The 46,306-nt window shown below is 34.9% G+C and carries 49 protein-coding genes, 1 tRNA gene and 1 pseudogene; 23 read left to right on the top strand and 28 right to left on the bottom strand.

What is annotated here, in order from left to right; translation table 11 throughout:
* Positions 1-405: 405 nt before the first annotated feature.
* The 15 genes from FLA105534_RS17825 to FLA105534_RS17755 all read left to right on the top strand — a co-directional run bounded on the left by FLA105534_RS17825 (position 406) and on the right by FLA105534_RS17755 (position 10,594).
* On the top strand, positions 406-858 hold the full coding sequence (locus tag FLA105534_RS17825; RefSeq protein ID WP_173967441.1) for a hypothetical protein: 453 nt from the start codon (positions 406-408) through the stop codon (positions 856-858).
* Positions 859-1,185: 327 nt separating this feature from the next.
* A complete protein-coding gene (locus FLA105534_RS17820) occupies positions 1,186-1,791 on the top strand; it encodes a Crp/Fnr family transcriptional regulator (RefSeq protein ID WP_173967440.1) in 606 nt (201 codons plus the stop codon).
* A 72-nt stretch (positions 1,792-1,863) separates the two neighbouring features.
* Positions 1,864-2,610 (top strand): GNAT family N-acetyltransferase, encoded by a 747-nt coding sequence (locus FLA105534_RS17815; RefSeq protein ID WP_173967439.1) that lies wholly within the window; start codon positions 1,864-1,866, stop codon positions 2,608-2,610.
* Between the two features lie 304 nt (positions 2,611-2,914).
* Positions 2,915-3,295: a DoxX family protein gene (locus FLA105534_RS17810; RefSeq protein ID WP_173967438.1), complete on the top strand. Its 381-nt coding sequence runs from the start codon at positions 2,915-2,917 to the stop codon at positions 3,293-3,295.
* A gap of 12 nt (positions 3,296-3,307) precedes the next feature.
* Positions 3,308-3,517, top strand: a complete 210-nt coding sequence (locus FLA105534_RS17805) for a hypothetical protein (RefSeq protein ID WP_173967437.1) — start codon at positions 3,308-3,310, stop codon at positions 3,515-3,517.
* Between the two features lie 91 nt (positions 3,518-3,608).
* Positions 3,609-3,986 carry a VOC family protein gene (locus FLA105534_RS17800; protein ID WP_173967436.1) on the top strand — a complete coding sequence of 126 codons (378 nt, stop codon included), beginning with the start codon at positions 3,609-3,611 and terminating at the stop codon, positions 3,984-3,986.
* 12 nt (positions 3,987-3,998) lie between these two features.
* Positions 3,999-4,505, top strand: a complete 507-nt coding sequence (locus tag FLA105534_RS17795; RefSeq protein ID WP_173967435.1) for a DinB family protein — start codon at positions 3,999-4,001, stop codon at positions 4,503-4,505.
* A gap of 3 nt (positions 4,506-4,508) precedes the next feature.
* Complete coding sequence (locus tag FLA105534_RS17790; protein ID WP_173967434.1) at positions 4,509-4,982, top strand: DUF1440 domain-containing protein; 474 nt, start codon at positions 4,509-4,511, stop codon at positions 4,980-4,982.
* A gap of 251 nt (positions 4,983-5,233) precedes the next feature.
* Positions 5,234-5,992 (top strand): MlaE family ABC transporter permease, encoded by a 759-nt coding sequence (locus FLA105534_RS17785; protein WP_173967433.1) that lies wholly within the window; start codon positions 5,234-5,236, stop codon positions 5,990-5,992.
* A 2-nt stretch (positions 5,993-5,994) separates the two neighbouring features.
* Positions 5,995-6,774 carry an ABC transporter ATP-binding protein gene (locus FLA105534_RS17780; RefSeq protein ID WP_173967432.1) on the top strand — a complete coding sequence of 260 codons (780 nt, stop codon included), beginning with the start codon at positions 5,995-5,997 and terminating at the stop codon, positions 6,772-6,774.
* 22 nt (positions 6,775-6,796) lie between these two features.
* Positions 6,797-7,612 (top strand): MlaD family protein, encoded by an 816-nt coding sequence (locus tag FLA105534_RS17775; RefSeq protein ID WP_173967431.1) that lies wholly within the window; start codon positions 6,797-6,799, stop codon positions 7,610-7,612.
* An 11-nt stretch (positions 7,613-7,623) separates the two neighbouring features.
* Positions 7,624-8,112: a low affinity iron permease family protein gene (locus tag FLA105534_RS17770; protein WP_173967430.1), complete on the top strand. Its 489-nt coding sequence runs from the start codon at positions 7,624-7,626 to the stop codon at positions 8,110-8,112.
* The gene (locus tag FLA105534_RS17765) at positions 8,109-9,308 is read left to right on the top strand and encodes an NAD(P)/FAD-dependent oxidoreductase (RefSeq protein ID WP_173967429.1); all 1,200 of its coding nucleotides are present in this window, start codon (positions 8,109-8,111) and stop codon (positions 9,306-9,308) included. Before FLA105534_RS17770 ends, FLA105534_RS17765 begins: the two co-directional genes overlap by 4 nt.
* A gap of 186 nt (positions 9,309-9,494) precedes the next feature.
* Positions 9,495-10,010, top strand: coding sequence for a DNA-deoxyinosine glycosylase (locus tag FLA105534_RS17760; protein WP_173967428.1), 516 nt, complete (start codon positions 9,495-9,497; stop codon positions 10,008-10,010).
* 149 nt (positions 10,011-10,159) lie between these two features.
* The gene (locus FLA105534_RS17755; protein WP_173967427.1) at positions 10,160-10,594 is read left to right on the top strand and encodes a DUF6526 family protein; all 435 of its coding nucleotides are present in this window, start codon (positions 10,160-10,162) and stop codon (positions 10,592-10,594) included.
* 59 nt (positions 10,595-10,653) lie between these two features.
* On the opposite strand, the gene FLA105534_RS17750 is transcribed toward FLA105534_RS17755, so the two are convergent.
* The 13 genes from FLA105534_RS17750 to FLA105534_RS17690 all read right to left on the bottom strand — a co-directional run bounded on the left by FLA105534_RS17750 (position 10,654) and on the right by FLA105534_RS17690 (position 22,865).
* Entirely contained in the window at positions 10,654-11,823 is a 1,170-nt protein-coding gene (locus tag FLA105534_RS17750) for a hypothetical protein (RefSeq protein WP_173967426.1), read from the bottom strand.
* A gap of 198 nt (positions 11,824-12,021) precedes the next feature.
* On the bottom strand, positions 12,022-13,245 hold the full coding sequence (locus FLA105534_RS17745; protein ID WP_173967425.1) for a sterol desaturase family protein: 1,224 nt from the start codon (positions 13,243-13,245) through the stop codon (positions 12,022-12,024).
* A 168-nt stretch (positions 13,246-13,413) separates the two neighbouring features.
* Positions 13,414-14,700 carry a Glu/Leu/Phe/Val family dehydrogenase gene (locus FLA105534_RS17740; protein WP_246253263.1) on the bottom strand — a complete coding sequence of 429 codons (1,287 nt, stop codon included), beginning with the start codon at positions 14,698-14,700 and terminating at the stop codon, positions 13,414-13,416.
* Between the two features lie 438 nt (positions 14,701-15,138).
* The gene (locus tag FLA105534_RS17735) at positions 15,139-15,993 is read right to left on the bottom strand and encodes a DMT family transporter (protein ID WP_173967424.1); all 855 of its coding nucleotides are present in this window, start codon (positions 15,991-15,993) and stop codon (positions 15,139-15,141) included.
* A 30-nt stretch (positions 15,994-16,023) separates the two neighbouring features.
* Positions 16,024-17,343 carry a serine hydrolase gene (locus FLA105534_RS17730; protein ID WP_173967423.1) on the bottom strand — a complete coding sequence of 440 codons (1,320 nt, stop codon included), beginning with the start codon at positions 17,341-17,343 and terminating at the stop codon, positions 16,024-16,026.
* A gap of 1 nt (position 17,344) precedes the next feature.
* Positions 17,345-17,785 carry a MarR family winged helix-turn-helix transcriptional regulator gene (locus tag FLA105534_RS17725; RefSeq protein WP_173967422.1) on the bottom strand — a complete coding sequence of 147 codons (441 nt, stop codon included), beginning with the start codon at positions 17,783-17,785 and terminating at the stop codon, positions 17,345-17,347.
* A gap of 106 nt (positions 17,786-17,891) precedes the next feature.
* The gene (locus FLA105534_RS17720; RefSeq protein WP_173967421.1) at positions 17,892-18,485 is read right to left on the bottom strand and encodes a 2OG-Fe(II) oxygenase; all 594 of its coding nucleotides are present in this window, start codon (positions 18,483-18,485) and stop codon (positions 17,892-17,894) included.
* A gap of 137 nt (positions 18,486-18,622) precedes the next feature.
* Positions 18,623-20,086 carry an AAA family ATPase gene (locus tag FLA105534_RS17715; protein ID WP_173967420.1) on the bottom strand — a complete coding sequence of 488 codons (1,464 nt, stop codon included), beginning with the start codon at positions 20,084-20,086 and terminating at the stop codon, positions 18,623-18,625.
* A 172-nt stretch (positions 20,087-20,258) separates the two neighbouring features.
* Positions 20,259-21,377 carry a vWA domain-containing protein gene (locus FLA105534_RS17710; protein ID WP_173967419.1) on the bottom strand — a complete coding sequence of 373 codons (1,119 nt, stop codon included), beginning with the start codon at positions 21,375-21,377 and terminating at the stop codon, positions 20,259-20,261.
* Between the two features lie 106 nt (positions 21,378-21,483).
* On the bottom strand, positions 21,484-21,882 hold the full coding sequence (locus FLA105534_RS17705) for a YchJ family protein (RefSeq protein ID WP_246253262.1): 399 nt from the start codon (positions 21,880-21,882) through the stop codon (positions 21,484-21,486).
* Complete coding sequence (locus tag FLA105534_RS17700; RefSeq protein ID WP_173967418.1) at positions 21,854-22,084, bottom strand: hypothetical protein; 231 nt, start codon at positions 22,082-22,084, stop codon at positions 21,854-21,856. The genes FLA105534_RS17705 and FLA105534_RS17700 overlap by 29 nt, the downstream gene beginning before the upstream one ends.
* Positions 22,085-22,179: 95 nt before the next feature.
* Positions 22,180-22,323 (bottom strand): hypothetical protein, encoded by a 144-nt coding sequence (locus FLA105534_RS17695; RefSeq protein WP_173967417.1) that lies wholly within the window; start codon positions 22,321-22,323, stop codon positions 22,180-22,182.
* The gene (locus FLA105534_RS17690; RefSeq protein WP_173967416.1) at positions 22,323-22,865 is read right to left on the bottom strand and encodes a hypothetical protein; all 543 of its coding nucleotides are present in this window, start codon (positions 22,863-22,865) and stop codon (positions 22,323-22,325) included. Before FLA105534_RS17690 ends, FLA105534_RS17695 begins: the two co-directional genes overlap by 1 nt.
* 87 nt (positions 22,866-22,952) lie before the next feature.
* On the opposite strand from FLA105534_RS17690, the gene FLA105534_RS17685 reads away from it, so the two are divergent.
* The 6 genes and pseudogenes from FLA105534_RS17685 (at position 22,953) to FLA105534_RS17660 (ending at position 27,692) form a co-directional block, all read left to right on the top strand.
* Positions 22,953-23,204, top strand: a complete 252-nt coding sequence (locus FLA105534_RS17685) for a hypothetical protein (protein ID WP_173967415.1) — start codon at positions 22,953-22,955, stop codon at positions 23,202-23,204.
* 333 nt (positions 23,205-23,537) lie between these two features.
* Positions 23,538-23,978 carry a KTSC domain-containing protein gene (locus FLA105534_RS17680; protein WP_017495548.1) on the top strand — a complete coding sequence of 147 codons (441 nt, stop codon included), beginning with the start codon at positions 23,538-23,540 and terminating at the stop codon, positions 23,976-23,978.
* A 259-nt stretch (positions 23,979-24,237) separates the two neighbouring features.
* Positions 24,238-24,999, top strand: coding sequence for a DUF4369 domain-containing protein (locus tag FLA105534_RS17675; RefSeq protein WP_173967414.1), 762 nt, complete (start codon positions 24,238-24,240; stop codon positions 24,997-24,999).
* A gap of 18 nt (positions 25,000-25,017) precedes the next feature.
* Positions 25,018-25,404, top strand: a pseudogene (locus tag FLA105534_RS17670) (peroxiredoxin family protein); the annotation flags it as partial.
* A gap of 607 nt (positions 25,405-26,011) precedes the next feature.
* Positions 26,012-26,092: transfer RNA gene (locus FLA105534_RS17665), tRNA-Tyr, on the top strand.
* A gap of 292 nt (positions 26,093-26,384) precedes the next feature.
* Positions 26,385-27,692: a site-specific integrase gene (locus FLA105534_RS17660; protein ID WP_173967413.1), complete on the top strand. Its 1,308-nt coding sequence runs from the start codon at positions 26,385-26,387 to the stop codon at positions 27,690-27,692.
* 40 nt (positions 27,693-27,732) lie between these two features.
* Here the strand turns inward: FLA105534_RS17660 and FLA105534_RS17655 are convergent, their stop codons facing one another.
* Together FLA105534_RS17655 and FLA105534_RS17650 are read right to left on the bottom strand one after the other, a co-directional pair.
* A complete protein-coding gene (locus FLA105534_RS17655) occupies positions 27,733-28,053 on the bottom strand; it encodes a hypothetical protein (RefSeq protein ID WP_217427711.1) in 321 nt (106 codons plus the stop codon).
* Positions 28,040-28,315 carry a helix-turn-helix domain-containing protein gene (locus FLA105534_RS17650; RefSeq protein WP_173967412.1) on the bottom strand — a complete coding sequence of 92 codons (276 nt, stop codon included), beginning with the start codon at positions 28,313-28,315 and terminating at the stop codon, positions 28,040-28,042. Before FLA105534_RS17650 ends, FLA105534_RS17655 begins: the two co-directional genes overlap by 14 nt.
* Before the next feature lie 402 nt (positions 28,316-28,717).
* On the opposite strand from FLA105534_RS17650, the gene FLA105534_RS17645 reads away from it, so the two are divergent.
* A complete protein-coding gene (locus FLA105534_RS17645) occupies positions 28,718-29,767 on the top strand; it encodes a restriction endonuclease (protein WP_173967411.1) in 1,050 nt (349 codons plus the stop codon).
* 125 nt (positions 29,768-29,892) lie between these two features.
* Positions 29,893-30,963, top strand: coding sequence for a hypothetical protein (locus FLA105534_RS17640; protein ID WP_173967410.1), 1,071 nt, complete (start codon positions 29,893-29,895; stop codon positions 30,961-30,963).
* A gap of 196 nt (positions 30,964-31,159) precedes the next feature.
* Here FLA105534_RS17640 and FLA105534_RS17635 read toward each other — a convergent pair whose 3' ends face one another.
* The 13 genes from FLA105534_RS17635 to FLA105534_RS17575 form a co-directional block, all read right to left on the bottom strand.
* Positions 31,160-32,026: an RES family NAD+ phosphorylase gene (locus tag FLA105534_RS17635; RefSeq protein ID WP_173967409.1), complete on the bottom strand. Its 867-nt coding sequence runs from the start codon at positions 32,024-32,026 to the stop codon at positions 31,160-31,162.
* A gap of 63 nt (positions 32,027-32,089) precedes the next feature.
* Entirely contained in the window at positions 32,090-32,596 is a 507-nt protein-coding gene (locus FLA105534_RS17630; RefSeq protein WP_173967408.1) for a hypothetical protein, read from the bottom strand.
* A 75-nt stretch (positions 32,597-32,671) separates the two neighbouring features.
* On the bottom strand, positions 32,672-34,594 hold the full coding sequence (locus FLA105534_RS17625; RefSeq protein ID WP_173967407.1) for an AAA family ATPase: 1,923 nt from the start codon (positions 34,592-34,594) through the stop codon (positions 32,672-32,674).
* Between the two features lie 343 nt (positions 34,595-34,937).
* On the bottom strand, positions 34,938-36,728 hold the full coding sequence (locus FLA105534_RS17620; protein ID WP_173967406.1) for a hypothetical protein: 1,791 nt from the start codon (positions 36,726-36,728) through the stop codon (positions 34,938-34,940).
* On the bottom strand, positions 36,728-38,884 hold the full coding sequence (locus tag FLA105534_RS17615) for a coiled-coil domain-containing protein (protein ID WP_173967405.1): 2,157 nt from the start codon (positions 38,882-38,884) through the stop codon (positions 36,728-36,730). The genes FLA105534_RS17620 and FLA105534_RS17615 overlap by 1 nt, the downstream gene beginning before the upstream one ends.
* Positions 38,881-39,531 (bottom strand): hypothetical protein, encoded by a 651-nt coding sequence (locus tag FLA105534_RS17610; protein WP_173967404.1) that lies wholly within the window; start codon positions 39,529-39,531, stop codon positions 38,881-38,883. Before FLA105534_RS17610 ends, FLA105534_RS17615 begins: the two co-directional genes overlap by 4 nt.
* 226 nt (positions 39,532-39,757) lie before the next feature.
* Entirely contained in the window at positions 39,758-40,228 is a 471-nt protein-coding gene (locus FLA105534_RS17605) for a JAB domain-containing protein (RefSeq protein ID WP_173967403.1), read from the bottom strand.
* 227 nt (positions 40,229-40,455) lie between these two features.
* Positions 40,456-41,139, bottom strand: coding sequence for a PcfJ domain-containing protein (locus tag FLA105534_RS17600; RefSeq protein WP_246253261.1), 684 nt, complete (start codon positions 41,137-41,139; stop codon positions 40,456-40,458).
* A 104-nt stretch (positions 41,140-41,243) separates the two neighbouring features.
* Positions 41,244-41,816 carry a Crp/Fnr family transcriptional regulator gene (locus tag FLA105534_RS17595; protein WP_173967402.1) on the bottom strand — a complete coding sequence of 191 codons (573 nt, stop codon included), beginning with the start codon at positions 41,814-41,816 and terminating at the stop codon, positions 41,244-41,246.
* 305 nt (positions 41,817-42,121) lie between these two features.
* Positions 42,122-42,715, bottom strand: coding sequence for a hypothetical protein (locus FLA105534_RS17590; RefSeq protein ID WP_173967401.1), 594 nt, complete (start codon positions 42,713-42,715; stop codon positions 42,122-42,124).
* Entirely contained in the window at positions 42,705-43,175 is a 471-nt protein-coding gene (locus FLA105534_RS17585; protein ID WP_173967400.1) for an RNA polymerase sigma factor, read from the bottom strand. Before FLA105534_RS17585 ends, FLA105534_RS17590 begins: the two co-directional genes overlap by 11 nt.
* A gap of 1 nt (position 43,176) precedes the next feature.
* Positions 43,177-44,028 carry an alpha/beta fold hydrolase gene (locus tag FLA105534_RS17580; RefSeq protein ID WP_173967399.1) on the bottom strand — a complete coding sequence of 284 codons (852 nt, stop codon included), beginning with the start codon at positions 44,026-44,028 and terminating at the stop codon, positions 43,177-43,179.
* 370 nt (positions 44,029-44,398) lie between these two features.
* Positions 44,399-46,051, bottom strand: a complete 1,653-nt coding sequence (locus FLA105534_RS17575) for a hypothetical protein (protein ID WP_173967398.1) — start codon at positions 46,049-46,051, stop codon at positions 44,399-44,401.
* Positions 46,052-46,306: the final 255 nt, after the last annotated feature.

The following is a 46,306-nucleotide window of genomic DNA, read 5'->3' as shown; positions in this document are numbered from 1 at the left end:
TTTATACTATTATAATCATGAAAGACCACATCAGGGAATTGATGGAAAAAAGCCAATTGAAATGATAAATCCGTTACCGAAATAAGTAACTTTTACAATCCTGACGAAGGAAGGATCACACAAGTAACTCCGTACAGAATGTCGCCAATCTTTGTCGAATCTCGCGTGTGATCCTTCCTTCGTCAGGATGACAAGATTGCGCATAAAAGATTGTGAGTCACTATTGTGAGAAAAAATCCGCGTCAATCCGTGTCTTCACGATAGCGAATCCGTCTCATCCGCGTACCCTATAATCCGTAATATTTCCTTACTTTTGATATTGTCAAGCCTTCAAAAAATGGTTCCAGGCAATGAAGAATATTAATAAGAAATAAAATAAATCTCTTAATCAATACATTAAAACCCATGAAAAGAATCGCATGCCTTGCAATTTTAGCATTACTATTTACAAGCTGTAAAGAAAACAATTCAGAAAAAGAAGTAAAAGCGACAAAAGAAACGGTAAACACAAATTCTACTGTAAAAAAAGAAACAGAAGAGAAAAAAGAAGATTGTAAGGATATCGAAGTAGAAATGGGTGCCGGAAGAGAATGTATCCTAAAAGGTACGGATCTTGCTCAGGTCTATCAGAATATTATCAAAAATAAAGAGGTTGAAGAATCTGTTTATTTTTTAAATACAATCCCCAACGAAAGCAAATCTGTACCCGTAAATAAAAACGGATTAATCTCAATTGATTATGACATCTCTAAAGATAAAGTCCTTATTAGTATGAATTATGAAGGTGGTGTGACTGAAGTAACGCTCGAAAAAATAAAAGACACGATTAAAAAAAGTATTTATCACTACGCCGATTAAACTCTAAAATGTGAAGAACTTATTCCATCAAACCGCTAAATAACTTTTACGTTTTTTAGCGGTTTTTTTTCTCACAATGATTACGCACATTCTTGTCGTCCTGACGAAGGAAGGATCACACAAGTAACTCCGCTAATCTTTGTCGATTCATAATTGTGACTTGCTTCTCCTGTTTGCTATCGCTCGAGCCTCGTTCCTCAAAATGACAAAAATAAAAATAAAAAAATCCGCGTCAATCCGTGTCTTCGCGATAGCGAATCCGCGTCATCCGCGTACTATATAATCCGTAATATTTCCTTATTTTTGGTAGGTAAAACTTCAATCAAAATGTCAATCAATCAAAATAAGTACCTCAACGATTTAAAAATAAAATTCGAAAGCTACGCTCCGATTTCGGATACTTCCTGGAAATTAATCAAGGACATCGCCGAAATTCAATCCGTCAAAAAAGGAGAGATTTTATTACAGAGCGGGCAAATTGCAAAAGAGATACATTTTATAATCAAAGGCGCTTTACGGGCTTTTATCACAGATGCAGCCGGAAATCTCTATAACAAAAATATCTTTCTAGAAGGCCATTTTGCAGGTTCAAAGGCTTCTTTGTTGCAACAAACTCCATCTCATTTTACCATAGAAGCACTGGAGGATTCTACCTTGATTCGGCTTAACTACAAAAAATACAGAGCGCTCATCGACCAGCACAATGATCTGAAAAATTATTACATCGCGTACTTAGAAAAAAACTGGGTGATCGAAAAAGAACAACGGGAAATAGCACTAGTAATGGAAAATGCCACCGAACGATATCTGCACCTTTTATCCAGCCATCCTGATATTTCAGACCGGATTCCGTTGCTTCATATTGCCTCGCATTTAGGAATTACTCCTACTCAGCTAAGCCGTATCAGAAAAAATCTCGAAAAAGATTTGTAAATCAACATATGTAAAGGTTTCTCATAAAGACCGGAAGTACCTTTGTCTTAAATTCTTATAACTACCATTAAAATGAAAAATATAAACTTAATCGAAGACAACATAAATAATCTTACCGGAATGTGGAAAACGGTTAGTACTTCTTTCCTATCCTACCATACAACTCCTCTTTTTGAATATAGCAAAGTCGAAAATTCAGGCTGGCCTAATAAATTGTGGTTTCGAAAAGATATCTCTAAAAATGACATCGGCGAAATTACTAAAACCATGCAGACCAATTTAGAATTAGCTTTCGCTTATTGGGATATCTACGGAACAAAATCATATGAAATACTGGATGCCCATGGTTTCACATTAAAAAGCGAGCAGGTTGCGATGGCATTAAAATTAGATCAGCAATTTTCACTACAAAACCAGCTCAATTTTAAAAGAGTTTCTACCAAACAGGATGCTAAAATATGGGCAGATTTGTATCCCTATGCTTTTGGTTATGTAATTAGTAAAGAAATCCTGATTCACAATCATCACGATGTTCAGTTCTATCTGGTTTCTTTAGACCAAGAGCCCATCGAAACATTTATGCTATTCCAGACCGAAAATGTGGTTGGAATTCATGGCGTTGGTGTCATTCCGGAAATGCGCCGAAAAGGTTTTGCTGAAGAAATCATGAAATATGCGTTAAATCTATCCATCGCTTTAAATGCTGATTACGCACAGTTACAAGCTTCTGCCATGGGAAAAGATATTTACACGAGATTAGGTTTCGAAGACTTATTTGTCATTAAAAACTATGTTTTGGGAGCAAATTTCAAGTTTTAAGTTTCAGGTTTCAAGAGTAAAGAATATAGAGTAAAGAATATAGAGTAAAGAATATAGAGTAAAGAATATAGAGTAAAGAAGAAAGAGCCAAGATCCAAGAGTCAAGTTTCAAAATCTATTCTCTTGACTCTTGGCTCTAAAATCTAAAATCATAAATCTAAAATCATAAATCTAAACTCTAAAATCATAAATCCCCCTCTCTGTCCCAAATGCCCCTAAAATAGTCGTAAATGTGTATTCCTACTAAAAGATAAGAATCGTAAGTTTGTAATGAATTAATTAACAACCTTTTAAAAACAACCCCATGAAAAAAGCGAAAATTATTTTTTGGATTACCACTATTATTATCTTTTTATTCGAAGGCGTTATGCCGGCTTTAACTTCACAAACCGAATTGGCTAAAGAAGGAATCAAACATTTAGGATATCCTGAATATTTTGGAAATGCCTTAGTTGTTTTTAAAATTCTTGGCGTTTTGGTACTCGTGATACCATCGATTCCAAAGAATGTAAAAGAATGGGCTTATGCCGGTTTCGGTTTTGACTTTATATTTGCTTCCATAAGTCATGCTGCAGTAGACGGTATCAATTTCCAGGCCTTCTTTCCTTTGATCTTTTTAGTAATTCTGGCGATCTCTTACATCTATTATCATAAAATAGAACGTTACAAAAATATCGCTTTATAAACGTTCAGCGTGATGATAGAAGTTTATAAAACAAATGTTCAGGAAGTAGAACAGTCTCTTTTGATTGTGGGAAGACTTCTTGAACATTTTCCTGACAGTCGTATTAATTTTGATTTGGAAGACTGCGATAAAATTTTACGCATACATGGATCGTCTATTTCTAATCAAAGAATAATAGAACTTCTTGATTCCTATGGTTATCATTGTGAAGTTCTTTTATAAATTAAAAAAAACCCCACAAACAACTGATTTATAAAGTTTTGAAAATAAAATTTGTAAATTTGAAACACTATCAACCTTCAAATCTTACCAAATGAATCTACCGGCCGGACATCAGACCATCATGCCTTATTTAATTTTAAATGGCGCATCACAATTTATAGAATTTACCCAAAAAGTCTTTGATGCAACAACTTCTTCCGATCATGTACTACGCGAAGACGGAACGGTTATGCATGCCGAAATTATCATAACAGGAAGTACTATTATGGTTACAGACGTAGTTGAAGACTGGTCCAGACAAACCGCCAACCTATTTGTCTATGTCCCGAATGTCGATGAAACTTATAAAAAAGCATTAGAAAATGGTGCCACGAGCGTAATGGGAGTCAGTAATAAAGAGTATGGAAGAACCTGTGGTGTTACTGACCCGTTTGGCAATGTCTGGTGGATCACTTCTATAATAGCATAAAACAAAAAAATTATGAAAACAGAATTAAAACAAGACATCACCACTACTTTCGGGCAATTTTCCGACACTGTTTCTCTTTTTACACAAAGCGAAGTCAATCAAATACCCTTTGAAGGTAGCTGGACAGCCGGACAGGTTGCCCGCCATATTATAAAAGCAACATCTGGGCTGCATCAGGTTTGCGAGGCTAATACCCAAAAACTAGCTGCAAACTATGATGAAAAAATTCCTGCGCTTCAAGGGATATTTCTCGATTTCAGTACGAAGTACAACTCACCTGATTTTATATATCCGGAAAACCGCGAATATGATAAAACCGAGCTGATTTCAAGTCTTCAAAGAATTGAAAAAGAAATGCAGGATATTGCCGAAAATTATGATTTAACACTTACCTGTATGGGTTTTGAAATACCGGGTATTGGAAATTTAACGATCTACGAATTACTAATTTTTTGTAACGTGCATGCCAAAAGACATTTAAATCAATTGAAGAATATTTATAATGTTGTAAAAAACTAACCTATGAAATCCAAAACCAAAACCATTTTAACCGCCTGGCTCGTTGCCGGAACATTGGACGTGACGGCAGCAATTACAGTTTATGCTTTTATACTTCAAAAAACCACTGCAATAAAACTGCTGCAATCCATAGCAAGCGGCATTTTTAAAAAAGAAGCCTACAGTGGAGGCTCGATAATGGCCCTCTTCGGTCTTGGATTCCATTACTTAATTGCACTAAGCTTCGCCTGGTTTTATTTTATCATTTATCCATATCTGCCCTTTCTCAAAAAAAGCGCAGTTGTTTCCGGATTCCTCTATGGAATATTCGTCTGGATCATTATGAATTTAATTGTGCTGCCTATCGCCTTTCCGGTGCTTCCCGAAAAACACTTAGATTTCCCGTTATTCTTATCCATGTTGATCCTGATGTTCTGTATCGGACTTCCCATCGCATTTATAACCCGAAAATATTATAGTTTTCAGACACAGTCCTAATGATGAACCTGAAACTCAAAACGTCAAAAATCCCTTTTTACACAAAGGGATTTTTTTGTTTTATCCCCCTAACGTAACTTTTCTACTTTTATTTCCCTCATACAATGTTAATTATATAAACTTCCAAAAAAGTTGTGTAAGATTTATACTTCAGTAATCCGGTAACTTTAAACTTTGATACTAAAAAGGAAATCAGCCTTTTAAAAATTTGTATCACCTGATTTTTGATTTAATTCTTAAAACATAACATTTTGATTCTCACTTTAAAAAATACATTCACCGAAATAGGAAATGCAACTTTGTTTGCAAAGCAGTTTTTTAAGGAGGTTTTTGTTCCTCCTTATGAGGCCAGAGAGTTTATCAAGCAATGTTATGCCATTGGCTATAAATCATTGCCTTTGGTGGCCATAACCGGTTTTATTATGGGGCTGGTCCTCACGCTGCAATCACGTCCAACCCTGGTTAATTTTGGGGCCGAATCATGGTTACCCGGAATGGTAGCTCTTTCGCTAATAAGAGAAATTGCTCCTGTAATTACTGCTTTGATCTGCGCCGGAAAAATCTCCTCAGGAATTGGTGCCGAACTAGGCTCAATGAAAGTCACAGAGCAGATTGACGCGATGGAAGTTTCTGCCATTAATCCATACAACTATCTGGTTGTGACCCGAATTTTAGCCTGCACACTAATGGTTCCCATCTTAGTCATTTTCGCAGATGTGGTAGGGATACTTGGTGGTTTCGTTGGAATCAATATTCATGGTGATGTTAATTTTTATCGCTATCTGACTCAAATTTTACAGTCATTGGAATATTTAGACCTCATTCCCGCCACAATTAAAACGTTCTTCTTCGGATTTTTTATCGGAATGATTGGATGTTTTAAAGGATTTAATGCCTCTAACGGAACTGAGAGCGTGGGCAAAGCAGCAAATTCAGCAGTTGTAACGGCCTCTTTGACCATTTTTATTCTGGATATGGTTGCCGTTCAAATAACCGATTTATTCTTTTAAAGATGATTAAAGAAAAAGAAAATAAAGCCACTGCAACAAAAGTAAAAAGCAAAACTCCGATCATTGAGATCAAGGATTTACACAAGACTTTTGGCACAGATAATACCGTTTTGCAAGGTATAAATCTAACGGTGAATAAAGGAGAAGATTTAGTGATTCTTGGACGCTCCGGCTCCGGAAAATCAGTCACCATAAAATGCATAGTGGGGCTAATAACTCCAGATCAGGGCGAAATAAAAGTGTTTGACGAAAATGTGCTGAACCTCACAAAACCGGAACTAAATAAAATTAGAGTCCGAATTGGTTTTTTATTTCAAAGTGGAGCTTTATACGATTCTATGTCGGTACGTGAAAATCTGGCTTTCACTTTACAAAAACACAAAAGAGATTTAACACCCGAAGAAGTGGAGCATGAAGTCATAGAGGCTCTGGATAACGTAGGTCTGAGTGATGCCATCGATAAAATGCCATCTGAATTATCGGGTGGAATGCAAAAAAGAATCGGCTTGGCCAGAACCTTAATCTTAAAACCGGAAATCATTTTATACGACGAACCCACAACCGGATTAGATACCATTACCTCACGTGAAATAAGCGAATTAATTCTGGACATCAAACACAAACGCAAAACGACCTCGATCATTATTACCCACGATATGGCCTGTGCAAAACTTACCGCCGACCGGATTATGGTTTTGAAAGATGGCATCATACATGCCGAAGGAACTTATGAAGAACTGGAAAAAGACGAAGACGAATGGGTGCGCTCATTTTTTGAATAACACAAAATAAATAGTAGAAATCATGGATAAACAATCTGGATATACCTGGAAATTAGGAATGTTTGTAGCAATTGGATTGCTGCTTTTTATAATGGCCATTTACTTTATAGGGAAACAAAAAAATCTTTTTGGCTCCACCTTTCACATTAGCTCCCGATTTAAAACCGTGAGCGGCTTAGAAGTGGGCAACAATGTTCGCTTTTCGGGAATTAATATCGGTACTGTCGAAGAAATCAGACTGATTAACGACTCGTCTGTGGTGGTTTCGATGGTCATTAAAGACGATGTTCGGGAATTCATCAAAACAGATGCCCGCGCCAGTATTGGTTCGGACGGTTTAATGGGCGACAAAGTCCTGACTATTTCTCCCGGTGTAAAGTCACAAAAAGCTATTGAAAACAATGGTGCTATTGCTTCAATCGACGGAATTGAAATGCAGGACATCATGAAAAGTGTCAAAAAAAGCGTCGACAATGTAGGTGTTATATCCAACGAACTTGCCATTTTCAGTCATAGCATGAACAACGGAAACGGTGCTTTGGCAAGATTAGTCCGCGATGATAAAATGGCCAATAGTGTCTCAAATACCCTTTCTAATCTGGAAAGCGGTACGAAAGGTTTTAGCGATAACATGGAAGCCGCAAAAAGCAATTTCCTACTAAGAGGATACTTTAGAAAAAAAGAGAAAGAAAAGGAAAAACAGAAAGAGGAAGCCAAAGAGAAAAAAGAAGAACAACAGGAAAAAGCCAACAAAGAGAAAGAAGAAAAAGCTAAAGGGGAGAAACAAAAGCAAGAAAAACAAAAAGAAGAAGACGCTAAAAAAGCAGATAAAACATAAATAAAACTCCAATGAAAACGAAAAAGCAAAATAAAAGCAGTGCCTTTGAAAAATTTGCCAGCCATGTTTCCAAAGCGGCAGGAAGTACTCCCGCTTTTATCAGCGCCTTTTTGATTGTAGTAGTCTGGGCGATTTCAGGACCTTTTTTCGGTTACTCGGAAACCTGGCAATTGGTCATCAACACCGGAACTACGATTATTACTTTTCTGATGGTTTTTCTAATTCAGAAAGCGCAAAATAAAGATTCACTCGCCATTCAGCTAAAGCTAAACGAACTGGTTGCTTCCAACGAGTATTCAAGCAACAGTCTGGTAGATATCGAAAGTATGACGGAAGAAGAAATGATTATTGTGCAGAAATACTACCAACATCTTAGTGCGCTTGCTAAAAAAGACAAGAGCATCAGAAACTCACACTCGATTGCAGAAGCACATGAGCAACACCAACGCAAAGACAAGACCAAAACAAAACCCAGTACCCCAAATAGCACTAAAAAATGAAACTACGATCGACCGAAACTTTCTGGCTTCTCAGGAATGCCATGGAAAACAGCTATCCTTCTATTGATACCGACAAAAACAAAACAATTTTAATCATTGGCGGCGGAATAACCGGTGCTCTGATCGCTTACAAATTAATCACCGAAGGAAAAAAAATTATACTCGTCGACCGTCGTGATATTTGCAACGGAAGTACCGCTGCTAGTACGGCCTTACTGCAATATGAAATTGATGTTTCCTTACACGAACTCATCGAAATGAGAGGATTAAACTGTGCTCTTGACAGCTACAGAAACGGTAAAAAAGCAATTTTTGATCTCCGAACGATAATTGATGCCATAAAAAGCGACTGTCAGTTTGAATTCAAAAAAAGCATTTATTATTGCTCTTTAAAAAAAGATCTCCCCTTCCTAAAAGCTGAATTCAATACCCGAAAAGAACATGGATTTGACGTAAACTGGCTGGAAAAATGGGATCTCGAAAAACTGGGTTTAAATGCCCTCGCAGCGATCGAATCTAAAACTGCAGCAGTGATGGATCCTTTTAAACTCGCCAATGATTTGCTAATCTACTGTCAAAAAAAAGGTATGGAAATCCTGGACAGAACCAACATCATTTCTATAGAAAAACAAAACGGGAAACTGATCGCTAGTACCGAAAACAACTACAGCATTACCGCAGATCACATCATACATTGCAGCGGTTACGAAAGTACCGAAACCCTTAAAGAAAAAGTGGTAGACCTTAAAAGTACCTATGTCATTGCATCCGAAAGCCTACCTGTTCTCCCGTTAGCATTCAAGAATGCTATTTTTTGGGATACCTCCTCTCCTTATCTTTATTTTAGAGCCACATCAGACAATCGGATCATTATGGGTGGTGGTGATGAAGAGTTTAAAGACCCAGTAAAACGCGATAAATTATTACCCCAAAAAGAGCAGTTTTTATTGAAGAAGTTCCAGCGAAAATTTCCGGATATTGATTTTAAAATTGATTATTCCTGGGCCGGAACTTTTGGAGAAACAAAAGACGGTCTTCCCTATTTTGGGAAACCCGATCCCCATAAAAATGAACATTATGTGCTGGGGTTTGGTGGAAACGGAATTACTTTTAGCGTCATTGGTATGAACTCGATCCTGGACTCGATTAACAATACCAAAAATCAGGATTTAGATTATTATAGGTTTGGGAGATAACTTTTTTTTGAGGGGCAAAGTAGCAAAGGTTCAGAGTGGCAAAGTTTTTTTGTTGCATGCTGAAGGCTCACTATTCGAAGCTGAACACAAATAAAGCAAACGTTACTTTCCTCACAAAGTTTTAATGAAATGCTTTAAAATTAACGTTTAAAGTCTTTACTTTACTACAGCACAAACGCACTATTCATGAAAAGTTTTTCATTCTCTCCTTTATCCGACAAAGAGGCTACTATTTTGATTTTAGGGACAATGCCCGGAACAAAATCACTGGAACTGAACCAGTATTACGGACATAATCAGAACAATTTCTGGAAATTTATGTTTGCCATTTTGAAAGAGGATTTCTCGAACGATTATGAAATCAGAAAAGCGTTGCTGCAAAAAAATAATATTGCCGTATGGGATGTTTTACAGCATTGCGAAAGAGTGGGAAGTCTGGATAGCGCAATAAAAAATGAAACGGCAAATGATTTTGAAACGTTTTTACAACAGCATCCCAAGATCACCACTATTCTTTTTAACGGACAAAAAGCGGCGGCATTTTTCAAAAAATATGTTCCCCTGAAAAAAGCTTACCAACTCATCACATTACCATCTACAAGCCCAGCAAATGCAGGTAAAACCTATCAGTCTAAATTGGAAGAATGGAGATTTGCCCTTGGCTCACAACGCCATAATCCGGACAGGCTTCACACCTATTAAAGTACTTAATTAAAAGTATCGAAAACCTCTAAAACCTTCTCAGGTCTAAATTATAGCAGAAACATCTGTTGCTTAGTCATTTTTTTGAAAAAAGTTATGCTATTTTAGGGTAGCTTTGTTATATCATTCAAAACCAAAACGATATCATTATGAAAATTCAAACCTATTACAATCATATCCGGTTTTATACTCCACATCATTTTGTTTATTATCCGGTTTTAGTCTTATTTTTAGGAAGCAGTATTTATCTTGCTTTCACCACCGAAAATACACTTATTTGGTCTTTTATAAGTGCATGTTTCGTGTTTTTATTCTGTCTTGCTTATATGCTGCGCCAGCATTATGCTCTAACGCTTCAAAACCGAATTGTACGGTTGGAACTTCGCTATCGCTATTTTACACTGACCGGAAAAAGACTTGAAGAATTTGAATACAAGCTAACCGACGATCAGATCTTTGCGTTAAGATTTGCTCCCGATAACGAAATTCTGCCTCTGCTTCAGGATGCCCTTAAAAACAACCTCAGCGGAGACGCTATTAAAAAAGCCATCGTACACTGGAGAGCCGATTACAACAGGGTATAAAAAAGCAATTCATCAAAATTAACTGCTCTCATTCACCTGACTTAAGGCGCCAACACAACTCAGCTCTTTCTTTTCCCATTAAATAAAATGTAAACTAAAAAGAGAAAAAGCCAAACCGATACAATCACACCAAAAAAGATCGCTATAATTGACGGATGCAGATAATTGGGTTCATAAAACAGCCTTTCGAGGGTTAAAAATTTCTCCGTTAATGCTTTTCGGTCAAAATTGTTTCGAATCGCATTCAGCACCACATCTTTATGGTCTCTAAAATAAAAAGCATCTGCAGTAAGCTGCTTCGGAACAATATTACTTTCGATGTTATACTTTTTCAGAAGTGTATCTAATTTTTGAAAATTTATCTGTAACGAATCTTTCCCGTATTTGTACAACAGCTTATACCGTTTAACCGCAGCATCAAACTGTTGTTTTTCAGGTGTAACTCCTACTACAGGCTTAAAAAGCGACTTGTTTTTGAGAAAAATGCAAATGCTTTCATCGTACTGAGGGCGCACTTCTTGGCCTTTAAAGATAATTTCAATACTGTCGTTAATGGTGTTTTTGGCTATAATTCTCCCGTTAAGTTCTTTTTTATCAAAACCTAATTCATCCAGAACTCCATTGGTCACTGTCGAAGCTTTATCAAAATCTTTGGTCAGCACTTTTAAAGTGTCGATACTATAATACCTGCTTTGTGTATTGTAATACCCATTTGAGATCAAAACACTATCCACTTCCTCCATCACCGGATATGGTTTTGGATATAAAATATGAATCGGATTAAACAATTTCTCAGAACTGTACGAGGTATAATTATATAAAAACGGATTCAAAACATTCAATAGCGTTTTGTCTTTGTTGAATTTATGCTCTGACAATTCACTTCGTAATTTGGCATTCAATCCAAAACTGTAACTGATAAAAAAGGAAAAACTCAAAAAACAAATCAACAGCAATAGGAAACCAATTTTTAGCAAGTTGGCAAAAGCATAGTCCTTTCGCGAATGTTTTTTAACTAAAAAAATCAGGAAGAAAAATAAAAATAAACCACTGATAAAAAAATGGGAAATTGAAACGTCATCATAAAATTTGAATCTGTAAAATTCAAAGTAAGTATTGATAGCGGCAAGACCTTCAAACTTAAAAAAACCATATAAAAAATAACCTAAATGAATCAACAACAGCACTACAAGTGACTTTACGAAGAATTGCTTTAATTTCTTATCCATATTGTATTTGAGAATTTACTCTCAAATATAGCCAATCCGATTTAAAAATGAAATTTTTCCACGCTGTCGCGAAAAAAAGTTGCGGCTCTGCTCTCTCCATCCAACATACAAAAAAACAGACCCTTTAACCGTAGTTAGAGGCTCTGTTTTTATTTCAGAAAAAGAGTCCTTCCGTAAACTCCTCTGACGAAAACTTTATTATTCTGATCGTTCCAATTGAAGAACAACGTTTTGATAATGTGTGCTTAACGAGAATAACTGTTCTGCAAAAATCATAATGGCCAACGGAATAAAGAAAAAGGACAGTAAATTTTCCTGATATAAAAAGTAGGTTGTTACCATAAATATTCTCAGGTATTCCAGATAATAAATCCACCTTCTTTGTTCCAATAATGCACCACAATTCACCAAGGTGACCAGGATAATTGAAAGCACAAAAACTTTATCTGGTATGTACAACCAATCAAAATAATATGTAAAAACCGTTAAAAATAAAGTACAGATTCCAAGCTGAATATAGAGATAATTCTTGAACCTAAGTCTCTGATGCGGATTTGCTTTATCCTGCAGAAAACGTTTCTCCAAAGTTGGACGAATGTCCTGATCCATATGCGCGGGACTACCAAAGACCGCTTTCCATTTTGCTTTAAATCCTGTTGAGCGCTTCCACAATTCATAGATTTCAAAATAATAATGAAAATGCTGCCACAAAAAGCTATAGCTCTTGAGCGGATGTGTTAAACCGTACTTTGGCTTTTCTTCTTCTTCCTGAAAAGTCCCGAACAGGCGATCCCAAAAGGTAAACATATCACCATAATTTTTATCCAGATATTTCTCGTCAGAAGCATGATGAATACCATGAACAGAGGGCGTTACAAAAACATACTCCAACCATTTTATTCTACCTATAAGCTGTGTATGTGTAAAAAAAGAATAAGCTCCATGTACAATCAGCATTGTAATGACCATTGACGGATGAAAACCAAGCAATGGTAGTACACACCAAAATCCTGTTCTAATTACTGCCTGAAAAGTTGTAATTCTGGCTGCTGCCGTAAAATTAAACTCTTCGCTATGATGATGCACAATATGTGCTGCCCAGAAAAAATTGACTTCATGTCCCAATCTGTGGTACCAATACCAGACAAAATCGGTCGCAAGAATTAAGGCAATCCACACAAAAACATTGCTTGGAATGTCAAAAATTCGATAGTTATCATAAATCAAATAATACAATTGGTAAAAACTTGCCGCTATAAATAAATTGATCAAACGCTCTGCAATACCGATGCTAATATTTGAAACTGAACTTTCATAATTAAAAATTTCCGGTCTCTTTCGACGTTGTGCAATCTTGTACTCTAAAAAGAGAAAGAGAAAAAAAGCAGGCATTGCGAAAGCTAGAAAATTAATATGTTCCATTTTAAAAAATTACTTTATTAATTCATAAAAAAACTTAAATCCGTCGAACAAGATTATTAAACAAATTACGACGACTCTAAAACAAAGATATTTTCATCAATTAATACCTTCTCTTTTGAAAATAATATTAATCAATGAAAACAATCTTTGTATGCTAAAATCTAATTTTTAATTCTGCTTAAATTTTGGAGTATCCAGTGCCACTTCTTTTACAGATTGCGTATCGGCCACCTTTTTCAGCGCAATAATATAGGCGGCAATACGTGGTGTAACATTGTGTTTGGAAGCGATTCTAAAAACAGTCTCAAATCCTTTTTCCAGTATATCTTCTAAACGGGTATTGATCTGGTGAATTCTCCAGGACTCTAAAAGCGAATTCTGAAGCCATTCAAAATACGAAACCGTAACGCCACCTGCATTGGCCAGAATGTCCGGAACCACCAAAACATTATTATCGTGCAGTATTTTATCGGCATCCGAAGAAACCGGTCCATTGGCGCCCTCCACAATAATTTTTGCACGAATATCGTGAGCATTCTTTTGTGTGATTACATCCTCTTTGGCGGCAGGAATCAATACGTCAACATCCAACAACAATAAATCTTCGTGCTTAATGGCAACCGAGTTCGGATATCCTTTAATACTCTTGTTATTCAGGTTGTAATACAAAATCAGTTCAGGAATATTAAGTCCCTCAGGATTGTAAAATGCTTCAGAAACATCACTAACCGCAACAACTTTTAGTCCTTTTTCAAACAAGAACAAAGCCGAATGCAATCCCACATTTCCAAAACCCTGAATGGCTACGCTAGATCTCGCAGGTCTTAATTTTAATTTTTCAAGTGCCAGTAAAGTTATAATACTAACTCCTCTCCCGGTTGCTTCTACTCTGCCCAATGAACCTCCGGAATGCAAATGTTTACCGGTTACCACAGCATGAATTGTTTTACCATGAACGATAGAAAACTCATCCATTAACCATCCCATTTCGTCAGGGCCAGTTCCCATGTCCGGTGCCGGAACATCTTTATCCGGTCCAAAAACATCAGACAAAGCTTTGGTATAAGCCCTAGTAATTTTCTCTAATTCACTTTTAGAAAGTGTTCTCGGATCACAAATAATTCCGCCCTTTGCACCTCCAAACGGAATACCTGTCACAGCCGATTTCCAGGTCATCCAGGCAGCCAATGCCTTTACCTCATCGAGATTTACTGCGGTATCGTATCTAATTCCGCCCTTTGAAGGCCCTAAAGCTGTATTGTGAATAACACGATAACCTTCAAAGTTTTTTTCGGAGCCATTGTCTAATGTAATCGAAAAATTAACAACAATTTGTTTCTCCGGACGCTGAAGTTTTTGCCTGATCGATTCGTCTAATCTAAGAATGTCAGCTGCAATGTTAAAACGATCAATCATCGATTGAAAGGGATTCTGTTTTATTAATTCTGTACTCATAACTATATGTCTTTTAATTGGGGGTTATTTTATTTTAAACTTTAAATCTTTTAAAAAGCGTTTTACTGTTTATTGAAGCTTTTTTTAACATGGGATTTTCATAAGACAGCATCGCATCCTAATGTTGGTGTTTCTATTGGATCTCATTTTACTAATTTTTTTGACCGTTCTAAAAAAAGCCTTTCATGGTGCATGAAAGGCTAAAAAAAAAAATAACAAGTACTTTCTATATTAACGCCATTTCATCACATAATCCTGCATGCTGCACATCATGAAGCTGCATAAAAAAGTGATGGTATATTGACTATAGTTTCTCATTGTTATTGCAAATCTATAAAAATATTTTATAAATTCTATAGAATTAGTAGAGTTTATTTTCAAATAATAACAAAAAACCACAAAAACAACTGTAAACCAGCATTTTGTAGTCAATAAAAATTATTTGAATTGAGAAAAAACAATAAAAACGATCGCTATTAGAGCCAGAAAGATTCCGATAAAATTAATTTTAGACAGTTTTTCTTTAAAAAAAACCAAGCCGACAAGACTTCCTAAAATGATAACTCCCATGTTCATTCCTGCAAAAACTGTTGATGGATTTTCGGCGAAAGCCTTATGCGCTTTTAAATAGAACAGTATATTTCCAAAATTAAAGATACCAACCAAGGTACCAAAAAGAATACTTTTTGGTTCTAACTCCCCTTTTTTAACACCAATTTCATAAATCGAAATTAAAAGCGCGACCATCAAAGCGATACAAAAAACAACAAATAAAGAAGTTGGATACGGTAAAGTGGTATAAAGTGCAATTTGCTTGAAGAGAATATCAATAACTCCGAAACCTACTAAAACAACAGCAGGAAAAATCCATTTGTTTTCCAAGTTTTCCGATTGCTTTCTCAAAATTAGCAAAAGGGCCAAAAAACCAACGATCAGTCCAATCACTTTATAAAAATTAAACTCTTCTCTAAAGATCAGCCAGGCTGCCAAAATTGGAATAAATAGTGATAATCGTTGGGCTGCGTCAGTTTTTACAATTCCCATATTTTTGATGGATGCCACCAGGAATAAGAAAACAACCGGTAACAAAACTCCAATAGCGATGTAAATGCTCCAGGGCGCTGTTGCGTCAACTTCATTCAGATTTGGACTAAATGTAAAATAACACAGTGCTAAGGCAACAACATAATTGAACGCAATAATTTGAGTAGGATGTGCATGGTATTTTCGGGTTATTTTAAAAATCACACCAACAATTACGCTACACAATATACTGAGGACAAGAAACAACATAAGATTATATTTTGAATGCAAAAATAACGCTTAAACTCCTTTTGTTCTATTTTTAATCTCTTTTATTCCGGCCTTTCTGATTTCTAATTGTATAATTTTTCCTTTATGATTTTTAATAAATTCTAATGTCGTATCGTTATTGTCTGAGCGAAAGAATTTTGTTGGTGATTCCGGCAGCAGTTCAATGGTATAACCTGCATAATAAAGTTTGTTCTCTTTTTTTACAATTTTAATATTTTCATACTCCCCTATATATTGATCGTAAGCCTTTGCGTCTCCAGCTACCTGAATGTGTTTATACGGAAGCTCGGCCTCTTTCCCAAAACATATTCCCGCAAGCCCATAAGCAATATAATACGATTTTGACTGGTTATTGGATAAAACAGTAATAAAAACTTTATCCTCAGTAAATTTGTTAAAGGATGTCATTGCCCCAAAGAAACCGCCATCATGCGCAATTAATTGATGTCCCTGATTGTAAACAGGATTAATCATTACACCAAAACCAAAATTCTGTTCATTATATGATGTAAACATCTTTTTCTTAGATTCTTCTGAAAGCAAAATCTGACCATCGAAAAGCGCTTTATTCCACAAATATAAATCGTTAACAGTTGAATATATACCGTCATGACCAAGATTAAAACTCCAATTGATGTATGGATTTTTAGTTAATTTGTTATCCTTAAAATAATACCGCTGAGTCATTTTATCGACAACGGCATCATTCGCTGAAACTCCGGAATTGTACATTTTAGCTTTATCGAATAGATTTTGCCTTAAATACTCTTCATAAGATTGTCCCGATACTTTTTCAACAATGCGCGCCAATAAATAATATCCAATGTTACTGTAGGCTGTGCTGGTTCCCGGCTCAAACAGCAAAGGTTTTTTTGCCAGATAACTACAAACAGAATCTTTATTGAGATCTGTTCTGATCAAGTACAATTCGTCAAAATCCATTTGAAAACCCGAGTTGTGGGACAACATCATCTTCAAAGTAATGGTATCACCTTTAGGGAAATCGGCAAAGTATTTACTCAATTGATCGTCTAATGACAGTTTTTTATGCTCTGCTAATTGCAAAATAGCGACAGCAGTAAATTGCTTCGAAACCGAAGCTAAACTAAATTTTGAATCTGTTTCATTTTTTACTTTCCATTCATAATTTGCAAAACCATATGCTTTTTTCAACAGTATAGAATCGCTTTTAGAAACCAATACCGTACCGCTAAAATTATTAACAGCAAATTGTGCATCCATGTATTGTTCTAACGCTTTACTAAGTTCTTTTTGTGAATATCCGAAAGTAAATACCAACAATACGATTAGTGTTAATCCTGATTTCATGCTACTTATTTTTACAATTAATGATGATTTTATGGAGTGTTTTATCCAGTAATACTATTTCTTCTAAAGACAGGCCCTCAAGTGCCGTTTGCCGGTTGAGCTCAATAACCGGTTCTATTTCCTGAAGTGTTTTTATACCTTTTTTAGTGATCTCCAGATTAAATTTCCTTCTATCCTCAAGATGAATTGTGCGGGTGATGTATTCTTTTTTCACCATTAATTCGATCATTCTGGTAATTGAAGCACTGTCTTTAAATATAAGATTTGCCAATTCGTTTTGGGAAATGTCCGGATTATCGTTTAGTATAATTAAAACCAGACATTGATCTACAGTAATATCTTTTACAACCTCTGTAATGTTTTTTTGTGCCAGTCTTCGATATTCTTTTATTGCTTTCTCTAAGGAGTACAGTACTGTTCCGGTTGGGTTTTTGAGTTTCATGCTTTTTTTTATTTGATACAAATATAATTGATATATCAATATAATTTCAAAAAAACTTTAAACCCGATAAGTTTTTTTTAACCTGTCGGGTTTAATGATTAAAATTTTAGTCGCTTTTTAACCAGCCTGTGATACTCATTCTCGTGTTTTGGGTCACCAGAACTTCATGTACCAATTCATTACTTTTAAAGAAAACAGTTTTTCCCTGAGTAGGTGCAATTTTTTGATTGTTATTTTCCTGATGGATCATTAATTCTCCACCATCACTTTCCTGCCAATTGCTGTTCAGATAGCTGATCATCGAGTATTTTCGACTGGGATTGTTTTTAAACTGATCCAAATGCTTCAGATAAAAATCTCCGCTTTCATATAAAGAATAATGAAATTCGTAGCCCGTAATTCCTGTATAACAACTTCTATTCAAATACAATATAAAAGCATCTATTTTATCAAAAAACTCATTTTCAAAAACATTGTTGTGTTTTTTATCCAGCCAGTAAATAGAATCACTGCGTACAGCACCATCGTAAGACAACTTTTCTGAGTTTCCGATTCCTGCAGCAAGCAATAAACTTTTACGATTTAAATCTATTAGATTTTGTTTTAAATAATTGGCCAGCTCAGGGCTTAAAAAATGCTCCGATATTCCAACTTTATTTTCTATATAACTCGCAATCAAATCTTCGAAACTATCTTCCATTTTTATTTTGGGAAACTGCAAATACAGCCAACGGAGCAAGGTAGATGAAATAAAACTGGTAATGGGCTTTTTACAAAATAATAAACCCTACAAGTTTCTTTATACCTGTAGGGCTTGTAAAAAAAATAGAGTATAAACTACAATTTACTAATATAACTTCCGTACATATCTTTAAATTGATGTCCTTTTGCAAAACGATCTTTACTCAGTTTTCTATATTCGACCAATCCCCACAGAATAAACTCTTTCATAAAATACTGATCTTTTTTGTCCAACTGAGGTTGATATTTCTTCAGCAAAACATCTAACGGTGTCACTTCATCTAAAATATTCTGATACTCCACGTCTGAAGCATCATCTAACAATTCGAAACCGCTTTCGGCAAAAAACCATTCGATTATATCTGAATATGGTGTTTTTTCTCCGGGTTTTTCCAGCTTTTCTATTTTCGGCAAAAGGGTCGGAAATAAAGTTCGGATTGCTAGGCCTATTAAATTCTGAGCCACTACAGCAGCTCCCTCCTGCTCTCCTTCATAAACCAATTCTACTTTTCCGGTTATTGCTGGAATGATCCCCACAAAGTCGGACAAACGCAAAGTTGTTTTTTCTACCCCCGCTTTTAAGGCACGACGTTCTGCCGTACTCATTAAATTCTCAAAGGCCGTGATACTCATTCTTGCACTTACACCACTTTTGTTGTCGATATATTCGCTCTCCCTTGCTTCAAAACTAATTTGTTCTAAAATATCTTTGGCAAGACCCGGTACATACACCAATCTATGTTGTGTTTCATCGAGTTTTGCTTCCTGCTCTGTAATGGCTCTTGCAATGGCAATACTTTCGGGATAATGCGTGAGGATCTGAGAACCAATCCTGTCTTTTAAAGGGGTAACAATGCTCCCTCTATTGGTATAATCTTCCGGATTTGCCGTAAAGATAAACTGCATGTCCAGTGGCATTCTCAATTTAAAACCTCTAATCTGAATATCACCTTCCTGCAAAATATTAAAGAGTGCCACCTGAATTCTGGCTTGTAAATCAGGTAATTCGTTAATCACAAAAATGCAGCGGTTTGCTCTTGGGATCATCCCGAAATGAATCACGCGATCGTCTGCATAGGACAGCTTTAAATTGGCCGCTTTTATGGGATCAACATCACCAATTAAATCGGCCACAGTAACATCAGGCGTGGCTAATTTTTCAAAAAAACGCTCGTTTCTGTGCAGCCATGAAATTGGAGTATCGTCACCTTTTTCAGCAATTAAATCTTTTGCAAAACGCGAAATTGGATTTAACGGATCATCGTTAATTTCAGATCCTGAAACAAACGGAATATACTCGTCGAGCAATTCCACCAGCTTACGTGCCAAACGTGTTTTGGCCTGACCTCGAAGTCCTAATAAATTGATGTTGTGACGCGATAAAATAGCGCGTTCCAATTCCGGAATCACTGTGTTTTCAAAACCGTGAACGCCTTCAAAAACTGGTTTCCCTGATTTGATTTTCTCCCGAAGGTTATTTCTCAATTCATCTTTGATACTAATGCTCTTATATCCAGTGGCTTTTAACTGACCTAATGTATTTGTATTTTTTATTTCCATCTTGTTAATTTAAAAATTGAAAGATTTAATGATTTAAAAATTCAATCTATTTTTTGTTATCTCTTTTTAGGCTAAACCCAAACAATATATTTTCACAGTAAACAGATGCACTGCTGTTCACCTCTACGACAAAAACTTTGTCCCTCTGAACCTTTGCTACTTTGAACCTCATTTAACGAACTCTCTTCTTCCTATTCGTTTCGTAATCTTCAAAAATCATTTCTCCTAACCCTTTTAATCCGGTGTAAAATGCTTTTCCCTGATTGGCTTCGGTAAAATGGTTGACAAAACGTTGCAAATAAGGATCGTTTGCAATCATAAATGTGGTAATCGGAATGTGCAGTTTTCGAGCTTGTTGTGCCTGTGTATAACACTTATCAACGATATATTCGTCGAGTCCGTTACTATTCATATAATAAGAACCATCACGCTCCCGCACGCAGCTTGGCTTTCCGTCGGTAATCATAAAAATCTGCTTGTTGGTGTTTCGTTTTCTGCGCAAAATATCCATAGCTAGTTGAAGTCCGGCAACGGTATTGGTATGATAAGGTCCAACTTGCAAATAGGGCAAATCTTTAATCGGAATGGTCCAGGCATCATTTCCAAAGACCAAAATATCAAGTGTGTCTTTTGGATAACGTGTTGTGATTAGTTCGGCCAAAGCCATGGCAACTTTTTTTGCCGGTGTAATTCGATCTTCCCCGTACAGAATCATACTGTGGCTGATGTCGATCATCAAAACGGTACTCATCTGGGCTTTGCATTGTGTTTCTTCCACAACCAAATCATTCTCGGTTAGCATGAAACTCTCAACACCATTATTAATCTGGGCATTTCGCAGGCTTTCTGTTAACGAAATTCGCTCTAAACCATCTCCAAAACTAAACTCCCTAAATTCTCCTGTATGTTCGTCACCATTTCCGGCATGTTTTGTTTTGTGGTTACCACTTCCGGAACGTTTTAGATTGCCAAAAATCTGATCCAAAGCTTGTTGCCTGATAGCACGTTCTGTTTTGGCAGTAATCCCAAAACCTCCACTTCCATCAGGTTTAACTTCGTCTTTTATATAACCTTTCTTTTTTAAATCTTCGATAAAATCATCGATCGTGTAGTTTTCGTCTGTTAGCTTGTATTCTTTGTCTAACTCCCGAAGCCAGTTTATAGCTTCGTCGAAATCACCCGAAGTGTGGGTGATTAGCTCTTTGAAAATACCAAAAAGCTTTTCAAAAGGAGACTGAAACGGGGCTTCATACGTCTTAAAGTAAAAACCCTTTTTAATTTCATTTTTCATAATTCTAAAATTACGCTATTTTAGAATTATGAAAAAAGAAACAGTTATTAATTTTTAGTTAAAAAATTTGAATAAAATCACCTAAATTTAGCGAGAAGCTTAGTGATTATTCAAACTTTCCATCCAGATAATACCAGACATTATTTTCGAATTTAAACGTCGAAAATTCATAATGTATCTGAGGTTTATGATCTGAATCCAGAAAATAGGCTTTAAACTCCACTGTGTTTTGGGAATGACTTAAAATTTCCAGTTTTTGCCAGGTGTTACTGGTAGCCCATTTTAAAATCTCTGCTTTTGAATAATACTTTCTTTCCGAAACGGCGGTGGTTTCCAAAAGATAATCCACATTATGGGTAGCATAAGCAGAGTAACGCGAACGCATTAATTCTAAAGCTGTTGGGACTTTCTGATTGCTTTCCAGATACAAACCGCAGCAGTCTTTAAATTCTAATCCGGTATCACAAAAGCACTTTTTACTCTCCATCAACCTGCTCTTCTCCATTAATTTTCACATGCAGCTGATTCAGCAAAACCTGATAACGGCTAATTTCTCTCAAGTCTTCATCTTCTTCGGCATGATCCAGCATCTCATCTAATACTTCATTTACTTCCAACAATTTATTATTGGCTTCTCTGTTGTTTTTTGCAGCAATTAAATCTATGATTTCCTGTACACTTATTTTTAAATCTTCGAATTTACTCATGTCTGTTGTTCTATTTTTTTGTTTCAGGTTTCAGGTTTCAAGTTTCAGGTTTCAGGTTCCTATAAAAACTTGAAACCTGAAACCTGAAACTTTTTTTACTCCTCTTTACTCTCGTTAAACTTTTTAATAATTTCTTTTAGCTTTTCTTTACGTGCAATTTCAGCCTGTTTTACTTTGTTTTGGGCTTTGTGCAATTTGTCATTGTGCTTTTTGATATTCCTTTCGTTGTTGCGTCCCATTATATTTCCCTTTTAATTTCTTCTAAAGTTTTCTCGGTATAAATCAATTCGTTGATAATTTTCTTCCTCAACTCCTCTATGTCGTCATAATCAAAATGTTTTGCCCATGAAGTCAGTTGTTGCAGATTCCGAACCTGCTTGATGCGTTTGGTTGTTTCAAAACTGGTTCTTAAAACAGGTTTCCCATCGTATTTTGGGTTTTTTCTGTGCTGATAGGTTACCTTATTATTATCAAAATCGGCTTCAATATAATAGAGTTTTTCTTCGGCATTATCAGGATGAAATTCGTTCCAGGCGGCAAAACCTATTTTAGTTTTCGAAGGTGTTTCCGGCTCCATAGCCACCAAACGCCATTTACTGTTAGCGAGTCTTCCCCAGTGATTCGACACTCTGTACATTCCCGCTTCTGTATAATAATAGGTACTACCGGCTTTGCTTTCAAACTGTTTTTTTAAACCTTCAATTTCATTTGAAAGCACTTCATGAAAAACACAAAAGGTATTTTTAAACGAATTAGGATGTGGCTTGAAGTTTTTTTGCATGTGCAAATATACTGAGATTGTCACGAACTCCCTAAAACAAAGATAAATTGATTAACTTTGTACCTTCAATTTTAAAATAAGAAAGTCATGTCTAAAGATTCACACGAAAAAATGTTGCAAAAAGGAGTTTATACCGGCATCATAGAAAAAGATGAAAACAACAACTATTTTTGCGGTGAGTACCTTTTAGATTATAAAATCGCGCATTCGAACTTCAACATCGGCGATTGGATTACAATTAAATCTATTATCGAAAATCCAAGCGATATTAGCTATGATAAATACCCTAAGAAGTCTAAGAACTTTGATAAAGCCAATAACAAGCCCGAAAATAAATAAAGGAAATTTATTCCGATAGGTGTAAAAAATCCCACACCTAAACATTATATATGTAATACAACGCAAAGTTTGCAAAGTTTTCTCCTTTGCAAACTTTGCGTTTTTTATTCCTTCACCTGGATAAAAAAAACGGCATTTGGGGTAAAATGAAACTATTTCAGGCGTCAGATATCATTTAACGCCTAATACTTAACTGCTAAACCTTTATTTTTTTGATTATTTTTTCGATCAAATCTAAAAAGTTAAAAAAAAGTGTACCTTTGCAAAAAATTTGTCGTTTTGAAGTAAAAAACACTCATTTCAAACTAATAGACAAGAAGTTACCTTTTATTTATGAAAAAAATAGTTGAATACCGCAAGTTACTAAACGTAGACAAAACTGCTGAATTAAAAGATTTAAAAACAATCTATCGTAATGCGATGAAAGAATCTCATCCTGATAAATTTCAAGGTGATGATGCTGGTTTAAAAGCGGCAGAAGAAAAAAGTAAAGCTATTATTGAGGCTTATCACTTCTTGGTAAGTATTAATCCTGAAACGATTAAACTTAATTTACCAGAATACACTGAAACGATTTCGACTTGTTCAATTACTGATTATAAATTTGTTGAAGGTCGTTTAATTATAGATTTCTCTAATGGAAGCGTTTACGAATACATCAGTGTTCCTAAAGCAACTTATGTTAAAATGGTAAATGCAGATTCTCCTGGAAGATTTGCAAAAAGACATATTTTGAACTCTTTCACATGGAGAAAGAAAACAAATCAAGAATAGATTTATACCAAAATATTTCCAAAAGCACTCTCTCACAAGAGTGCTTTTTTTATGCATAAAAATTAAAAAAAACGTTATTTATTTTCATAATAACAATATAATTAAGAGTTTTAAATCAAATAAAACCAGTAAACACACTGATTACATGAGAATTAAATCAAAAAAAACTATAACAAAATTTTAGGTTCCAAAATTCTTTAAGTTTTATAATTTTAGATACTTTTGTTGCACAAATCAATTAACTAATTAATTTTTTATAATGAAAAAAATACTTTTTTTACTAACTGCTTCTGTAGCGATTATTTCATGCAGCAAAGTTAAAGACGGAGAATACCTAATTACAGGAACTGCAACAGGTATCGAAAACGGAAAAACTATCATTCTTCAAGGTCAGGATCCAACAACAAAAATGGCTGTATCTCTTGATACGGTAAAAGTTGAAAACGGAAAATTTGAAATAAAAGGAAAAGTAAAGGAACCAGCTTTCCATACTTTAATTGTACAGGGGGCTAACGGTCCAATTCCTTTTATCTTAGAAACTGGAGAAATCACTGTTACAGTTGACAAAGACAGTATCCACAAATCTAAAATTTCTGGAACTTACAACAATGACGAGTATGTAAAATTCAATGAGGACATGACTAAAACTCAAAAAAGTTTAGTTGATTTCCAAAAGAAAAACACTCAAAAAATGCAACAAGCTCAACAAGCACAAGATACAGCAACTATCAACGGCTTGATGAAACAATACATGACACTTCAAACAGAAGTTCAGGAAAATTCTAAAAAGAAATATTTAGCTTACGCTGAAACTCACCCAAAAGCGTTTATCTCTGCTTTAATCATTCAAAGTATGATTAACGACCCAAGCACTGATATCAAAAAAGCTGAAGGTTTATACAACTCTTTAGACGAGTCTTTAAAAAACTCTTCTCCAGGTAAAGAAATCAAAACAAAATTAGGACAAATGAAGAATCCTGCAGTTGGTGCATCAGCAGCTCCTGTTGGAAGCCCTAAATGAAGAGCAGATTTTTCAGCTCCTAATCCGGAAGGAAAAGTAGTTTCGCTTAAAGAAAGCTTAGGTAAAGTAACTATCGTTGATTTCTGGGCATCATGGTGCGGACCATGTAGAAAAGAAAACCCTAACGTTGTAGCTATTTACAAAGAACTACACGCTAAAGGTTTAAATATTATTGGAGTCTCATTAGACAAAGAAGCTGCTGCCTGGAAAGAAGCTATCGCAAAAGATGGATTAGTCTGGACACAAGTTTCAAATTTAAAATTTTGGGATGAACCAATTGCAAAACAATACGGAGTAGAGTCTATTCCGGCAACTTTTATACTTGATGCGTCAGGAAAAGTAGTTGCGCAGGACTTAAGAGGTCCTGAATTAAAAGCAAAAATAGTAGAGCTTTTAGCCAAATAATAGCAATACACAGAATAAACAAAAAAATCTCCCTAGTGGAGATTTTTTTGTTTTTACGCTACACCAAAGGATTGAACCTTCATTCACAAAGGAAAATATTAAAGGAAAATATTAAAGGGAAGAGATTAAGAAGGAATGCATAAAGAAAAATTACAGGTATCTGCTGCACAAATTCCTTTTTTTGACACCACAACCAGAATTTATATTTTTCAACGCTTAGATCCGGAAAAAGTAATACTGATAAAGAAACTTAACCTGAAAACAGGAACAAGCTTATTTTTCTTAACAGATAGTAATTACTAAAGAATACCAAATAGATTTATTTCGTATTCTTTTCCCCGATACCTCAGGAAAAACGCCTGCTAAACACTTAATCGCTCTAAATGCAAGGCTAAAAGACCACAATAAAACCAAAGGAATAATCCTACTTTTAAAAATAAATCCAAAAAACATCAAAAAAAGGTATTTTTTATTTTATTCAATTCCAATGAATTAAAAAATAACTTTAAAATAACCTTAAATTAAGTGCATTTTTTGTTTGTAAACATGGAAAACGTTCCTATATTTGCAACCGCTTAGAATAACAAAGCGCAACAATACAAGCTTCGGGGAGATACTCAAGCGGCCAACGAGGGCAGACTGTAAATCTGCTGTGTGAACTTCGCAGGTTCGAATCCTGCTCTCCCCACAAAAAGGGTAAAAGAAGCCGAAACGAAAGTTTTTCAATCTTTTCAAAAACCCTCAAAAAACGTGGTAAAGCCTGCAAATCGTAAGATTCGCAGGCTTTTTTCTTTTATACTGCTTTTCAGATTTTTTAAAACCGAACAAAATCTCTGTGGCAAAATCGTGGCACTTTTAAGTTCCGCGAAAATGTGCCACAGAATTTGAACAAATCCCTTATAAACAAAGGGGTTAACGAGGTTAACGACTTGTTTTTTTGATGCTATAATTCTACATTTATTAATCTAAAAAGCTGAATTATGTTAGAAAACAGTTTTGGGTTGGTTTTCTTTTTGAAAATACCCCGCAATGAGAGTAAAATTAGAACGGTTTATTTCAGAATAACCGTAGACAGCATTCCCAAGGAAGCATCCACAAAAAGAAAATGGGACATTACCAGGTGGGATCAAAAAGCCGAACGGGCAGTCGGGTTAAAAGAAGATGCAAAGTCTTTAAATTTCTTTCTGGATTCACTGACATTAAAAATCAATGAAATCAAAACAGAAATGATGTACAGCGGAAAGTCCATAACCGCTGAAAAAATTATGGATCACATCCTCGGAAGAATTGCACCAAGAATTAAGGTACTTGAAGAATTTCAAAAACACAACGATGAAATGAAGGCACTCCTTGGAAAAGGATACGCAAAAGGAACTCTTGACCGATTTACCATTACTAAAAATCACTTAACAGCCTTTATTAAATTTAAGTTTAAAAGAGATGAAATTGAATTTATAGATCTGAATCTCGAATTCATAAAAGACTTTGAATTTTACCTTAGGACAGTTAGAGATTGTAGCAACAATACAACCCTTAAATACATTGCTAATTTCAAAAAAATAGTCATTCGCGCTATCGATAAGGAAATTATCAATAAAGATCCTTTCAAAAACTTTAAGGGACGAAAAACAAAAATGGTAAAAAAGCCGCTTACTACCCAAGAATTATATGAATTAGAGAGACATTATTTTACCACGGACAGGCTTAATGTAGTCAGAGATGTCTTTGTATTCCAATGTTACACTGGACTGGCTTACATCGATGCTTATCAATTGAAGAAAACCGATATTAAAGAAGGCATTGACGGAAACCTTTGGATTATGTCTGAAAGACAAAAAACTAATTCTACCACAAATGTCCCACTCCTGCCGCAGGCGCTTAAAATAATTGACAAATACAAAGAACATGCACTGTGTATTCAACGTGGTACTGTGCTGCCTGTTTCTTCAAATCAGAAAATGAATGAGTATCTTAAAGAGATTGCAATTTTATGCGGATTTCCATTTACATTAAATACACATATAGCACGGCGAACCTTTGGAAGTACGGTCACACTAAACAACAACGTTCCTATAAATGTAGTTAAAGAACTGCTTGGGCACGCCTCGGTAAAGCAGACTGAAGCATATGCCATAACTGAGCAGGCAACGATTGGACGTGAAATGTCCATTCTGAATAAAAAGCTGAACAAAACTGCACCAAAGATGACAAAACCCGATTTAGCGATCCTTGGAAGACTTGAAAAAGAAATTCAGGCAATCAAAAAGAAATATAACATTACTTCTTGATATTTGATTTCAGATAATAATGAAACTCAAAGAGGTTATCTCAAAAATTTTGAGATAACCTCTTTTTAGATAGTTTAACTTCACTTTTATAACCTGGATGATAAGACGGAATGTATTTTATATACCCTAAATCCTGAAGCTGTTTAAAATACTTGTGATATGTTGGCAGAGTGTTCACATGTGACAATTCCATAATCTTACTGCGGCTGACCTGAATCCTGCTTCCCTGCCTCTGTCTATACGCCAATCCTAATATTGCTGTTAGAATGGATAGATGCCAGACATTTAGCTGTGGATCTTGAGTATATAATGAAAGATACTTCATGATATTGCTTTCTTTTAATCTCTTAGTTTTTTTCATCACTAAAAAGTTTTTGAATATCTTCTCTACTGTAATAATAAGAGCCCAAAACTTTTCTAAATCTTATTTTTTGGGTCGTTCTAAGATTTTGCACTGAGCCCGCAGAAATATCAAGTAGTTTTCTTACCGCCTTACTTTTAAGCCACTCCGGTTCCAAAGCCCCTTTTTGCACATAATTCATTTCATTGAATATAGTTTGCATTTTATCTGTTAAAAGAAGACCAAATTGTCTTAAATCTTCTTTTGTAATATTTTCATCCATAACAATCATCATTTAAATAAAATACATATGCAACAATCTGGCACAACAAGAAAATATCTTTTCTTACTTTTTTTGATTCATAATCAAATAACTCCACTTATTAATTATCCTTTCAAAGGTAAGACTGATATTTGGAATTTTCATGGACATAATATGTCCATAATATAGACCATTTTATAATTTGAGGAGTTAGTTTACTTCTTCAAAACTAACAATATCTGTAAATCAATAACTTAAAAGCAAATGGTACAAAAATAAATCTATTTATTTCAAGACAACAGGTATTGACGAGAAAAAACAAAACTATTAAATGAAAGATTTTTCCGCTCATCTGACATATATTAGGACAAAACTCTATTATTTTTACAAGGTTATTTTAAAATACTCCTTAAAACAATTTAAATGTCATTAGAAAAACATATAGATTTTAATCAATTAACTCCTGATCAGTTCGAAGAGTTATCCTTCGAGCTTTTGATTAAGCATGGCTTTACATCGATAACCTGGAGACAAGGTGGAGCCGATAATGGAAGAGACATAGAGGCAGATTTCTCCTTTTCGAATGGGGTGCTTGGTACATTCAATGAAAAGTTCTTTTTTGAATGTAAGAGATATGAAAAAGGGGTTCCACCCTCAGAACTAAATTCAAAAATAGCATGGGCCGATGCGGAAAAACCGCAACATATAGTATTCTTTATTTCTTCGTACCTTACTAACAATGCCAGAGAATGGCTTGAAAAAGTTAAGAGAGACAGATTTTACAAAATTCATGTTATCGAAAGAAAGACATTAAGCAGATTACTTGCCCAGCACGATGACCTGATTTCAAAATATTTTATAAGAAACAAGTTTATTAATCTTTTAGATGAAACAATAAGTAAGTGGACTCTACATAACCTTACACCAAATTTTTGGACTTACTATTATCTTTTAGATAACCTCGACAAAGAGTCGCTGACTACCAACCAACTTGTATATCTTTATGTTCTATATTTCACTAATTATTCTAAATTAGAGGAACTGGAAAATGAAATTTATCATGGAATAGACATTTCGGATCACATAAATGAGCTAAGTGAAATACTAAAGAAAAAACATTCATGCGACCATTCAGTTTTGATTGACGAATTTGATTTTGATACACTAAGTGATGAAGGCTATCTAAAAGCGGATGAGGAAAGCAACTTAAAATTCAAATATGATTTTATTGCTTGTGAGGCTTCAACAAAAAAACCAGATGGAAAAAGCTACAAATTATGTTATTATCTATTTAGACGTTTATCAGAAAATGAAAGTATTGAAATAATACTTCATCATACTTCGTCATTAGATTTTAAAATCCGCTACTCCAACACATATAAATTACAACAATTCAGGGAAGCTCTAAACCTTGTCAACTTACGTCAGCCATTTCAGGATGAAGTTTTAGTACTTAGTAGCAAAATGCAATAGAATTAACTTCAGATCATAAATTACTTCGTTAAATTTTACTGTAAACCAATTAAATACAGAAGATAAGGCAGGAATATATGTTTTTTATATTTACGCAACACATTTTCACCAATCAAAATCAATAAATGCTATACGATTACGAAAAAAAGACTTTTGAAAGAATACAAACTTTACCTCAAGGATTTTATCTTTCTTATGATAACGACGGAAATGTAGTTCTTTCGATTAAAGCAGTTGCAGGTGTAGTTACTTCTATTGTAAAGGGTTGCCAAATCACTTTATATTTAATTAAAGATGAAAAATTGACTACTTTGTATATTATGGATAATCCACAAATGCCATTATATTTTAAAGGAGTGAATTTTAGTGGTCTAGATAATGAATTTCCAGATTTCGAGAAAGTCGTAATGGACCTTATCAAAGCAGAAAGATTTACATTAGTCTTAATGAACGAGGCAAATTATCAAATTGCAAATTCAAAAATCAACAAAGTGAATTCAATTAACATTTTCAAAAAATGGTTGGAAGAAAATGAGCAAGTTTTTGAAATTACATTGTCAAACATCAGCTTGAGCACTGAAAACATGCCTATGTACATTGATTCATTTCAAAATAAAATATGGGATAACAAATTAATTGACAACAAAGCATATTTCAAGTTTGATGAGTACACTAGGGATGGAAAACATGGATATCATCAAGAGTTTTCATTTAGAAATATACTTTCACTTTACTATCAACCTAATAAGGAATTATTTCATTCTATTAAAAAATCAAATGGAGAAGAATTTACAGATTTTGTTGTAATTTACGAAAAAGCTATAGTTCTAATTGAATCAAAATATACAATCAGCTCAAAACAAACTATGTTTAACAAAGCTATAAATAAAGCAGTTCGACAACTTACAAATGCTGAAAAAATAGCAATAGAGCAACCCAATTCTATTGCGGACTCTAAAGTACGACAGGGTTTGTCAAATTTTGAAGTCCTTTTAAAAATATGCATTTTTTATGACGATGGTAGGGACTTATCTAATTCTTTTAAAAACATTTCTACAAATTATCCACCTCAAACTTTACCTCTTTTTATCTCTATAGATATTTTTTATCAATTTGCTTCCTACCTACAAATTCATAATGAGAATTATAAATATTATATAATTAAAAATCTGCTGAAAATTAGGGCAGATTACTAAAAAAGAAATCAAATCATTATAATTAATGGGTTTAATATTAACACCGGTGTAATCGAACTTGTTAGATAGAATTTACAGGCCTGCTACTGATATCAAATTTCTATCAATCTCCCAAATTCCGACTTTTGTAAGACATAACATATCTAAATAATTTTTTATATTTTCTTCAAAAACTACAAATCTTTTTGATATTGTTTTACTTATCTTCGACTTCATCAGATGAAATTTTATACTCTGTGCGATTAACATCGTATACTACGCTTTTAATTTTCACAGACTTAATGTGCGAAACTGTAATTGAATCCAAATCAATTGACAATGTCCCTTCTCTACAATCAGTATCGTTTTTTCCCCATTCTTGTCCGGGCAAATCCAAAGGAAAATGTTGGGAAGCTTTATTAGAATCTGGCTTTGATGGCATTCGTACCCAAACTCTATAATCATGCACTAATTCCTCACCATCCCAATCCATAAGGCTTACTTCAATAGAAGAACCATTGATAACTTCCGGAGTAATCACTTTGGAAGCAGAGTGAAATAAAGTAACATTAAGCCCTCCATCGGATTGAGCCGAAGGAAATATTATCCCATCAATTCTAAACTCTGATGCTAAAAATTCTGCAACAACTTGCGTCGCTAAATATTCAGCATTTTCGTCATCTGGCATTACCGGTTTAGTCAATCGCTGACTTAATTTTTTTAGAAACATTATGTTCGTGATTCGACGAGCATAGTTTTCATCAAAATAACTTCCCTCTATGTTTGTCAACTTGAGAGCGCTTAAATCGAGTACCTGTAATGTTCGCTTAATTTCAAAACGTGCTACCGCTACCTTGCAACCTACTGGAGGTCGAATTTCTGCCAACGCGGTTTTAGGATTGAACGATCCATAAAAAACTGAAATGCCTCTTGGGTTCATTCTTCCCGCGGTGGCATATTCTGAAGGTGGTGGACCAATTTCTTTATCGGGAAACTCCAACGCGAATTTAAGCTTTTTATCAGATTGAAATGCCCTTGCCCTAAAGAGATATTTCAATTGATTTTTAGGTCCAATTTTACGCACCACTGGTTTTCTTTTATGAGTATGTAAAGATTCAATGTCTTCAAAAATTGATTTTAGAAGCTTCTAATGATTTTTATTAAAAAAGCGCGTTCTAGTCTTAAGAGTATGCTCAAAATTTTCCCACTGCATCTGCCATTCAAAATCATCATGACCTTTAATTTCGTATGATGAACCGCTTTCAAACTCACTACTTTCACCCATTTCTGCTGCTGAATGATCATAATGTCGATCCGCCAATATTTCTTGAACATCTGCCGCTATTTCTTCTTCAATTTCTGCGGCATCCATAATTGCTTCAATTACCGGCATTCCATTATTTTCCCAACCAGAATTTTGGAATTGATAAAAAGACCAGTTTTCTGGAGGATTTTCCGGTGATTGTATGAAATGCTGTTCAAATGCAATCTCTATTTTATCAGCTAAATCAATTAGTGCAAAACCTTCAAGCCCATCATTTTCACAATAGGAACATCTGATTTCTGAACCAGTGTTTTTTATTATATTTTTTAAATGATTTTCACCTACACAATCATAACAAATATATTTTTCTGTACTAGTATCCGAATTCATAACTACTCACATTTTACAAATAAATTGATATTGCGGCTTTTTATATAAATAATGAGCTCTTGATAAAAGTACTCATTAAGATGCTGTAATTGCTTTAAAGAGCTGAATCCACTTTTCAATATATTCTTTTGGAATAGCATCTGTTTTTTTATTTTTTAATTGAGTCTTAGCAGCCATTGATACTCCCACTTTCCAACCTTTTTCCAAGGTAACTCCGTTAGCTATTGCAAATTCTTCAATTTGACTAACAATTGGTCTTGACGGCGTGTAACTATCTTCAAAATCTACTTCATCTAAAGAATTAAAAAGTTTGTCAATAGCTTTTTTCAACAACTGATACGGTATCAAATCTTCCACTTCAGTTTGCTCAGTTCCGGTATATGCTTTCACTTCCAGTATTCTAGTTTCGAATCCCTTATATAATCCATCCAACAGCCTTTTCTTTGCATCTTCTCCACTTTTATCAGAATCTAAGATTATATGTGGCAAGTCATTTGCTTTACTTGATATCATACTAACCACTCCTGGTACACCTTTTACTCCACCTGACGGTATAAATACAATTTCCTGTTCAGGAGTTAAAAGCGATTCTCGAATCAAAAACCCTTTAATAGCACTGAGATAAAATTGGTCAGATGGCCCCTCAACCACTACACCCTGACAACCTTGTAAAAGAACATCTGAAACACTTAATCCTAAAGCAGCATGAACTGCATAAATGGATTTTTCATTTAGAGCATCACTACCTTGTCTTAAATTACTTGATGCGACTGTATATCCATCTTTGTCCATATACACTACTCTACATCTGTCAATATTAGAAGTATCGACAATAAATGGAGAATGAGTTGTGTTAATAATTTGATTATCCTCAGATAAATTATTAAAGAAAAGAGCAAGATCCTTTTGTGCTAAAGGATGTAAAGTAAGTCCAGCTTCGTCAAGTAATAATATTGCATCTTTGTGGTTTTCTTGACTCTCTACGAGAAAAATCAGATAAAAACTAATAAACCATTGCAATCCTGTACTTCTAAGTTCTAATGCTACTTCATCTGTCCTGATACTATCTGAAACCCAAATTCGAAAATAATCGCCATCTGCTTCAAATCTAAATTTATATTCACCTTGTTTCCACCATTCTCTAAATTTCTTAGTTAAATCTCCAGACGCTGATTGTAAAAGGATACTACGTTCTTCTTTATCATTTTCTGCATCTTTAATTTCAGCGCTCGTGGGTTGTACATTTGCATGTCCTCCATTACGTTGAATTGCCATTTCTTTTGGATCTTTTCCTAATTCTAAGATTTCTTGTGGATCTAACTTAACAAAGTCAAAAAGTACTCTCAATGTTCTAACTTGGTCTTCATTTATTTCAATACCGCTTACACTTTGACCGTTAAGCCATTTAATTACATTTGGAAGATAGATTTTGGATGATAAATTGCCATAATTTGAATAATAAACGAAAGATGGTAATACATCTAGAATTGCCTGATGTAAATCTGCATCTTTATATGGAATAATAGTTAATTCTTCTTGTTTTAGTTCTTCTTCACCCTCTACTTCTGCAGCTTCTTCTCCTTCAACAATTTCGATGTTAGCTTTTTCCACTTTCGTTGATATTGGATTACCGCTCGGAAACTCGAATGTATAATGTCGATCATAATAACGTCTCACAATAACAGATTTATCTCCTTGTAAATTACATTCAATTTTGGATTCAATATAGGCTATGCTCTCATCATCAATTTCAAACTCAGCAGTTATAAATCCTATGTCTTGCGGAGTTTTTCGAAAGGTACTTAATTTAGAAACTGGCATATCGTGCAAGATATCAATACTTCCTTCTCTAGCAGGGTTTAATTTCCATAACGCTAAAAGTAAATTTGACTTTCCTGCTTCATTTATTCCTACCAATGTGGTTACATCATCGCAATCAATCCAACCACTATCAACAACTGACCGGAAGTTTTCTACTTTATATCTTTTTAATATCATAGTTAATAAATTTTTGAACAGGTTTGTTTCTTATTTTTAATCCAGAAGGATTGATCTTTTTAGAATTTATATCTTTTTTGTAAATGGTAAGAAAGGTAAAAGGGCTTTTTCTACGAAAGAAATCGAAACAAGAAAGCAAATTTTACAATCACACACAATACGTATTTATACTTGATTTATTCTAAAATAAAATTTTCACATCAATATCTTAAAGAGTTGCAAAAATTAATTAGGAAAAGAATCGAGACATCCATTTATTGTCAACTCAAAAAGAATGTCCAATTCTTAGTTAATTGTTTGTTTGACTTTACACTTCTTAATTTATGGACTGCGTAACAAGGTACTATTTATAGGTGCTTTTCGAACTTGGTCCGGTACGGTTTCCCGGTATCACCGCTGAAATCACGAAATCAGGATAACTGACGGCCAGATTTGTTGAGGGTTTCAGGTGATGGATTCTAAACCAGTCTTTAAAATTAGCAGGTGCTTCTTTGGCTTTATCACTGAGCTCAAGGAGAACAAAAATTCCCAGCTGGTCATATCCGGAGGTATAGGTCTGCGCCTGTGCAATATAATTCTGCTCCAAAGCGGCCTGATCGGGTCTGAAGAGTGATTTCTTTAATTCGATTGGGATGGTAATAATGTCTTTTTGATAAAGTATATCCACACGCCCTCCGTCAACAAATTTTGCTCTCTCGTGCCCAAGCCCGTCCGCAATCTGGGAATGCTCGAAAAAAGAAATCATGCTCTCCTGCAAATCCTGCTCGCTGGCATCCTGTCCTTTTCCGTTTGTTTCTAACTTACTGTAAAGGAATGGAAAACGGCTTTTATCATTGTCTACAAAAGTGAGTCTGGAATATCTGATAACCTCTTCCAGTATTTTCAGAAATGCCGTTTTTCTCTCCTGATCGTAATTTGTAAGAAGGGAATCTATCTCTAATGACAGGGCAAGATAAACCTGCTCTCCATAAATGCTTCCGGTCTTAAAAGGCAGCTTATTGCTGATGTCATTCTTGAGAAGCTCCGCAATGGCTTTCTCCCAAGGCAGGTTTTTATTTATTATCTTCTGGTAGGCGGCAATTCCGTCGTCTCCAAATTTCTGCTGCAGGGAAATCAGAAGCTCGTAATTTTCTGGATTGGGCTGCTCAGCATCGGGGAAAAACCCCGTTATTTTATCTATAAATTGTATAAGGTCTTCTTTAGCTGCGGATTTGAGCTTATTGAGCCTTTTCTTTTCTGCCTGAAGATGGACTTTATAAATATGGGCTTCTACTGTACTGAAGAAATTGTCATCAATACTTTTCATGAGCCCTTTGGCATTACCATTGAAACTCCGGTATAAGCCGATCTCTGCATTGAGATCCATCAGAACGCGAACATTTGTGCTGAAGTCCAGCCACTCTTCTGATGAGCGCAGCATATCATAACTGGATTTGATATTTCTGATCATTTTAAAAATCAGAAAATCAAGCTCCAGCCCGTCCCTTTCATAAAGGTTTCTGAGGAGCAGTGACTTTTCAAGAGCCGATAATTTTTCATCTGAATCTGTGGCATTATCAACTATGGCGGCCAGTATCCATTGTAGCAGCAGCAGATAATAAGCCGCATCGTCACGATTTTCGACTGAATCTGATGCTGCCTGAAAATACCGCTGTGCCTGCTGAAGGTTTTCGATCAGCTCTTTTATATCATCGCCGTCTATATTTTCCGAAATGTCAAACAACCCCAGACATATCAAACACTGGCTGGCTATATCAGCATTGGGGCTATCAGAAAGCTCTTTAAGGTTTTCCTTTGTCTGCGCCGTGAATACCTCTGGAAAATAGGGCAGATATTTCAGGCTTATAATCAGCAGTTCCTCCTGATCGCTGTTCAAAAAATCATCAACCAGCCCGGCAGTTTTAAATCTGTTGGCCAGCATTCCCGTTAAGGTCAGGTCACTGATAATTTTAAAGCAGGAGCGTCTTACATAGAGGTTTGGGGAGTTCTCCGCTCCCAAAAACAGAATATCGGACAGCTCCGATGCGCTTAACTGGCTGGCCTCATCACTGGTGTAAAAGTTATCTAAAAACAAAACCTGCTTAAAGATGCTTCCTGTTTTAAAAAGGTCTAAGTATTTCTGATAGTTATCCATTAAAAAACAAATTCATCCACTTTTTTTATAAACGTACGCTTTTTATCGGTAATCTTAGAAAACTCCCTTAATGCAGAACCTACAAATATCTGGAGTTCATTTTCAAATCTATCGTTGACATCTTTAAAAATGTCAGCCAGTCCATTAAGATGCTCCGGCACCATTTCTTCGCTTCCTGGCGAATCAAATATCAGAAACCGTGGATGTCTACCGAGACTGTGTTCAATATCCAATTGGATAAGACTGAGGTAAAAAGCTAGTTTTGCCCTAAGCTTTTCCCCTTCACTTAAATCATTAAATGCCATCTGTACACCATTCTGCATATAGATCAACTCATATTTCTCACTGATGGAAACATCCGTAATGCTCTTTAAACCAAATGCATTGACTTCTTTCAGTATCAATGTTTCGAGTTTTCCCAAGATATCCCTGTTCAAAAAATTTCTTTTTTTCTCCAGTGCAGACAATGCAAATTCTAACACAGATCTTTTTAAATTCAGTCCATCAAATTCTTCTGAATCGGCGCTGTTTTCGCTGCGATTAATTTCTTCGAGCTGGAATTCCAGCACAGCCTGCTCTTTTACGAGCTGTTCTTTTTTTTCAACCGCGTCTTTATGCTTCTCACGTTCTGCAACAATCACCGCAATTTCTTCTTCTATTTTGGTAAGCCTTATGTTGTCTGTTTCAACAGACGGAAGCAGAGAAATTTTTTCATTGAATTCATCAGCTTCCTTTTTAACCATTATGGCAAGCTCTTCTTTCTCCTCCAGACTTTTAATAATACTAACCAGGCGTTCTTCGTGGGTTTTGATTTCCTGCTGAATCTGGTCTGATTTCTCAGTAATTTCGGCCTGCTCAATCTTCTGTTCGGTCGGTTCCTCTCCACAGAGGCTGCAGATATGATTCTCTTTTTCTTTTTCCTTCTTTGTCTCGCTGACTTTGATTTCGCAGTGAGGACAAGACTTGATTTCCAGATTGGTAAAGAAACTCTGCGACTGACTGTAAAGCTCCATGTTCAATACCTGCTTTTTTAGCCTTACAATCTCTGCATCAACCTTTCTACGATCATTCTTGAAATTATTGACTTCCTCTTCAATCCGGTTAAGCCTTCCTTTTGCAGCCTGATAAGATTCCGTCAAGTCCCTCTGCTCTTTTCTTACTCTGCCGACTTTTTCCTGAACAGCCGCATACTCCTCTAGTAAAGGACGTTCCTGAAACCCGATTGCTGCATTTTGTCCGGCTGATTCCAATTCTGCTATTACTTCCTTCTGTCTTTTTATTAGTCTATCTTTTGAAGATTTAGCCCTATCAATTCTTGATCCGTCAACAAGTTTTAACTTTGCAATGCTTTCATTGACGCGATCCTGCTGGACTTTCAGCATATTTATGGGATAAGTCAGAGGCAATCCGAGAACCATTTCGAAAATCTTCTTGCCTTGGTGGCCTATTTTTTCCTGTTCGAAGAATAAATGTTCGTAATTACTGGATTCCAAATAAATTGATTTAAAATAAGTTGACCAGCTCAAACTTGAGGTATTTAAATCAACGGAATCTTTGGCACTGCTTTTCTGGGTATATTTGAGCACATAAAATGAAAACTGCTCAAAAAAGAAATCCTGCAGCTTCTCTTCAAGTTCTTTTCTGCTCTTAAAAGAAAACTCAATCTGCTTTTCGATTGTATCAAGTTTAAACTCCTTTTTGTAGCTATTATATTGCTCAATGTTGAACCGGTAGAGGCTTCCTGAGTCCCATCCTTTACGGTCAATACGACAGGTATAGGTTACACTGCCGATAGTGAATTCAAGCAGTATTTCCAAAATCCATGGCTTAATGTCTTTTTTGATTGTGTCGCTGCCCGTAAGGGCAAATTTGATAATCTTGAATATTGTTGATTTTCCCTTATGGTTATCTGCAATCCATATATTAATGCCTTTATGAAGAGTCTGATCAAAAATCAATTCCTCACCTGAACGCTTCTTTCCTGAGAAAACAAGCCTATTAAGGCACAAGGTCTTCTCCAAAGAAGCAGGACTGTCCTTATTGTAGCTTTCTTCCAGAAAAAGGATGTCTTCGACTTCATTAAAAGTTAATTTCTCTTCGAAATTTTTGTGAACATAAGTAACAAAATCCTTGTAATTAATATCCGTCTTGATCATAGTAACTGTTTATTAAATCTCTCGCTGTAGGCTGTCCTAACTTTTGCGTTTACATTCTGAATATGGCTCTTATAGGATATACTGCTGTATTCAGCATACTTATACTGCCGGGTTTTGAGCTGTGAGCCTGTAAATTGTCCGAAGTGTTTTTTAATCAGTTCGCAGCGCTCGAAATACCACTGCACAGTAGGAATTGTTCTTAGGTGATTTTCAATCCTTTCGGCACAGTAGTGCGTAACATAATAGTTTTTATCGAACGTTTTGCCATCAGCTCTTCTTCTGCTTTCGTGTTTTAGAAAACCTGTACTTACGTGAAAGGCAATAACCTCATCTATACTTTCATAGGCTCCGTGAAAGAATTTTTCCATTTCTTCAACCCTCAGCTGCGGTTCATTGTTTAAATAAATCTCATCAATAACCTCACTTATTTCCTGCTGCGAAATGCTGCTGTCGTTATCCATTAAGTCCATCAGTTCCATTGACAGAAAATCGGGATACCTAAGAAGAAAATCCAAAGCCTGAATTCTTATTTCACTGCGGAACAATCCGTAATATGGAGTACCGTTTTCCACGCTCCGCTCACAAAAAACATACAGAATTATTATAATCCGCAGTCTGTCCCTGTACTTTTTGAAAAAATCTTCCATATGATTTTTGAAATTGGTAAATACGAAGTATTCTTTTAAATAAACTAAGATTTTTCGCTAATATATAAATTATTGCCAATCTATTTGAATATTTAATTATGTAATTAAACAAGGCCTGGTTGTTCATTTCAAAAGAAATACCGCATTTCCGCGACTGCGTTCAAACACTTAGAAAAAGTCTGGATAAAAAATCAGACGAGCTTACTATTATATAAATATGAAGACGCTATAAAGCGCCTTCATCAACAAAGGAATAATAAGTTTCGGGAGTAATGATAAGATGATCCAGAAGTGTAATATTTAAAATACCGCCCGCTTCTCTGACTTTTCTGGTTATCTGTTTATCCGCCTCTGATGGTTTAACCTGTCCTGATGGATGGTTGTGGATCATAATCAGCGATACGGCATTTGCTTTAAGCGCCGCTGCAAAAATCAGTCTGAGGTCAACTGAAGTGCCTGCAATTCCTCCCGATGATACTTCGTACATGCCCAATACCTTATTGGACTGGTTCAAAAGCAGGATCTTAAACTCCTCAAAAAATTCGATTGTATCTGGATTCCAGAACTGGAGCGCCAGCTGATAAACTGTTTTGGAGGAACTGATATAAGGTCTGTCTGATGCTTTCACTTTTGTTTTGTAGATAAGCTGGATTTCTGCCACCTGATTCCAGTTCTGAAGTGTTTTTGAAGTTTCCATGATTTCTAAAGTTTTAAGATTAATAATGGAACCTGAACCGGGAATGAGAAAGCGAGCGAAAAAAGCAACGCAATAAAGCAGGTTCTTCCGCCTGCATTTATGGGGGAATTTTTTTCGGCGAACCGTCTTTCCTTCCCGAACTTTGTTTCGGAATTAAGCCTGAACCCTGAAACAATACTCCCTTCAAGTGCCTGCGCCGCGGAATTTTACCAAAAAAAAGCCGAAATCTAATTTTCGGCTCTCTCTTCTTTTTTGTTTTTAAGACGTTTCTTTATCTGATAGAGATTCTGATTAAGAAACTTCAATATCTGCTTATGATGCGGGGAAACCTTGTTTTTGTCTCCCCTGCACTGCAGGACTTCAAGTGAGGGAAGCGCCACCTCAATGGTCTCCGCAGGCTTGTTCTCAAATCTAGCCGACAGGATAAGGGAGTTTCTCTTTTTGTAGTATTCATTGGTAAATACGCAGTGGCGGAGCATATCGCCCTGTTCGAGAAAATCATTCACGCTTTCCATAACGCAGATAGAAAGATTCTCTTTTGTGAACTCAAGCCCGAAAAACTGCTTTTTCTGCTGTTCATACCCAATCTGCGCCTGCTGTATTTCTTGGCGAAGCTCTTTTATATGCTGACGCCTTTGTATTATGCGTTTTTTCTCCACAAACCTGTCGTGCACCTCTTCCAAATTCTCAGGACATACCATAACAGGATTATTCAAATCCTTTTTGAACCATCTGAGCAGGGAAATGTAATCTTCCCAAAGCCCAAAGTCTTTTACCTTGTAATTGTTCTTGGCGCAGGTTTTGACTGCCTGCCAGTTCTCCCTGATGTGCTGTGCGTGCGAGACCAGATAATGAGAAAGAAAATCGGTCTGCCCTGTCTTGAGGAGTGTCTCTGCATGGGAATCTTTCAAAAGAGCCGTAAAAAGCACCTGAGGGGCGATGCCGTGGAAACTGCCTTTGAAACCGTTTCTTTTCAGGATGGAAATATCACAAATTTTTTGTGATATACCTCACTTTATTTTGAAGGAGTATTAAGTCTGCTGAGTGTTTCCCTTGTAACACCTAAATACGAAGCAATAAGATGTTTTGGGACTTTTTGAAAAAGCAGTGGATATAGTTGCAATAATTGGTCGTATTTTTCTTTAGCGTTATTGCTCAATAAAGAAAGTATCCGTTGTTGTAAGGCAACATTACGCTTATTCGTTTTTTTTCTAAAAAAGTGTTCTATTTTATGAATTTCTGAACATAGTTTTTCCCTATTGTGAAAGGACAAACAAAGTAAATCACTGTCCTCAATACAGTCAATATTTATCGTTGCTTTTGTTTGATTGTAGTAGGCTTGATAGTCTGTAATCCACCAGTCTTGCATTCCAAACTGCAAGATGTGTTCCTTGCCATTTCTATCTGTAAAGTATGACTTTAGACACCCGCTCAAAATGAAATAATCGTTTGGTGTATTTTCTCCTACTTGCAGTGCAAATTGATGTTTTTTAATTTTTTTGCTCTCAAAATGAGATAAAATATAGTCAAACTCAGAATCAGTAAGTTCAGTAATTTTTTCTATTTGTTGTCGTAAAACATCACTCATTCACATTCTGTATTAGTTAAGCTGTCGTTTTTAAGGTGCTATTACTTGCTATCAATCTTCCACCAGCTTTATAATGGTTGTGTAAATTTATAACAAAAGATTACCAGCACAAGAAAAAAAGAAATTTGGAGAATTCGCAAAACAACTGCAAACTTAGTTTGTTGCTGTTTTTTATTAAACAAATCTTACAATTTATCTATCATTCCATCTTGCGGTCCGAATGTCATTAAATTTCTTTATACTGTCCATATATCTATTTTTCCGCCAGTATATTTAATTGCGAACTAATATAGTAAATATCCTTTTTAATCAAGCTGTTTGTTTATATTCTCAAATTTCCTTATAATTTCATCAAGCTTAACTTGTTGTTTTTTAATTAACCTTGGTTTCATATAAAATCTTCCCCAAATAATAAATGCTACTATTGCTAGATAGGTATAAACTGCTTTATTAACAGGCATTTTCAAAGCATTTTCATAAAAATATAAACAGATTCCAGATGAAAACAAAATAAAATATAAATTAGATATTTTTGTTTGTAAAAACTGTTGTTTTTCCTTTAAAGCCAATAAATGATTTAAGTAATCTTTGTTACTTTGAGCCGTGTTTATCTTATTTAAAAGTTGAATTATATTTTGGCTTGAGCTGAAAATATAAACTGCCATTGCTAAAACAATTAACACAATTCCAATTTTGGTTGATAATAATTGGGGGTGAAAATTAACCCAAATGAAAATCAAAAATGCTGCTACAAGTGTGAATATTATATCTTTAAAGATTAATTTTCTTAAATTACTATGTCGCACCAGATTGGCTTTAGATACCAAGTCTTTTAAATTAGGTGCGCTTGTAGCTTGTTCTGCCCACAATTCATTAAAATTGATATTATTATTGTCCATTTTCTTTAAATTTTTGTGTCAATCTTTCTTTTATTCTATGTATTTTAACCCTTATGTTCGCTTCTGAAAGTCCAACAATTTTGGCTATTTCGGCTTGTTTTATATTTTCCAATTCAAGTGAAATAATAATACGATCTATTTCAGGTAATTCGGAGATGCATTTATGCAGCAATTGAATTTTTGGCTCTATATCTATTCTGTTCTCGTTTACCAAGTATATTGGCAATTCCGCTTTTGGATACCGTTTTTCTTTTCTAATTTGTCGTAAACAATTGTTAGAAGCAATCCTAAAAATCCAAGTTCCAACAATCGATCCGTTTCTAAGCTTTGGGAGTTGTTCCCAAACAGTTATAAATGTCTCCTGTGCAAGGTCTTGTGCTTGATCATAATCATTGACGTATCCCATACACAATCGAAATATTTTTTGCCAATAAGTAGCATATATTTCCTCAAATTCCATTTTATTTTTTAGGTATAAAATTATTTAATTGACTTAAATACCATTCTGTATCATCATACATTATAAAATGGGAGCCTTTACCAGCATATTGCAAATTTACGTTCTTTAAATTTTTAAATTGCTCCTCCATAACTGGTTTTGATTTACTGTAATAAGAGTTCAATAAAATCAACGAAGGACAGGTAATGTTTTTTAATTTCTCTCTCAAATCAATATTAGCATAATCCCAAAACATTTCAGCAAGTGTTTTTCTATCAGATTTTAGTGCCCAGCTCAATACTAGTTCTTGTTTTGATTTATTGGTAACAAGTCCATAAATGCTGTTTTTTTGCATCGTTCGAAATTGTTCATCTGTTGCAGAAAGAATACTATTTATTTTCTCTGAATTATCCGGATTCTCCAGACTTTTAAAAGCAGGATTTCCAAATGCTCCCATGCAAGGTACTGCATCTACTACAATTATTTTCTTGATTAGTTTAGGATAATCTGAAGCAATAGCTAGAGTTAAACCACCACCCATACTGTGACCGATAAGAATTGGTTTTTTAATTTTGTTGTCCTTGATGAAATTTACAATTCCATCTTCCCAATTTTTAAAAGAAGCATTCGGTTGCGGTTTAACTTCTGCAAAACCTGCCATTGTCAAAGTATAGCAAGTAAAGTCTTTTTCATACACAGACTTTGTTTCATTCCAAACTTCCCCCGAACATGTAAAACCAGGTATGAAAATTATAGATTGTTTTCCTTGTCCGCTAATTTTCACTTCAAATGGGTACGATTTATTTTGCCCAAAAGTATTTACAGTACCAACTGTTAATAAAAATACAATAATAAAAGATCTAATTTTTTTCATTTTGTTTATTTTTAAATGGTTCGCCTTTTAGATCCCAAACTATTTAAAATGTTACAAAATTTAAAAAAAATTAATGCTATACAGCATTTTTACTATTACCAAATACTCTCATTGGTTTTATAAATAAACTTTACGATTTCAGATTCCATTTCATTGATCATCAAATATCTCTCCTTGCCTATACCACTTTTTCTATATCCGAATTGGTGGGAAACTGCCAATAAAACGACCTTCCACTGCTTATCTGCATATAAGTCTTTACTTACTTTAATGCTTCGGTTTAGATTGTCTTCCTCTGCTGAACAGACCTTACTTACGAAATAAAATAACAAAAGGAAAAAACTAAGATTAAAACTCAATTGCACAAAATCTAAAATAAAGGTCCTATAATATTGTTATCCGTTGGAATGTAATATGTAATGTTTTTTATAAGAGATTCACTTTTTATACCAGGCGAAAAATCACCAGCTAATTTATGAAAAGTGACCATTTCCAGATCCATTACTTTATAAGTAAATTCTCTGCCTGCGTAGTCAACTAACGTGCAAAACAATGAGTATGAATATTCAACGCTGACAGTAGACAAACCAAGTGGGCCGAAATCTAAATTACCATGCACTTTTGGTATATACTCTAAAATGGCATGTTCAATACTATTATTATCATATCCACTGTTCCATAAAATGAAGTCCTGTTGTGGACCATTGTAGAATTCTGTTTTTTTATTTCCTTCCAGAATGGGCTTATTTTGTTTATAATCGAGCGAATCATGCAATTTGACTATTTGCACTTTCTGCCATCTTTTTTTTGACTCAAATCTTAGAAGCACTTCCAAATATTCATCAGGACCAATCCATTTCATCAAGTCCATTTTCCGCTGACTTGGAACTGTACTCAGCAAATTTTCTACAACCGTATCCTCTAGCCCATCATAATCTTTGTAATATTTCATAAACAGATTATTTATACTATTTGTAAATAACACATTTACTGGAATTAACCGTGCTAATCCACCTATCATTTTTGTTTGATAATTTATAATCTCAAAACTTGACTTATCTGGATTAATTTTACAATTCTCATGCCTTACAGCAATATCATGTAAGTGATCTCTAATCGCTCCAATATTATTTTCATACCTATTAATACAGTCAGTTCTATTTTCTTCTCCTCCCAATAGAGTAAAAAAAGGATCAATTCTATTTTTAATTTTTTCATATAATTCTATATGATAGGATAACTCAACATACATATCCTTTAGCTTTTCCATATTTTTCATTCGATCATAATCCCATGGTATTTCAGCTACTTCTGTTATTCCAAATATTTTCATATCTGCAACAGCACATTCATAAGGAATTGCATTTTTTTCATTAAAAGCACTTAAATTATTTTTTATCAGCTCATTAATGTATTCGATAGCATTACTGTTATTTTTTAAATTCGGCAGTATAATATCTTTTAACCCTTCTATTCCTTCTCCTCCTACTGTAAAAGCACTTAGCTCAATCCTATCAGAATTGCTATCCCTTGTAATTTCTTCGTTTATAGTTTGTTTAGCCTTTATTGAAGCTCCTCCATAGCCTCCACTTGCAGAAAGTGTACTTGAAACCACTGATTTAAACTTCTTACTTACATTTCTTATTGTTATCAATATGGATATAGAATTCATCCTTTTTTCCTTAATAATAAATCGCGAACCATAAGCTTTAATAAACTCTTGCTGATTGCTCTTCTTCAATGCTTCTGCGGCTGGTACTAGTGTTGCTCCCTCCTTCATTTCAAACCATCCATAATCGGCATAGGCATGTATTAATATATTAATATTATTTTCAGTAAAAGACTCGCTTATTGATTTACTGCTCTCCGCACTTACCGATGCTTTCATATATGAAGCATCTATGCTTGTGTCGATCTTTGTAACCTTTGTAAAGGATTCATAATTCGAAATATATAATATAGCTGATTCTGCCTTAATTGGTGCCTTACCAGACCAGTGCTCTTCATATTTAATCGCTCTCATTTTATAACTCGAAAGATTTGCAGGATCAAAACCTGAACCTAATGTAATCCCTAAAAGTGGTCGGAAGAAATTCCGGCCACTTATGTTTTATATACTTTTTGCGGATCTCCTCCTGAAAGTATTATCATTACTGCAGTAATTAACTCTCTTAATTCTATAACAAACCTTCTTTTTGCAGTTTTGTAACCTAGATTATTTGCTTTCTTATAAATTAAGAGTAACATTGCTACAATTAGAGTCATATAAATCATGACT

The organism is Flavobacterium collinsii, assembly GCF_902804485.1.
Taxonomy (GTDB): domain Bacteria; phylum Bacteroidota; class Bacteroidia; order Flavobacteriales; family Flavobacteriaceae; genus Flavobacterium; species Flavobacterium collinsii.
The sequence above is the reverse complement of the archived record's forward strand: the minus strand, read 5'-3'. Positions and strand labels throughout refer to the sequence as shown.

Bases quoted from the DNA above. Each gene is read 5' to 3' on its own strand.
- FLA105534_RS17745 (WP_173967425.1), bottom strand. From the start codon at position 13,245: ATGGAACATATTAATTTTCTAGCTTTCGCAATGCCTGCTTTTTTTCTC.
- FLA105534_RS17770 (WP_173967430.1), top strand. From the start codon at position 7,624: ATGAAAACGAAAAAGCAAAATAAAAGCAGTGCCTTTGAAAAATTTGCC.
- FLA105534_RS17620 (WP_173967406.1), bottom strand. From the start codon at position 36,728: ATGGATAACTATCAGAAATACTTAGACCTTTTTAAAACAGGAAGCATC.
- FLA105534_RS17815 (WP_173967439.1), top strand. From the start codon at position 1,864: ATGAAAAATATAAACTTAATCGAAGACAACATAAATAATCTTACCGGA.
- FLA105534_RS17810 (WP_173967438.1), top strand. From the start codon at position 2,915: ATGAAAAAAGCGAAAATTATTTTTTGGATTACCACTATTATTATCTTT.
- FLA105534_RS17675 (WP_173967414.1), top strand. From the start codon at position 24,238: ATGAAAAAAATACTTTTTTTACTAACTGCTTCTGTAGCGATTATTTCA.
- FLA105534_RS17775 (WP_173967431.1), top strand. From the start codon at position 6,797: ATGGATAAACAATCTGGATATACCTGGAAATTAGGAATGTTTGTAGCA.
- FLA105534_RS17640 (WP_173967410.1), top strand. From the start codon at position 29,893: ATGCTATACGATTACGAAAAAAAGACTTTTGAAAGAATACAAACTTTA.
- FLA105534_RS17720 (WP_173967421.1), bottom strand. From the start codon at position 18,485: ATGGAAGATAGTTTCGAAGATTTGATTGCGAGTTATATAGAAAATAAA.
- FLA105534_RS17575 (WP_173967398.1), bottom strand. From the start codon at position 46,051: ATGAGAGCGATTAAATATGAAGAGCACTGGTCTGGTAAGGCACCAATT.
- FLA105534_RS17585 (WP_173967400.1), bottom strand. From the start codon at position 43,175: ATGGAATTTGAGGAAATATATGCTACTTATTGGCAAAAAATATTTCGA.
- FLA105534_RS17610 (WP_173967404.1), bottom strand. From the start codon at position 39,531: ATGGAAGATTTTTTCAAAAAGTACAGGGACAGACTGCGGATTATAATA.
- FLA105534_RS17730 (WP_173967423.1), bottom strand. From the start codon at position 17,343: ATGAAATCAGGATTAACACTAATCGTATTGTTGGTATTTACTTTCGGA.
- FLA105534_RS17755 (WP_173967427.1), top strand. From the start codon at position 10,160: ATGAAAATTCAAACCTATTACAATCATATCCGGTTTTATACTCCACAT.
- FLA105534_RS17800 (WP_173967436.1), top strand. From the start codon at position 3,609: ATGAATCTACCGGCCGGACATCAGACCATCATGCCTTATTTAATTTTA.
- FLA105534_RS17735 (WP_173967424.1), bottom strand. From the start codon at position 15,993: ATGTTGTTTCTTGTCCTCAGTATATTGTGTAGCGTAATTGTTGGTGTG.
- FLA105534_RS17705 (WP_246253262.1), bottom strand. From the start codon at position 21,882: ATGGAGAAGAGCAGGTTGATGGAGAGTAAAAAGTGCTTTTGTGATACC.
- FLA105534_RS17615 (WP_173967405.1), bottom strand. From the start codon at position 38,884: ATGATCAAGACGGATATTAATTACAAGGATTTTGTTACTTATGTTCAC.
- FLA105534_RS17655 (WP_217427711.1), bottom strand. From the start codon at position 28,053: ATGAAAAAAACTAAGAGATTAAAAGAAAGCAATATCATGAAGTATCTT.
- FLA105534_RS17695 (WP_173967417.1), bottom strand. From the start codon at position 22,323: ATGGGACGCAACAACGAAAGGAATATCAAAAAGCACAATGACAAATTG.
- FLA105534_RS17630 (WP_173967408.1), bottom strand. From the start codon at position 32,596: ATGAATTCGGATACTAGTACAGAAAAATATATTTGTTATGATTGTGTA.
- FLA105534_RS17825 (WP_173967441.1), top strand. From the start codon at position 406: ATGAAAAGAATCGCATGCCTTGCAATTTTAGCATTACTATTTACAAGC.
- FLA105534_RS17790 (WP_173967434.1), top strand. From the start codon at position 4,509: ATGAAATCCAAAACCAAAACCATTTTAACCGCCTGGCTCGTTGCCGGA.
- FLA105534_RS17605 (WP_173967403.1), bottom strand. From the start codon at position 40,228: ATGGAAACTTCAAAAACACTTCAGAACTGGAATCAGGTGGCAGAAATC.
- FLA105534_RS17750 (WP_173967426.1), bottom strand. From the start codon at position 11,823: ATGGATAAGAAATTAAAGCAATTCTTCGTAAAGTCACTTGTAGTGCTG.
- FLA105534_RS17685 (WP_173967415.1), top strand. From the start codon at position 22,953: ATGTCTAAAGATTCACACGAAAAAATGTTGCAAAAAGGAGTTTATACC.
- FLA105534_RS17690 (WP_173967416.1), bottom strand. From the start codon at position 22,865: ATGCAAAAAAACTTCAAGCCACATCCTAATTCGTTTAAAAATACCTTT.
- FLA105534_RS17580 (WP_173967399.1), bottom strand. From the start codon at position 44,028: ATGAAAAAAATTAGATCTTTTATTATTGTATTTTTATTAACAGTTGGT.
- FLA105534_RS17595 (WP_173967402.1), bottom strand. From the start codon at position 41,816: ATGAGTGATGTTTTACGACAACAAATAGAAAAAATTACTGAACTTACT.
- FLA105534_RS17710 (WP_173967419.1), bottom strand. From the start codon at position 21,377: ATGAAAAATGAAATTAAAAAGGGTTTTTACTTTAAGACGTATGAAGCC.
- FLA105534_RS17820 (WP_173967440.1), top strand. From the start codon at position 1,186: ATGTCAATCAATCAAAATAAGTACCTCAACGATTTAAAAATAAAATTC.
- FLA105534_RS17780 (WP_173967432.1), top strand. From the start codon at position 5,995: ATGATTAAAGAAAAAGAAAATAAAGCCACTGCAACAAAAGTAAAAAGC.
- FLA105534_RS17795 (WP_173967435.1), top strand. From the start codon at position 3,999: ATGAAAACAGAATTAAAACAAGACATCACCACTACTTTCGGGCAATTT.
- FLA105534_RS17625 (WP_173967407.1), bottom strand. From the start codon at position 34,594: ATGATATTAAAAAGATATAAAGTAGAAAACTTCCGGTCAGTTGTTGAT.
- FLA105534_RS17760 (WP_173967428.1), top strand. From the start codon at position 9,495: ATGAAAAGTTTTTCATTCTCTCCTTTATCCGACAAAGAGGCTACTATT.
- FLA105534_RS17700 (WP_173967418.1), bottom strand. From the start codon at position 22,084: ATGAGTAAATTCGAAGATTTAAAAATAAGTGTACAGGAAATCATAGAT.
- FLA105534_RS17680 (WP_017495548.1), top strand. From the start codon at position 23,538: ATGAAAAAAATAGTTGAATACCGCAAGTTACTAAACGTAGACAAAACT.
- FLA105534_RS17715 (WP_173967420.1), bottom strand. From the start codon at position 20,086: ATGGAAATAAAAAATACAAATACATTAGGTCAGTTAAAAGCCACTGGA.
- FLA105534_RS17645 (WP_173967411.1), top strand. From the start codon at position 28,718: ATGTCATTAGAAAAACATATAGATTTTAATCAATTAACTCCTGATCAG.
- FLA105534_RS17805 (WP_173967437.1), top strand. From the start codon at position 3,308: ATGATAGAAGTTTATAAAACAAATGTTCAGGAAGTAGAACAGTCTCTT.
- FLA105534_RS17590 (WP_173967401.1), bottom strand. From the start codon at position 42,715: ATGGACAATAATAATATCAATTTTAATGAATTGTGGGCAGAACAAGCT.
- FLA105534_RS17650 (WP_173967412.1), bottom strand. From the start codon at position 28,315: ATGGATGAAAATATTACAAAAGAAGATTTAAGACAATTTGGTCTTCTT.
- FLA105534_RS17740 (WP_246253263.1), bottom strand. From the start codon at position 14,700: ATGAGTACAGAATTAATAAAACAGAATCCCTTTCAATCGATGATTGAT.
- FLA105534_RS17660 (WP_173967413.1), top strand. From the start codon at position 26,385: ATGTTAGAAAACAGTTTTGGGTTGGTTTTCTTTTTGAAAATACCCCGC.
- FLA105534_RS17765 (WP_173967429.1), top strand. From the start codon at position 8,109: ATGAAACTACGATCGACCGAAACTTTCTGGCTTCTCAGGAATGCCATG.
- FLA105534_RS17725 (WP_173967422.1), bottom strand. From the start codon at position 17,785: ATGAAACTCAAAAACCCAACCGGAACAGTACTGTACTCCTTAGAGAAA.